Here is a 57,671-nt window from a genome sequence, read left to right as displayed (position 1 = left end):
GCACCTCCCGCCCGAAGGGTGGGGGAGCTCGAGTTACTGGGGGACTGTGGCGACACGGCGGCAACCGCCCTCTTCCGCTTCACAAGGTGATGGACAGCGGAAATAAAGGCTACGCCCCCATGGCCGGTCAGGTCAGGCCGAGCAAGGTCATCGTCGCGTAAGTCACATCTCAAAGCGGGTTTCGAGCCGTGAAATGGCGGGAAACAAGCGTGGTTCCGCTGCGAATCGGGTGTGTCGGGGTGCGACGACGAGGGCCCTGCACGCGACGCGTACGGGCGTGTGCCTGATCACACGTGTCCGTCAGCCCGGACGCAGGTGGATCTTGAGGCTCCGGTTCGGACTTTACGTCAACTTGGCACGGATGTCTCTCCCGGAAGAGTGACAAGAATCCGGCAACCCCGCTCGGATTCGGCCACTCCGATCCGGCCTCCGTGCAGATCGACCGCCCACCGGGCGATCGCGAGCCCGAGACCCGTACCGCCGTCCCCGCCCTGCCCGTTGGACGCGCCCGCGCCGCCGCGGTTGAAGCGCTCGAAGACGCGGTGCCACTCCGAGGGCGGGATGCCCGGGCCCTCGTCCAGCACCTCCAGCTCCAGCGACTCCGGCAGCGTGCCGCGCCGCGCCTTCACCGTCACGCGGCCGTGCGGCGGGCTGTGCTTGACGGCGTTGTCGATGAGATTCGCCACAACCTGGTGGAGGCGCTCGGGGTCCGCGTGCGCGGTCAGCTCCGGCGGGGTGACGTCGAGGTGCAGATGGACGTCCGTACGGGTGTGGCTGCCGGAGCCCGAGGCGATGCCCGCGCGCGCGGGCACGGCCATGTTGGCCTCCTTCAGCACGCCCGAGAGGTACGGCCACACCTCGAACCGCCGCTTGCGCAGCGGTATGACGCCGTTGTCCAGCCGGGACAGGTCCAGCAGCGTCTCCACCAGCCGCCCGAGCCGCTCGGTCTGCTTCAGCGCCGTGCGCATGGTCTCCGGGTCGGCGGTCGTGACGCCGTCGACGATGTTCTCCAGCACCGCGCGCAGCCCAGCGATGGGGGTGCGCAGCTCGTGCGAGACGTTCGCCACCAGCTCCTTGCGCTGCCGGTCCTGGGCCTCCAGGTCGTCCGCCATGCGGTTGATCGTCTGGGCCAGGTCGCCCAGCTCGTCTCGGCGGTTCTCGCGTACCCGGCGGGTGTAGTCGCCGTGCGATATCGAGCGGGCGACCGTGTTCATGTCGTCCAGCGGCGCGGTGAGCGAATGGGCCACGAACTGCGTGATGAGCAGTGTGGCGATCATCGAGAAGACCGTGATGAAGCGCAGCTCCGTCGCCGTGCGCATGGCGATCATCATCAGCCCGGTGGTGATGAGGACCGCGATGACGACCAGTGCGCCCAGCTTGGTCTTGATCGAGAACGGGCGCAGACCGCCCCAGGGTTCGGGCTCCCCGGGGCCTCTCCGTGCGGCCGGCCCGGCACTCATGGCGTCGGGGTCTCCAGCGCGTAGCCGACGCCGTGCACCGTGCGGATCCGCTCGGCGCCGATCTTCCGGCGCAGCGCCTTGATGTGGCTGTCCACGGTCCGGGTGCCGGAGGCGTCCGCCCAGTCCCACACCTCCGCCAGCAGCTGCTCCCGGGAGAGCACCGCGCGGGGCGTGTTGGCGAGGCACACCAGCAGGTCGAACTCGGTCGGCGTGAGGTGGACGTCCTCGCTGCGGACCCGTACCCGCCGCTGCGCGTGGTCGATCTCCAGCTCGCCGAGCCGCAGGATGCCGCTCCTCGGCGTCGCGGCGGCCAGCGCGGCCCGCTCGACGCGCCGCAGCAGGACGTGCACCCGCGCGGCCAGCTCCCGCATGGAGAACGGCTTGGTCATGTAGTCGTCGGCGCCCACGCCGAGCCCGACCAGCATGTCGGTCTCGTCGTCGCGCGCGGTGAGCATCAGCACCGGCACCGGACGGGCGGCCTGCACACGGCGGCAGACCTCCAGACCGTCGAAGCCGGGCAGCATGATGTCGAGGATCAGCAGATCGGGCTGCCAGGCCTCGGCGGTGTCTACGGCGGCCGGGCCGTCGCCCGCGGTCTGCACGAGGAAACCCTCGGCGCGCAGGCGGGCCGCGATGGCGTCCACGATGGTCGGGTCGTCCTCGACCACCAGGACCCGGCGCTGTGCGCCCGGGGTCGCCGTCGTGCCGTTGTGGGATGTGTGGGTCTGCTCCATCGCCCGCCCCTGAGTTGCTTTCCGGAATGCGTGGGGTCATTCCTTCTGACTGGCTATGCCTGGCTGTGCCTGCGCATGCTTGCGATTGACGCTTGAATGATCTGCGTCAGGGAAGCAGAGTACGGGGAGTGACCGTCCCTCGGCTATCCAGGTCGGACGCCGAGATGCACGACGTCGGGAACGCCCCGGGCAACCGGGATCTCTTCGGTACGCACCTGTTGGAACCCGGCATTCCACAGTGTTCCTTCAAATTCCGGAGAGGGCTGTGCCGACCACACCGCGAGCACCCCGCCGGGTTTCAACACCCTTGCGCAGCTTGCGAGTCCGGCCCGCGCGTACAGGCCGTCGTTGCCCTCGGTGACCGTCCAGTCGGGGCCGTTGTCGATGTCCAGGCACAGGGCGTCGTACGTGGCGGATGTCTCACGCAGAAAGGTCAGGAGATCCGCTTCCACGATCTCGGTACGGGCATCGGCGAGGGCCCGCGCGGAGATGTCCGCGAGCGGACCGTCACGGTGCCAGTCGATGACGGCCGGTTCCCGTTCCACGACGGTGATCGCGCCCCAGCGCGGATCCGCCGCCGCGTGTGCGAGCGAGAAGCCGACGCCCAGGCCGCCGATCAGCACGGCCGGGTTCTCGCGAGCGTCCAGGGCCCGCAGCGCGGCGTCGACGAGCAGCCGTTCCGAGCGGCCGTCCGAGGTGTCCATCAGGAAGCAGCCGTTGGCGATGATCTGCAGCAACTCGCCGTGCCGGCGCAGCACGACCTCGCCGTACGGGCCCTCGCGACGGTCCAGGACCACAGGCGTGTCGTAGGTGGTGGTCATGGATCCATCCTGCACGAAGCGGTGCTGACGGCCGGGCGGATCACGGGTCGCCGGGTGGCTGCCGCACACCACCGGTGCCTACGCTCGAAAGCACGGACGGCCCGTGACGAGCCCCGGTGGATCTCTGGAAGAGCGTGGTGGTTGCCGCCATGACCGCGACGTACCCGTTCGTGGGACGCGAGGACGTGCTGGGGGAACTCCGTGCCGCCCTGGACCGGGCGGCGGCGGGCCGGGGCGGGCTGGTCACGCTGACAGGACCCGCCGGGGCGGGCAAGACGCGTACGGCGGAGGAGGCGGCCGCGCGCGCCGACGGGTTCCGCACGCTGTGGACCTGGTGCCCGCCGCAGACCGCCGGGCGGGCGTTCCGTCCCTGGTCACGGCTGGTGCGGGAGCTGGTCACGGACGACGCGGCGTGCGGGCGGCTGGTCACCGCGTCTCCGCCGCTGCGGGCGCTGGTCGCCGGGTCCGGCCCCGGCGCCCTGCGCGGCGCGGACCCCGAGGCGGCCCGGCTGCGCCTCACCGGCGACCTGACCGACCTCCTCGCCACGGCGGCCCGCTCCCGGCCCCTGCTCCTCGTCCTGGACGACCTCCACGCCGCCGACGCGTCCTCGCTCCGCCTCCTCCTGGAGACGTCCGACGCCATCCGCACCCTGCCGGTCCTGCTGCTGACCACGACCAGGCAGGAGGGGGTGGCGTGGCGTGACCGGCGACGGGATGCCGGCGGAAGGGCCGGTGAGGGCGAAGGGGTGGGGTGGGTGTGGGGGCAACTGCTGCGGCGGGGGCGGGTGTTGGGGGTCGGGCCGTTGGGGGAGGGGGATGTCGCGGAGCTGGTCGAGGCGGTGACGGGGGAGGCGCCGGAGGCGGATGCGCTGCGGGCCTTCGTCCGGCGCACCGGTGGTGAGGCCTTCTTCGTCACCGAGTCGCTGCGGGCCGGGAGTTGGAGCGTGCCGCCGGCCGTCGACGACGGTACCGGCGCCTCCTCCGTCACCGTACGGGCCGCCGTGCGGGAGCGGTTGGCGGATCTGTCGCCGCGGGCGGCACGCGTGCTGGACGTCGCCGCGGTGCTCGGCACGCGGTTCCGGCTGGACGTGCTGGCGGAGACGGCGGAGGTGCCGTTGACGGAGGTGCGGGCGCTGCTCGGCGAGGCGGTCGAGGCCGGGCTGTCGGCCGGGGCGGGGGCGGACCGGGGCGCCTTCCGGCACGACCTGCTGCGGGACGCGGTGTACGACACCCTCACCCCCGCCGACCGTGCCGTCCTGCACCACGCCGCCGCCGACGTCCTGGCCGGCTATGCCCGCCGCGGCCGGGACACCGGCCCCGCGGAGGTCGCCCACCACCTGTTCCTCGCCGGCCCCGAACACGCCCCGCGGGCCGCCCGGTTCGCGCGGGAGGCCGCGGTACGGGCGGAGGCGCTCTACGCGTTCGAGGACGCGGCGCGCTGGTACGAGCGGGCCGTGGAGGCGTGGGGTCAGGGAGCCGCGGAGACCGACGAGGACGAAGGCACCTCCCTCGGTGAACAGGCCGAGTTCGCCGAGGTGTTGATCGGGCTCGGGACCGCTCGGTTCGGGGCCGGGGAGCCGGGGGCCGCCCGGGAGGCGTTGCTGCGGGCGGCGCGGGTGGCACGGGAGCTCGGACGGGGGGACCTGCTGGCGCGGGCCGCGCTGGGGCTGGGGACGGGGCCCGTGGGGTTCGAGGTGGACCTGGCGGACCGGGAACAGGTCGACCTGCTGGTCGAGGCGCGGGACGCGGTGGCCGGCGAGCCCGCGCACGCCGGTCTCCGGGCCGCCGTCACCGCTCGTCTGTCGCTCGCCGGCGGGCTGGTCGAGACCGAGGCGCATCGGATCGCCCTCGCCGAGGAAGCCGTTCGCCTCGCCGAGGAGACCGGTGACCCGTCGGTTCTCGGGCCGGCCCTCGCCGCGCTCTGCGACGCGCTTTCCGGTCCCGACCACTGCCGCGACCGGCTCGTCTGGTCCGCGCGGATCGTGACGACCGCGCGCGACCTGCGCGACCCGGTCCTCGAACTCCTAGGCCGGCGGCTGAGGTTGGTGGCTTTGACGGAGACGGGCGCGTTCGCGGCGGCCGACGCGGAGGCGACGGCGTACGAGGCGGTCGTACGACCGCTGCGGCGGCCCCTGTACGCCTGGTACGTGCCGCTGTGGCGCGGCTCGCGCGCCCTGATGGAGGGCCGTTACGACGACTGCGCTGCCGCCCTCGACGAGGTGGAGGCACTCGGCCGCGAGGCCGGCAGCGCCAACGCGGCGCTGCTCGCCGGCACCCAGCGCTGGTGTCTGTACGCCGACACGGGCGACCTCGACGGCATGACACGGCTCCTCGCCGCGATGCCGCCCCTCGACCGGTTCCCCGGTCTGTGGCCGCGGGTCACGCTCGCGCTGCTCGCCGCGCAGTTCGGCCGCCTGGAGGAGGCCGCGCGTCGGCTGTCGGCGGTGGCGCCCCACCTCGGCACGGCACCCCGCGACAGTGAGTGGCTGCCGATGGTGGCCCAGGCGGCGGAGACGGTGGCCGCGACCGGCCCCCACCCCTGCGCCCCCGCCCTGTACGACCTCCTCGCCCCCTACGCCGGCCTGTACGCCGTCGAGGGCATCGGCGCGGCGGTACGCGGCCCCGTCGACCGCCACCTCGCCCTGCTGGCGGCGGCCATGGGCGACAACCAACGAGCCCACGCCCACCAAGAGGCCGCACTACGGTCCGCCGAGACATCGGGCGCGGTGGCCTTGACCGACCGGATCCGCGGTGAGACGGGGGCGGGGGCGACGGCGGCGCGAGCACGGCGGACGGTCGATGAGGAGACTGGCGGGGCGGCGGCACGGGCGGGGGCGGGGTTGGGGGCCGCGGCTGCGGGGGCCCGCGTGCTGCGATCCGGCGAGGTGGGAGGCGCGGCGGAGGGTGCGGCGGGCGCGGTTGACGCGGCAAGGGGCGGGGTGTCGGGCGGTGGCGGGGTGGTCGATGCGGTCGGTGGTGGGGCTGCCGGGGGTGCGGCGGTCGAGGCGGTCGGTGGTGTGTCGGGCGGCGGCGCGGTGGACGAAGCACCGGACGCCACATCCAGCGGGCGGGGGGTGGTCGATGCGGCCGGTGGTGGGGCTGCCGGGGGTGCGGCGGTTGAGGCGGTCGGTGGTGTATCGGGCGGTGGCGCGGTGGACGAAGCACCGGAGGCCACATCCAGCGGGCGCGGGGTGGCCGAGGCGGCCAGCGGTGGGTCTGCCGGGGGTGCGGCGGTCGAGGCGATCGGTGGTGTGTCTGCCAGTGGCGCGGTGGCCGAGGTGGCCAGCGGTGTGCCCGGCGGTGGTGCGGCGGTTGAGGCGGCAGGCGGTGCGTCGGGCGGCGGTGCGGTGGGCGAGGCGCTGGACGCCGCATCCAGCGGTGGCGGGATGGCGGAGGCGGCCGGTGGTGTGTCCGGCGGTGGCGGGGTGGTCGATGAGGTCGGTGGTGGGTCTGCCGGGGGTGCGGCGGTTGAGGCGGTCGGTGGTGTGTCGGGCGGTGGCGCGGTGGACGAAGCACCGGAGGCCACATCCAGCGGGCGCGGGGAGGCCGAGGCGGCCAGCGGTGGGTCTGCTGGTGGCGGGGTGGTCGATGCGGCCGGTGGTGGGTCTGCCGGGGGTGCGGTCGGTGAGGCGGCAGGCGGTGCGTCGGGCGGCGGCGCGGTAGGCGAGGCGCTGGACGCCGCGTCCAGCGGCGGCGGTCTGGCCGATGCGACCGGCGTTGTGTTCGACGGTGGCGGGGTGGACGAGGCGACCAGCGGTGCCTCGGGCGGCGGTCTGGCCGATGCGGCCGGCGGTGTGTCTGGCGGCGGCGTACTGGACGAGGCGGTTGGCGGTACATCCGGCGGTAGCGCGGCGGCCAGGGTGTCCCAGACGCCCCTTCCGGACCCCCCTCAGGGCGCCCCTCCGGATCCCCCTCCACGCCCCCTTCGGGATGTCCCTCCCGACGCCGCACGGGACGTCCTTCCCGACGCCGCGCGGGATGTCCCTCCGGACGCCCCACGGGACGCGCCGGACCATCCACGGGACGCGCCGATCATCCCTAGCGCGCCGGAGACCCCTAGGGACGCCCCGGACACCCCTGAAGACGGACCGGGTGCTCCTCCCGTCGCCCCCCTCTTTCAGCGCGAGGGGCGCCTCTGGCGTCTGCGTTACGCGGGGCGGGACGTGCGGGTGTCCGACAGTAAGGGGCTGCGTGACATCGCCGTGCTGCTCGGCCGGCCCGGTACCCCCGTACCGGCCGTGGAGCTGGTGTCGCCCGGGGGGTCCGGTGGGGGCGGGGAGCGGCCCGCCGGCCTTCATCCCGAGGGGGACACCGGCGAGGTCATCGACGCCGCCGCACGGACCGCGTACCGGCGCAGGCTTCGGGAGCTGGAAGAGGAGGAGCGGGACGCCGACGCCGCCGGGGACGCCGACCGCTCCGCCCGGATCGCCGTCGAGCGGGACGCCCTGGTCGCGCAGCTCGCCGCCGCGTACGGCATCGGCGGCCGGGTCCGTCGTACCGGTTCCCCCGCCGAACGCGCCCGCACCGCCGTCACCGCGCGCGTCCGGGCCGCCGTACGCCGGATCGCCGAGGTGCATCCCGAACTCGGGCGGCATCTGGAGACCGCCCTGCGCACCGGCACCCTCTGCGTCTACCGGCCCGAACACCCGCCGGCCTGGAAGCTGTGAGGCTCCGCCGCACATCGTGCCGCGCGACCTCACGCCTTCTGTGTCGAAGCCGAAGCGACCACGACGAAGGAAGGCGGACACCATGCCACGCACATCCAAGGCCGAGGCGGAGCTCCAGATGGACGAGCCGGTCATGGAGGGCCGGTACGCCCAGGTCGGGCCCTACACCGTCGGCTACGAGACCATGAAGCAGGACATGGACCCCGCCCCGCTGTTCCGGGGCCTGCCCGACGACCGCTGCCAGTGCCCGCACTGGGGCCAGGTCCTCGCCGGAAAGCTGGTCTTCCGGTACGCCGACCACGACGAGGTCTTCCACGCCGGCGACGCCTACTACGGCGCCCCCGGCCATGTTCCCCTCGTCTTCGCCGGAACCGAGATCGTCGAGTTCAGCCCCACCGCCGAGCTGAACGCCACCATGGCGGTCGTCGCCCGCAACCTCGAAGGAGCGCGGTCATGAGCACGGAGAGCGACACCCGCGCCAAGGAACTCGCCGAGCTCTTCGTGCGGTTCCTGGAGACCAACACCGCTCCTGACGGGCTGTTCACCGACGACGTCCTCCTTGATCTGACGGTCCCGCAGTGGCGGCTGCAGGCCCGGGGCCGCGACGAACTCGTCGCCGTACGCCGCCGCAGTCACCCCTTCCTCGGCACGGTGCCCCGGTACCGGGTCGACCCGACTCCCACCGGCCTCGTGCTGGAGTTCGAGGAGAGCTGGGAGGACGAGCAAGGCACCTGGTACTGCCGGGAGTTGATGCGTGCCGAGATCCGGGACGGGGCCATCGGCGAGGCGTCCGTGTACTGCACGGGCGACTGGGATCCGACGACCCAGGACGCGCACGCGAGGGAGGTGAGCCTGCTGCGTCCGTGAACCCCGGTGGACCGCGCGGTGGCCGTGAGAAGTTCGTCAACACGCTGAGAAGGCGCTGAGAATCGCCCTGGATGTGGCGTCCGTCATGGACAGTTGCCCTGGGGGGCCCGAAAGGTAGGGGAAACGGAAGGAGCACCTCTCACGTGGAGCACACCGCGACGGCCGGCGCGACGTCCTCGGCCGCGCCTCTTCCCGAGGTCTCCGACCTGCTGGACGGCCTGCCCCGTCAGCGCGGCACGATCACCGCGACCACCGCACCCGCGGTGCCGGCACCGGTCCCGGTCCCGGCACCGCCGTCCCGGTCCCGCACCCTCCGTGTCTGGCGGATCCTTCCCACTCCCACCGGCACGCCGTTCACCTTCGGGTACGCGGCGCTGCTCGCCGTCACCTCGACGATCGCCACCCTCGCCTCGCCCTCCCTGCGCAACGCCCTCTACCAGGCCTCCAGCACGGACGTGGCGCACCTGCTGCGCACGCCCGTGCAGGTGCTGATCGCGAGCGCGCTGTGGGTCGCGGGCGGGTTCACCTCGCCGTACGTGATCTGCTTCCTGCTGGTGCTGACCGCGCTGGAGCGGCGGCTGGGCGGGGCGCGGACGGCGGTCGTCTTCCTGCTGGGCCACATACTGGCCACTCTCGCCACCGAGGGCTCCGTGGGGGTGGCCGTGCTGGCCGGCCATCTGCCCGACAGCTCGCTGCACCGCCTGGACTACGGCATCAGCTTCGGCGTGGCCACCAGCGTGGGCGCCCTGGCGGGGCTGCTCCCGCCGTGGGTGCGCTGGCCGATGCTCACCGTGTTCGCCGGCATGCTGCTGCAGGACCTGAGCGCGTTCACGGACCCGATGACGGACTGGGGCCATCTGATCTCCCTGACGATAGGCATCACCACCTGGCCGCTGATCCGCCGCTGGCACCGCGAACACCAGAGCCGGCTGCGGGTCGTGTAGCCACCACCTCACCTCACGAAGGCCGGCCTCCGCCGCCCCTGTCGTGTCCGTCCCTCGGGGGCGGCATGCGGGGGCGGTGTTTTGTGTGCTGGTCAACTCCCTGATCGCTGTGTGTTCGGACGCCTCCCTGATCGCCCACAGCGAACGACGTGCGAACCCGGGAACATCCGCGGAGCGCCGCGCATTGAGTCGGCATAACTCAACTTGACTGCCGAAAGGGAGATCATGGCTTCGACGTCCACACCGCTCACCCTGCCAGTGCTGCCGCTCGACGACGAGGTCGTGCTGCCCGGAATGGTGGTTCCGCTGGACCTGAACGACGCCGACGTACGCGCAGCGGTGGAGGCCGCCCAGGCCGCCGCCCGCTCCGAGCCGGGCAAGCCCAGGGTGCTCCTGGTCCCGCGCGTCGACGGCGCCTACCCCGGCACCGGCGTGCTCGGCACCGTCGAGCAGGTCGGCCGCCTCGCCGACGGCGACCCCGGCGCCCTGATCCGCGGCCGTGGCCGCGTCAGGATCGGCGCCGGCACCACCGGCCCGGGCGCGGCGCTGTGGGTCGAGGGCACGCGCATCGACGAGACCGTGCCCGAGCCGCTGCCCGGCCAGGTCACCGAACTGGTCACGGAGTACAAGGCCCTCGCCACCGCCTGGCTGCGCAAGCGCGGCGCCTGGCAGGTCGTGGACCGCGTCCAGGCCATCGACGACGTGTCCCAGCTCGCAGACAACTCCGGTTACTCCCCCTTCCTGACCACCGAACAGAAGATCGAGCTGCTGGAGACCGCCGACCCGGTCGCCCGTCTCAAGCTCGCCACCCAGCACCTGCGCGACCACCTGGCCGAGCAGGACGTCGCCGAGACCATCGCCAAGGACGTCCAGGAGGGCGTCGACAAGCAGCAGCGCGAGTTCCTGCTCCGCCGCCAGCTGGAGGCCGTCCGCAAGGAACTGCGCGAGCTGAACGGCGAGAAGGACGGCGAGGAGTCCGACGACTACCGCGCCCGCGTGGAGGCCGCCGACCTGCCGGAGAAGGTGCGGGAAGCCGCCCTCAAGGAGGTCGACAAGCTGGAGCGGTCCAGCGACCAGTCGCCGGAAGGATCGTGGATCCGGACGTGGCTGGACACCGTCCTCGAACTCCCCTGGAACGAGCGGACCGAGGACGCCTACGACATCCAGGGCGCCAAGGCGGTCCTGGACGCCGAGCACTCCGGCCTGGAGGACGTGAAGGAGCGGATCACCGAGTACCTGGCGGTGCGCAAGCGCCGTAGCGACCGGGGTCTCGGTGTCATCGGCGGGCGGCGCGGCGGCGCGGTCCTCGCGCTCGTCGGCCCGCCCGGTGTCGGCAAGACCTCGCTCGGTGAGTCGGTCGCCCACGCCATGGGCCGCAAGTTCGTCCGCGTCGCCCTCGGCGGTGTGCGCGACGAGGCCGAGATCCGCGGTCACCGCCGTACGTACGTCGGCGCGCTGCCCGGCCGGATCGTCCGGGCGATCAAGGAGGCCGGTTCGATGAACCCGGTCGTCCTGCTCGACGAGATCGACAAGGTGGGCTCCGACTTCCGGGGCGACCCGGCGGCCGCCCTGCTCGAGGTCCTCGACCCGGCGCAGAACCACACCTTCCGCGACCACTACCTGGAGGTCGAACTCGACCTGAGCGACGTCGTGTTCCTCGCCACGGCGAACGTCCTGGAAGCCATCCCGGAGGCCCTGCTGGACCGTATGGAACTGGTCCGCCTGGACGGCTACACCGAGGACGAGAAGGTCGTCATCGCCCGTGACCACCTGCTCCCGCGCCAGCTGGAGCGGGCCGGCATCGACAAGGGCGAGGTCACCCTCGAGGAGAGCGCCCTGCGCAAGCTCGCCGGCGAGTACACGCGCGAGGCGGGCGTGCGCACCCTGGAGCGTTCGATCGCCCGGCTGCTCCGCAAGGTCGCGGCGCAGCACGAACTGGGCGAGCGGGAGCTGCCGTTCACCATCAGGGACGAGGACCTGCGGGCCCTGATCGGCCGGCCGCACCATGTGCCCGAGTCCGCCCAGGACCCGGCCGAGCGCCGCACGGCCGTGCCCGGTGTGGCCACCGGCCTCGCGGTGACCGGCGCGGGCGGCGACGTGCTGTTCGTCGAGGCGTCCCTCGCGGACCCGGAGACGGGCGGCGCGGGCCTGACCCTGACCGGTCAGCTGGGTGACGTGATGAAGGAGAGCGCGCAGATCGCCCTGTCCTTCCTCCGCTCGCACGGCGCGGAACTGGAACTGCCGGTCGCGGACCTCAAGGACCGCGGCGTGCACATCCACTTCCCGGCGGGCGCGGTCCCCAAGGACGGCCCGAGCGCCGGCGTCACCATGACGACGGCCCTGGCCTCGCTGCTCTCCGGCCGGCTGGTCCGCACGGACGTGGCGATGACGGGCGAGGTCTCGCTGACCGGCCGGGTCCTGCCCATCGGCGGCGTGAAGCAGAAGCTGCTCGCCGCGCACCGCGCCGGGGTGACGACCGTCATCATCCCCAAGCGCAACGAACCCGACCTGGACGACGTGCCCGCAGAGGTGCTGGACAAGCTCGACGTCCACACCGTCACGGACGTCCGCCAGGTCCTGGAGCTGGCCCTCGCGCCCGCCACGAGCGACGCGGAGTCGGAGGTTCCGGTAGCGGCGTGACGGACGCTGCCGGACAGGCAGGGCCCGGGTCCCGTGAGGGAGGCCCGGGCCCTCGCCGTGTGCCGCCTGCCGCCGGCCCGGCGGCGAAGCCGCGCGGGGGAAGACGGGGCGTTGTGAACAGGGGCCGGAGGCTGCCGTCGGCCCGGCCCTGCGAAATACTGACGGAGGTGCGACGGGTTTTGGCGGAACTTTCACGAACGGGAAACCGAGGCAGGGGCTGACGTGCACGAAGGCGGTAACGGGGACGAGGTCCGGGGCTCGTCGGGGCTGACGTCGAGCGGCGCGGACCCGGAGTACCTGTCCCTGGAGCGGGAGCTGACGATCCTGTTCCGGCGCTCCCGCGCCAACCAGGGCGAGATGGCCCGCGAGGTCCACCCCGACCTGGAGTCGGCGGCGTACGGGCTGCTCATCCGCCTCGACGAGTGCGGCCGCCAGCGCGCCACCGAACTCGCGGCGTACATCGGCGTCGGCAAGGCCACCATGTCCCGTCAGCTGCGCGCCCTGGAGGAACTCGGCCTGGTCGCCCGCGAGCCCGACCCGGCCGACGGCCGTGCCTGGCTGGTCCACCTCACGGAGGAGGGGCACCGGCGCGTCACCAAGGTCCGCGAGGCCCGCCGCGCCCGGTACGTCAGTCAGCTCTCCCACTGGGACCATCGCGAGGTCGCCGAACTGGCGCGGCTGGTGGCTCAGTTGAACCGGGGCATGGAGAAGTAGCCGGGGCGGAAGCGGGCGCGGCCGGTGGTCAAGACTGCGTCATGTGACACCGGCCGCTGAGAGGGCGGGAGCCGCCCCCCGTACCTAGGGAGTGACTCGAACGGCGACTCCCGTAGGAGGGGCAACCCCGTGATCCCGCACCGCATCGTCCTCGCTTCGGTCGCAGGTCTCGTCTCCGCGTTCCTGCTGGCGGCGTGCGACTCCTCCAGCGACGCCTCCGCCACGGCCCCGGCCGCCCCGGTCACCTCGGCCGCCCCCGTGACGCCGGCCGCCACCGCCACGCCGGCTCCCGCGACCCCCGCGACCACCGCGCCCGCCGCCGGGAACGCGGTCACGATCACCGTGCGCGGCGCGGACGGCGTGGTCACCGACGGCAACGGGATGACCCTCTACCGCTATGCCAAGGACGAGCCGAACCCGTCCAAGTGGACCTGCTCCGGCGCCTGCGTGAAGACCTGGCTGCCCGTCATCGTGCAGGACTCCGTACGCACCCAGGGCGTCCGGCAGAGCCTGCTGGGGACCGTCCACCGGAACGGGCAGAAGCAACTCACCCTGGCCGGCTGGCCCTTGTACCGCTACGTCGGCGACACCGCGGCCGGCCAGACCAACGGGCAGGGCAAGGACGGCCAGTGGCACACCCTCACGGCGTCCGGCGCGGCCGGCTGACCGCCAACTCGGCATGGACGACCGTCGCGTCGTCGTGCGTCTTGCTGCGCCCCAGAAAGCTCCGCAGCTCGCTGTCGGCCCGCTCCAGCTCCCGTACGCGGTCCACCAGTGCCTGTGCCCCCTCCTCGCGCACGAGGCGGAAGCAGTCCGTCCAGTCGCCCTGGCGGAACTTCTCCACCCAGCGGGCCGCGCCGTCCGTCAGGGCGGCCAGGGCCCGCACCCGCGCGCGCGGCCACACCCCCGTCACCGCCCGACGGGCCACCGACGGATCCGCCGCCGCCGTGAAGAAGCCGCCCTCCTTGTTGCGGAGTGTCGCGTCGATCACGGCGTCCGAGGCCAGTGCCGAGCGCGGGATGAGGGAGAGACGGTCGTCCAGGACGGGCGTCACGGAGCCCTCCGACGACTCCAGCAGCAACGCCGAGTCGGACAGGACGAGATGGTCGACCGTCTCCTCTGACCAGCGCGCCACCACCACGGTCGCCTGTGGGGTTCGTGGGTGAGAAAGGTCACAAGTGGCGGAATGTGTGTCAGCTGTGCGTGCGATCGCGCGCGACAGAACCTCGGTGAGCGGAACATCCGGGAGGGAAACGGTCAGTTCGGTCAGCGCCCCGCCCAGTCTGGCCGTGTACCAGGGGACCGAATGCAGACACCCCGTCCCGCCGCGCGGCGGGGTGACCCCGTCGAGGACGACGAGGGCGCCACCCTGGCCGGAAGCCGGGAGAGCGACGGCCGCGAAGTCCTCGTTGGGGCGGTCGGAATCTCCCGGTTGCGAAACAAGTTCCGTACGCATTCGGCCAGTCTGCACGACGTCTTCACGCGGTTCACCAAAGGCTTGCATCGGTTTCCGAATTGACGCACTCGCGCAGGTCAGACGCCTGATTTGGGGTGGAATTCGGTGTTCCGGGAAGGCGTGGCGGCACATATTGCCACCGGTCGCCGTGGACGTCCAACCGGCCCGCCCGAAAAGGTCGCTGCAACCGCCAGAGGAACTTGCCCGCCAACTCCCCTCCGATGTTCACTCCTTCGGGTGGCGGGCCCGGTGATGCGCGGCCCCTGCCCACCGGCACTGGGAGGGTCGGGAACCGTACCAGGTGTACGCACAGTCCGCCGCAGCCGACGGAGCGTCACCCGGACCCCATGAACAGGCACGAGTCAGGAATGCGAGCACCGGTGCAGAAGACGCGGCCTCGTCGCACAGGCAAGCAGACGGCCTCCGGAGCGGGTGCGGAGCCCGTCCCCGCCACTGTCACCGGCAAGGGCCGTCCCACGCACGTACGCAACCGGCTCATCGTGGCCGTGGCCGTGGTGGCCGCCGCCGTCGCAGGAGCCGGGGCACCCTCGGTCCTCGCCGCCTCCGGCGACCTGAAGGACTCCCAGGACCTGGTGACCCTCTCCGGACAGACCGAGAAGGCGCTCGCCCTCGCGCACTCGCTCGCCGACGAGCGCGACCAGGTCACCTCCTACGTCGCGGCCGGACGGCCCAAGTCCAAGGCGCCCTCCGAGCAGCAGAGCTCACGGGTGGACCGGCAGGTCGAGGAGCTGCGCACCGACCCGGACGCGCCGGCCTCCCTGCGCGGCGACCTGGACGGCATCGCCGGACTGCGCCGCGCGGCCCTGACCGGCCAGAACAGCGCCCTGCAGACGCACGACGCCTACTCCGCCGTCATCAGCGACCTGCACCGGCTCGCCGACCGGCTGGCCGAGCGGACCCCGCCCCGGGCCGGTTCCGGCGCCCACTCCCTCGCCGAGCTCGACTCCGCCGTACAGGAGTCGGCCGCCGCGCGCGGGCTGCTGGTGGCCGCGCTGAACGTGCCGACGACGACCCGGACGGTCATCAGCCCCCTCACCGGCCTGCCGGTCACCGAGACCACCTCCACGGGCGCCGACGCCAGGACGCGCGACGCCCTGACCGCAGCCGCCCAGCAGGCCCGGCTGCGCGCCGACGCGGCGCTCGCCGACTTCCACGAGACCGCCCCCAAGGCGGCCCTGACCTCGTACGACACCACGGTCACCGGCTCCGAGGTCAACTCCGCCGAGAAGTACCTGGCGAGCCTCACCGACCAGCCGACGCTCTCCTCCTCGGACCTGGACACCAGCGCGACCAAGGTGGACGCGGCGCTGTCCGCCCGCGTCGACATGATGCGCGGCGTCGAGTCCGCGCTCTACGACCGCCGCACCAAGGACCTCGCCCACCTGCGCGACGACGACGTCACCGCGCTGGAGATCCGCGTCGCCGTCCTCGCCGCGCTGACGCTGGTCGCCGTCGGTGTCGCCACGGCCATGGCGCGCTCGCTCACCCGCCCCCTGTCGGTCCTGCGCCGCGGCTCGGCCCGGCTCGCGGAGGCCGAGATCCCCGCCGCCGAGGAACCGGTCACCTTCACGGGCCGCAACGACGAGTTCGCCCAGGTCGTCCGCTCCGTCAACGCCCTGCACGCGCACGCCGCCGCGCTGCACGAGCGGATCGCCACGCTGGAGACCGACCGCAAGCACCTGGTCGGGCAGCGGCAGAAGATGGCCGACGCCCGCGCCGAACTCCGTGCCGAACTCGACGACTCCGCCGCCCAGTTGGAGCGGCTGCGGGAGAGCATCGGCGGCACGTTCGTGAACCTGGCGCTGCGCACGCTCGGCCTGGTGGAGCGCCAGCTCACCGTCATCGAGGGCCTGGAGGAGCGCGAGCAGGACCCCGACCGCCTCTCCACCCTCTTCAAGCTCGACCACTTCGCCACGGTCATGCGCCGGCACAGCGAGAACCTGCTGGTCCTCGCCGGCACCGAACACGTCCAGCAGAGCGCGGGTCCCGTCCCGCTGGTGGACGTGGTCCGCGCGGCGGTCAGCGAGATCGAGCGCTACGAACGCGTCCGCATCGCGGCGCTGCCCCCGCACGCCCATGTGGCGGGCTTCGCCGCCGACGACCTCTCGCACCTGCTGGCCGAACTGATGGAGAACGCCACGTCGTTCTCCCCGCCGGACCTCCCCGTCGAGGTCTCCGGCTGGCTCCTGGAGAACGGCGAGGTCATGCTCTCCGTGCAGGACGAGGGCATCGGCATGACCCCGGACCGCATGACCCGCCTGAACGCGCGCCTCGCCGCGTTCGACCCCGAGACGCCGTACGACCAGGAGGGCGACGAGGGTCTCGGCCTCGGCCTGTACGTCGTGGCCCGCCTCGCCCACCGCCACGGTGTCCGCGTCCAGCTGCGCGACCAGAAGCAGGGCGGGGTGGCGGCGGTGGCGGTGCTGCCGAAGCCGCTGCTGTCCCCGGCGCCGACCACCGCCGTCCCCGCCTCCACGACCTCCCCGGTCACCCACACCTTCTCCCTCCCGGGCGCGGACGCGGAGGCCAACTCCAACGTCCTCCACAGCCGTTCGGCGGACCCGCTGGTGGCCCTCGCCGAGCAGGCCGTGCAGGAGAAGGACGCCGTGCAGGAGAAGGACGTCGAGGAGGAGCCGGAGCCGGCACGGGAGGTGCCGGCGCAGCGCCCCGCCGAGACCACGATGGAGCTGCTGCTCCCACCCCGCCCGGCAGAACCGGACCCGACCCACACGGGCCCCGAGCACCAGGCGGACGCGCCCGTCCCCCGACCCGCGCCCGCCGCCGACGACGCCGAGGGGACCCACGAGCACACCCCCGACGTCCTGACGTCGAAGGGCCTCCCCAAGCGCACGCCGAAGATCACCGCACCCACCGCCCCGCCCCGCCAGCGCACCGGCTCCGTCGACGCCGAGGCCCTCCGCAGAAGGCTCGGCGGATTCCGCCGCGGCGCGCAGGCCGGCTACCGGGACGTGGCCGCGGAGATCGCCGAAGAGACAGGTCAGACCAGGACACCAGCCACGGGGGGCACCGTCGAGGAGGCAAGCAGTTGACCGCGCCCAGTACCTTCGGACTGAGCACTGAAGCCCGCAATCTGCACTGGCTGCTGACGAACCTCGTCGAGGAGGTGCCCGGCATCCAGTCCGTCGCCGTGGTCTCCTCCGACGGCCTGCTGCTGCTGTCCTCGGACCCGGGACGCAACCAGGAGGCCAAGACGCAGACCAGGCGCACCGGCCCCCGGGGCTCCTCCGCCGACCTCGCGACCATCGTCTCCGGCATCGGCAGCCTCACCGTCGGCGCCGCCAAGCTGATGGACTCCGGCGCCGTGAAGCACACGATGGTCGCCATGGACGAGGGCAGCCTGTTCGTGATGTCGATCAGCGACGGCAGCCTGCTCGGCGTGCACGGCTCCGCCGACTGCGACATGAGCGTGGTGGCGTACCACATGGCGCTGTTCGTCGGCCGGGCCGGCCATGTGCTGACCCCCGAGCTCCGCAGCGAGCTGCGAAAATCCCTGGAGCAGGAGTCCGCCGGGAGCCCCCGATGACCCTCGACAAACAGCGCAAGCAGACGCTCCCCGTGCGCGGCGGCGACCGCAAGCCCGCCCGCGTCCGCCCCTACTCGCTCACCGGCGGCCGCACCCGCTTCGGCCACGTCCTCCTCGTGGAGACGTTCGTCGCGGCGCTGGAGGCTCCCGAGGAGCGCAAGGAGTTGACGAACGGTTCGCTCAGCAGCCGGGTCATGCCCGAGATGCGGGCCATCGTCGAACTGTGCCGCCGTATGCGCACGGTGGCCGAGATCGCCGCGCTGCTGAAGATGCCGCTCGGCGTGGTCCGCGTGCTGCTGAGCGACCTCGCGGACCAGGGAAAGATCCGCGTGTACGGAACAGGTACCGGTCACGGCACGGGCCGTCCGGACCGCGCTCTGCTGGAAAGGGTGCTGAGTGGACTCCGTCGTCTCTGACGCCGTCGGCGTCGCCTCCTACGTCGACCCCGACGAGAACCTGCAGTCCTGGCAGACGGACCGCACCCGCGCCCCCATCGCCACGAAGATAGTCGTGGCGGGAGGCTTCGGTGTGGGCAAGACCACCCTGGTCACCGCCGTCTCGGAGATCACGCCCCTGCAGACCGAGGCGCTGATGACCGAGGCGAGCGAGGACACCGACGACCTCACCGCCACGCCCGGCAAGCTGACCACCACCGTGGCCATGGACTTCGGCCGCATCACCCTCGACGACGACCTGGTGCTCTACCTGTTCGGCACGCCGGGCCAGCAGCGGTTCTGGTTCATGTGGGACGACCTGGTGCGCGGCGCGATCGGCGCGGTCGTCCTCGCGGACACCCGGCGGCTGAAGGACTGCTTCCCCGCCCTGGACTACTTCGAGAGCTGCGGGATGCCGTACGTCGTGGCGGTCAACCACTTCGACGGCAGCGAGCGCTTCGAACCGGAGGACGTGCGGGAGGCGTTGACGATCCCCGCGCACGTACCTGTCATGATCATGGATGCGCGGCGCAGGATCTCGGCGATCGAGACCCTCCTGTCCCTGGTCGCCCACGCGCTGGACGAAACCCCCGAGTAGTCCACCGAGCAGTCCAGCAGTCCCCCGAGTAGGAGAACAGCCCCGGTATGCGGAAGATACTCGTCGTAGGAGCCGGCCAGTCCGGTCTCCAGCTCGCCCTCGGCCTTCAGTCGCACGGGTACGAGGTCACCCTGATGTCCAACCGGACCGCGGACGAGATCCGCTCCGGCCGGGTCATGTCGACGCAGTGCATGTTCCACACGGCACTGCAGCACGAGCGCGATCTCCAGCTGAACTTCTGGGAGTCCCAGGCCCCGAAGATCGAAGGACTCGGCGTCTCGGTCGCGGCCCCGGGCTCCTGGGCCGAGGGCCCGGCGGCACGGGCGATCGACTGGGTGGGCAGGCTCGACGGGTACGCGCAGTCGGTCGACCAGCGGGTGAAGATGGCCGGCTGGATGGAGACGTTCGCCCAGCGCGGCGGTCAGCTGGTCATCCACGGCGCGGCGGTCTCCGACCTCGACTACTTCTCCCGTACCTACGACCTGGTGCTGGTCTCGGCGGGCAAGGGCGAGCTGGTGTCCATGTTCGGCCGGGACGCGTCCCGTTCGCCGTACGGCGAGCCGCAGCGCGCCCTCGCCGTCTCCTACGTCCACGGTCTGGGCCCGCGTCCGGAGCACCCGGACTACTACGCCGTCCGCTGCAACCTGGTCCCCGGGGTCGGCGAGCTGTTCGTCATGCCGACGCTGACGACCTCCGGACCGGCCGACATCCTGTTCTGGGAGGGCATACCCGGCGGCCCGCTCGACGTCTTCAACGGCGTCAAGGACCCGGCGGAGCACCTCTCCCTGACCCTGGAACTCATGGAGCGGTACACCCCCTGGGAGTACGCGCGGGCCACGAAGGTCGAACTCACCGACGCCGGTGGCACCTTGGCCGGCCGCTACGCCCCGACCGTCCGCAACCCCATCGGCCGTCTCCCCGGCGGCGGTCTGGTCCTCGGGGTGGCGGACGTCGTCGTCGCCAACGACCCCATCACCGGCCAGGGCTCCAACTCCGCCGCCAAGTGCGCCGCCTCGTACCTCGCGTCCATCCTGGAGCAGGGGGAGAAGGAGTTCGACGAGAGCTGGATGCGCGCCACATTCGACCGCTACTGGGACACCGCCCAGCACGTCACCAAGTGGACCAACGCCATGCTCGCCCCGCCGCCGGAGCACATCCTCAACCTCATCGGAGCCGCGGGCCAGCTCCAGCCGGTGGCCGACCGCTTCGCCAACGGCTTCGACAACCCGGCGGACTTCGAGAACTTCTTCTACGAACCGCAGAAGGCCGAGGCCTATCTGGCGTCGGTCGCGGGCGCCTGACCCGCGGGCGCCGGTCCGGACGCCCCCGCATACCGCGCCTCCTTGGCGGGCCGCCGGGCGGCGTCCGGGCGGACGGCTCCGAGGATCGGGTAGGACGCGACGGGGGAGACCTTGATCTGCTCACCGGTCCTCGGGGCCTGGATCACCATGCCCTTCCCCACGTACAGCGCCACGTGCGTGGCCTGCGGGAAGTAGAGCACCAGGTCGCCGGGGCGCAGCCGGTTCAGGGGGACCCTCGGGAGCCGGGCCCACTGTTCCTGGCTCGTGCGGGGGATGGGCGTTCCCGCGTGCCGCCACGCCTGTGACGTGAGGCCCGAGCAGTCGTACGACGCCGGGCCCTGCGCACCCCACCGGTACGGCTTCCCCAGCTGCCGCACGGCGTACCGCACGGCCCGGCCGGCCCCGCCCGAGGGCTTGCCGTCGTCGCCGGGCGCGTCCGACGCGAGGAACCGCTGCTGCGCCCGGTCGACCCCGTCCTTCTCCAACCGGGCGACGGCGGCGAGCTGTTCGGGGGTGAGGGAGACCAGCAGCTTCTCCACGTCCTTCAGCCGCTTGTGCACCTCGTCCCGGTCCTTCTTCTGCCGCTCGGCGAGGGCGAGTTGGTCGTCCAGGGCCTTGCGTGCCCGGCGGGCGAGTTCGTCGGCCCGCTTCTCGGCGCCGGCCAGCCGCTCCAGCGTCCGCGCCCGCTCCCGCGCCACCTGCCCGATGACATGCCCCTCGTCGAGCGCCTGCTGCGGATCACGGGCCAGCAGCAGCCGGACGTACGACGAGATCTCCGTGCTGTTCTGGTACTGCAGCCGCGCCAGCCGCCCGGCCGCGCGCCTGCTGTCGTCCAGGGAGATCCGGGTGCGGGCCAGCTCCTTGTCCAGCCGCTCGACCTCGGCCCGCTGCTTCGTCAGCCTCTCCTCGGTCGCGTCATAGGTCTCCGTGGCCTGTTCGGCCTCCCGGTACTGCCGCTGAAGATCCGTCAGCAGCTCCGGGACGGACCGCCCGCCCGGCTCGGGCACGGCCGCGGCGGGCAGCGGCGCGAGGACGGTGCCGACCGCCACGGCCGCCGTACACACCAGACGCAGAAGCCTTCCTGACACGTCATCACCTCCGGTGCGGGCCAGCCCCTCTGCCCCGCACCGCGAGCTTCGGACGTCCGCGCGTGCCGCGCGTGCCGAGTGTGCGCGGTTCGGCGCAATCCCGTCACCCGTCGGTGTTCTCCGGCTTGCCGCCCGGCGTGGCGTCCGGCTTGGACCACGGCCACTTCAGCCGGCCGGTGTCCCTGCTCTCCGGGTCGTACTCGTACTTCCACCCCTGCTGGATGCCGAGCCGCTTGCTGTGCCCGCGCGCCACGCGCCGGTAGACCAGCACGGTGCCGGGACCGCCGGCCGGGTCCGGCACCGGGATGCGGTAGATCCTGGGCGGCTGCCCGGTCGCCCCGACCAGCACCGGAAGCACCCGGCCGTCCATGGGGCCACCCTCGAAGGGGGTCGGTTCGCTCTTCACGGCACCAGTGTCAGACATCCTCCGCGAGCGCCCGCACCAGCGCCGCGGTCTGGGTGTCCCGGGCGGCCGTCACCGACAGCACGGCCACGAACTGCTCCACCAGCCAGTCCCGCAGCTCCTCGACCGGGGGCTGCTTGTCCTCGTCGAGCCAGATCAGCGAGGCCGCCTCCACCGCCGTGATCCACATCCGCACGGTCATCCGCAGCCGCAGCCCGGGCGCGGTGACACCGAGGTGGCCGAGGATGTGCGCGGCGGCGGCCCGCCGCACCCCGTCCACGATGGCGGTCGTCCGGGACGTCTCCACGACGCTGCCGCCCTGCAGCAGTGCGCTGAACCCGGCGTCGTGCTCGTCGACGAAGGCCAGATAGCGGTCCAGGGCCCGGGAGAGCCGGGGGAGGAGAGGCCCCTCCCGCGGCTCGTCGAAGCACTGCTCCAACTCGTCCGCGGCGGACCGCAGCGCGGCCTCGTACAGCTGCTGCTTGCCGCCGGGGAAGTACCGGTAGACCAGGGGACGCGAGACCCCGGCCGCCTCGGCCACGTCGTCGAGGGAGACGTCCTCGGGGGCGCGGTGCGCGAAGAGACCGAGGGCGGCGTCGAGAAGCTGGCTTCGTCGCTCCTCGACACTGAGCCGTCGATAGGCGGGGGCGGCGGGAGTCATGCAGTGCAGCGTAATCGCAGGCCGCGCCCGCCGCCTCAAGCCAGCAGACCCGAGCTCTTCCACAGCCGCCGCCCGACCCCCCGCAGCACCCCGATGTCGTCCAGGAAATCGGTCAGCCGCCTGGCGCCCGTCTGCATGACCTCCCGCCGATGCCCGCTCGCCCTCACCTGCGCCAGCGCCTCCCGCTTGTCCAGCCCCACATTCGTGTAGACCTCGGGATTGACGAAGGCCACCGAGAACACCCGGGCGAACTCCCCGGACGTCACCCGCGTGAACTCCTGCGACCACCGGGGCGCGGTCACCATCTGCCGGCGCAGCTCCTCACGCGCGTACCGCACATGCCGCGCCTCCTCCACGACATGGATCCGCGTGACCCCCCGGATCAGCGGCTGGACCCGCTCGTCCGGGAACGTCAGCCGCTGCATCCAGTCCAGGACCTCCTCCCCGAGCAGCGTCGCCGTGAAGGACCCGGGGGTCGTGGAGACCGTCTTGAACAGCCGTCCCAGATGCTGGTGCGCCCGGGCCACCGGATACCAGGGCGTGCCCCCCTGTGAGATCAGCCGCGCGAACATCTTCGAGTGCCGGCACTCGTCCTCGATCTCGGTGAGCGCGTACCGCACATGCGCGCTCGTCGCCGCCTTGTCGTAGATGTGCCGCACCAGCAGCTGCATCAGGATGATCTCGAACCAGATCCCCAGCGAGGCGAGCGCCGCGGCCTCGTGCTGCGACAGCAGGATCCGCTGCTCCTCACCCATCCGCTTCCACAGCGGCGTGTCGTACAGCGAGACCAGCTCCGGCGGCCAGAACCACTTGCCCTCCTCGAAGGGCGCGTCCCAGTCCAGTTCCTCGTCCGGGTCGAAGGAGTGCTTCGCGGAGGAGGCGAGGAGCCGCTCGGCGACCTGCTCGCGGTCCTTGAGCAGCCCGAGGGCGTCGCGCAGGCCGTCGAGTGCGTCTGCTTCCGTGAGAGTCGTCATGGCACTTATGAGACTGCCTGTCAGCAAGCCCGTCAATCCCCTGTGCGGGACTTGTTGACTCGGCGTCTACATGTGAGCCTGCGGGGTATGCCGACCCATGAGCTGTACAGCAACGACCCCGGTGACTACCTCTGGCAGGTCCCCGCGTCCGGCGCGGCCCGTTTCAGCTGGGAGTACGACGACGGCCGCGAACGCCTGCTCGCCCTCTACCAGAAGGGCAAGGACAAGCAGTGGGACGGTCAGCGGCGCATCGACTGGGACCTGGAGGTCGATCCGCACGACGTGCTCGGCACCCCGGACGAGGCCATGTCGCTGTACGGGACGCCGTACTGGGCGAAGATGAGCGAGAAGGAGCGCGGGGAGCTGCGACAGCACTACGCGTCCTGGCAGTTCAGCCAGTTCCTCCACGGTGAGCAGGGCGCGATGATCTGCGCGGCGCGGATCGTGGAGTCGGTGCCGGACCTGGACGCCAAGTTCTACTCGGCGACCCAGACCATGGACGAGGCCCGGCACGCGGAGATCTACGGCCGGTTCCTGCACGAGAAGGTCGGGATGGTCTACCCGATCAACGACAACCTCCAGTCGCTGCTGGGCGACACGCTCCGCGACAGCCGCTGGGACATGCCGTACCTGGGCATGCAGGTGCTCATCGAGGGCCTGGCGCTGGCCGCCTTCGGCATGATCCGCGACACCACGACCAAGCCCCTGCCGAAGCAGATCCTCGCCTACGTCATGCAGGACGAGGCCCGGCACGTCGCCTTCGGCCGGATGGCCCTGCGCGACTACTACAAGCAGCTCACCGACGCGGAACTGCGCGAACGCGAGGAGTTCGTCATCGAGGGCTGCTACCTGATGCGCGACCGGCTGCGCGGGGTCGAGGTCCTGGAGAACTTCGGCATCCCGACGGCCGAGGCGGAGGAGTACAGCGAGAAGTCCGAGTTCCTGGCGCTCTTCCGCCAGTTGCTCTTCTCCCGGATCGTCCCGTGCGTCAAGGACATCGGCCTGTGGGGCAAGCGCCTCCAGCAGGCCTATGTCGACATGGGCGTCTTCGAGATGGGCGACTCCAACCTGGACCTGCTGATGGCCCAGGACGAGGAGATCGCGGAGAAACTGGACGCGGAGCGTTTCGCGGCGGAGGAGCGGGAGCGGGTCGCGGAGGTGGAGGGGGCGATCGAGGCGGGCGCGGTCGAGGCCTGACGGTGACCGCCGGGCTAGACCGAGCAGCCCAGGGCCTCGGGGATCTCTCCGGTCAGCGGACGCGGGTCGCCCGGGGCCGGCGGGAACGTCGCGCGCAGCGTGAAGGCGTACGGCGTCGGGCCGTTGGTACGCAGATGCAGCAGACGTTCCTCCGCCTCGGCCACCGTGGGGCGGTGGCCCGCCGGGACCCACCACAGGACCGTCATCGCCTCCGCGACCCGCTCGAACCACTCCCTCCGCCGGGCCAGCATCTCGCGGTGGCGCCCCTGGTACATGAACGTCGTGAGGGCCTTCATGTCCCGCCACACCGACATGTTGATGATCAGCCACTCGTCGCCGAAGACGGCCACGTCCGTCGCGTCACCGGACTCGTCCTGCAGTCGCCAGACGAACCCGTCGGCGGCGTCCGCGTCGGCGTTCACGGGGTCGAGGGCGTCGACGAAGTCCTTCAACTGCGGTGAGTCCAGCGGTGCCTTGAGCCGGGCGATGTTGACCTGGGCGAGTCGGTACGCGGCTTCCGGTGTCGTCGTCATGTACCGAACGTTAGGTCGGTGCGCTCGGCCTCCGACACCCCCCGTCTCAACCACCGGACCCCGAGCGGGAGTTCAGCACCGCCTCCATCACCGCCCGGGCGATCGGCGCCGCCACCCCGCCCCCGGTGATCTCCCCGCGGTGCGCCGACCCGTCCTCCACCACCACGGCCACCGCGACCCTGGGCGTCAGATCCTCCTCGCGCCGCGCCCAGGACACGAACCAGGCGTACGGCGTACCGGCGTTGCCGACCCCGTGCTGCGCGGTGCCGGTCTTGCCGCCGACGATCGCGCCGGGGATCGCGGCGTTCGTGCCGGTGCCCTCCGTCACCACGCCCTCCATCAGCTCCTTCATCAGATCCGCGGTCTCCGGGCGCATCACCTGGCGCACCGCACGCGGACCCGCCGTCCACGCGGTGCGCCCGTCGGCCGTCGTCGTCCGCTCCACCAGGTACGGCTCCCGCAGCTGCCCCCCGTCGGCGACCGCCGACGCGACCATCGCCATCTGCAACGGCGTCGCCCGCGTGTTGTACTGGCCGATCGAGGACAGCGCCAGCTGCGCCTTGTCGACCGAGGTGTCGAAGGTGCTGCGCGCGACCGAGAACGGCACCCGCAGGGCGCGGTCGTTGAAGCCGAACGCCTGGGCCGTCCTCGTCATGCCGGTGACCCCGACATTCACCCCCAGCTTGGCGAACACCGTGTTGCACGACCACTCGAAGGCGTCCCGCAGCGGAGCGTCCGCACAGCCGTCGCCCTCGTTCATCAGCCAGGTCCGCGTCCCCGGCAGCCGGTACGGGTCCGGTGACCGCGTCGGCCGGTCCAGGTCCGTGACCACCCCCGCGTCCAGCGCCGCCGCGGCGGTGACGACCTTGAAGGTGGAGCCCGGCGGATACGTCTGCCGTACCGCCCGGTTGAGCATCGGCTTGTCGGGGTCGGAGTTCAGCCGCTCCCAGGACCGCTCGGTGGCCGCCGCGTTCCCGGACAGGACCGAGGGATCGTAGGAGGGCGTGGAGACCAGGGCCAGGATGCGGCCCGTGGACGGTTCCACCGCCGCCACCGCGCCCTTGCGTCCGTCCAGCCCCTCGTACGCGGCCTGTTGGGCCGCCGGGTCGAGGGTGGTGACGACGTGTCCGCCGGGGCTGAGCGAGCGGGTGAGGCCGTGCCACAGCGGGAGCGGGGTGAGCAACGGGTCGGTGCCGGACAGGACCCCGTCCTGGGCGTGCTCCAGTAGCGTGGTGCCGTACTCCTGCGAGGCGAAGCCGGTGACCGGGGCGTACAACGGCCCGTTCACGTACGTCCGTTCGTAGCGCAGCTGCTGGCCGGAGTCCCGGGAGCCGGTGACGGGCTCGCCCGCCACCAGGATGTCGCCGCGGGGCTGGCCGTAACGGGCGATGGCCACGCGGCGGTTGGCCGGGTTGGCGTCGTAGGAACCGGCCTGGACGACCTGCACGCGGGCCGCGTTGACGAGGAGCGCCAGCAGCAGCAGGGCGCAGAAGCCGGCCGCGTGCCGGATGTGGCGGGTCATGGGGCGACCTCGCCGTCGTACTCCCTGCGCGCCGTGTGGCTCACCCGGATCAGCAGCGCCACGGTCGCCCAGTTGGTGACCACCGACGAGCCGCCCTGGGCCAGGAAGGGCATCGCCATGCCGGTCAGCGGGATCAGACCGGTCACTCCGCCGGCGATGACGAAGACCTGGAGCGCGATGAGAGAGGCGAGGCCCACGGCGAGCAGCCGGCCGAAGGGGTCCCGCAGGGCGAGGCCGGCCCGGTAGCCGCGCTCCACCAGCAGGCCGTAGAGCAGGAAGATCGCGCACAGGCCCGCCAGGCCCAGCTCCTCGCCCGCCGTGGCCAGGATGAAGTCCGACTTGACGGCGAAGCCGATCAGCACCGAGTGGCCGAGGCCCAGTCCGGTGCCGAGGACGCCGCCCGCCGCGAAGGCGAACAGCGACTGGGCGAGCTGGCCCGGGCCCAGGCCCGCGTCGATGGAGGCGAAGGGGTGCAGCCAGTCCTCCACCCGGCTGTGCACATGCGGTTCCAGCCGGCCGACGGCGACCGCGCCCAGGCACGCCAGCAGCAGCCCGACCGCGATCCAGCCGGTGCGGCCGGTGGCGACGTACAACAGGACGACGAACTGGCCGAAGAAGAGCAGCGACGTGCCGAGGTCGCGCTCCAGGACCAGGACGCCGACGCTCAGCAGCCAGATGGCGAGGATCGGGCCGAGGACGCGGCCGGTGGGCAGCCGCACGAACCAGATCCTGCGGCCGGTGTACGCGAGCGCGCTGCGGTTCGCGGCCAGGTACGCGGCGAAGAACACCGCCAGCAGCACCTTCGCGAACTCGCCCGGCTGGATGGAGAACCCGGCGATCCGGATCCAGATCCGGGCGCCGTTGACCGCCGGGAAGAGGATCGGCAGCAGAAGCAGGACGAGGGCGGCGGCGACACAGACGTAGGAGTAGCGCTGGAGCCAGCGGTGGTCGCGCAGCATGAGGACGACCACGATGAACAGGGTCACGCCCAGCGTGGACCAGACGAGTTGGGTGGGGGCCGCGCGGTCGCCCGGGGTCTCCAGGTCCAGGCGGTAGATCAGGACCAGGCCGAGGCCGTTGAGCAGCACCCCGATCGGCAGCAGCAGCGGGTCGGCGTACGGCGCCCGCAGCCGCACCGCGAGATGCGCGAGCAGCGCGAGCACGCCGAGCCCGGCGCCGTAACCGGCGGCGCCGGGCGGGACGGTGCCGTATCTGGCGAGGCCCACCGCGCAGTAGCCGTACACCGACAGCAGTACGGCGAGGACGATGAGGGCCAGCTCGATGCCACGGCGCCGGGGGAGGCGTACCGCGCGGGCGGGAGGATCCGCCTGTACCACGGTGGTTCCGGCGTTGGTCATGTCCGGAACCTACCCAAATAGTGGGTCTTGTGATCCCAGGGACTCAGCACCACCGTGGCGGCGTCCCGACGGTCTCGATGTAACGGGCCGAACCCCAGGCCCAGGTGCCGTCCGTGAGGAGGTACCAGAGGCGGTCGCCGTCGACGCTCTGGCCCGGCGTCTTGCAGAAGATGGAGACGCGATCGCCCCGGTGGGCCACCCGGATCACCTGGCTGCCGCGGTTGGGCGCGCTGCGCAGGTTCAGCTCGCTCGCGGTGACGACACCCCGGGCGAGCCGCTGGTTGCCGTCGTGATTGCCGTCGTGACCGCCCTGCTCCCCGCTCTGCTGGTTGTCCTGGCCCTGCCAGTCCTGCCCGCTTTCCTGACTCTGCTGATCCTGCTGATCCTGCTGATCCTGCTGGCCCTGCCAGCTGTGCCCGCTTTCCTGGCCCTGTTGGCTCTGCTGGCTCTGTTGGTTGTCCGGGCGGCCCGTGTCGGAGTCGCCGCTGCCCCAGTCGTTGTCGGCGAGGGCGGGGGTGACGGCGGCGGAGGTGACGAGGGCGCCGGCGGCGGCGACTATGCCGAGGCGGGTGATGGTGGAGCGCAGGGACATGGGGGAGTACCTCCATAAATGGGGCGAAACTGACTAATCGCCACGTTAGGAGGACTCGGGTACGGCCGCCCGTCGCACTGCGCCATCGGGGAGAGCGGGCCCGTGCTGAGGCAGCGTCAGAATCGCGACGGCCCCGCCGTCCACCGCGTTGGCGAACTCCAGCCGGGCCCCCAGCACCTCCGCCTGCCCGACGGCGATGGTCAGCCCCAGCCCGTGCCCCTTGGCCCCGCCCTCCGTGCGGAACCGCTGCGGCCCGTGCTCCACGAGGTAGTCCGGATACCCGTCCCCGTGGTCCCGTACGGTCACCACCGCCCCGTCGACGGCGACGGACACCGGTGCCCGCCCGTGCTTGTGGGCGTTGGCCACCAGGTTCCCCAGCACCCGCTCCAGCCGCCGCCGGTCGGTCTCGACCCGCGCGTCCCGCAGGACCACGACCTCCGTGTCGGTCCCCGACGCCCGCACCACCCGGGCGGCCAGCGCCCCCAGTTCCTCGCCGTCCAGTTCGAGCTGTTCCCGCCCGGTCTCCAGCCGGGAGATCTCCAGCAGGTCCTCGGTCAGCGTGCGCAGCGCCGCCACCCGGTCCCGCACCAGCTCCGTCGGCCGCCCCGGCGGCAGCAGCTCGGCCGCCGCGTGCAGCCCCGTCAGCGGCGTCCGCAGTTCGTGCGCCACGTCCGCCGTGAACCGCTGCTCGCTCAGCAGCTTGCCCTGAAGGGAGGCCGCCATGGTGTCCAGCGCGGCGGCGACCGCGGCCACCTCGTCCTGTGGCCGGCTCTGGTCCCTCGTCCGCGGATCACCCACCCGCGCGTCCAGGTCGCCCGCGCTGATCCGCCGGGCCACCTGGGCGGTCGCGTGCAGCCGCCGCGTCACCCGCGTCACCGCGAACGCGCCCACCAGCAGCGTCGCCCCGATCGCCAGCCCGGACGACCACAGGATCGACCGGTCGAGCCCGGCGATGGTGTGCGCCTGCTGCGCGTAGTCGACCTCGACGGCCAGCGCCCGGTTCCGGTCGGCGGGACCGGCCGCCCACATCGTGGGCTGCCCGTGGTGGTCGGAGACCATCGTGCCGCGGTCCCCGGCCAACGCCAGCTCCCGCAGCGCGCGCGGCAGCCCCGGCGGGTCCACGCCCGCCCCCGGCAGCAGCGTGTCCCCGGCCTGGTACGCCCTCGTCGCGTCCGCCAGCCGCGCGAGCGCGAGGCTGCGGGCCTGGCCGACGGTCTGGTCGGTCACCGAGACGTGCACCAGCACGCCGAGCATCGCGGCGAGCCCGCAGCACATCACCGTGATGAAGACGGCGGCCTTCACGGCGAGCGTGCCGGCCCAGTGGGGGAGCGCGAGCCGCGTCATGGGGTCGCCGAGGGGGACGGGGAGCGGCGGTGGTGGTGCTCGCGCTTGCCCAGGCGCAGCATCTCGTCGTGGGTGAGCAGCATCACCTTCTGGTCGGGGTCCCAGGTCCACTGGAAGCGGTACTCGTAGTCGGCGAGGTCGGAGGGCGCGTGGATGATCACCGAGCGCCCGGCCAGCTCGACCCCGCTCACCGCGTCGTCGTTGGCCATCACCTGCACCACCCGGCCGGCCTGGACGGTGTAGACCCGCACGGCGGTCTGGTTGCCCGGCAGCAGCCGGAAGCCCAGCGTGAGATCCGGCCGCCCGTCACCGGTGACGTCCCGGTAGTAGGCCTTGAGCAGCGGGCACCGCTCGTCCGCGGGCTTCTGGCCGCAGTACACCATCCGGCGGGCCGTCTCCCGGTACGGCGCCTTCGAGCCGACGTAGTCGTCCGGGTGCTGGGCGATCTCGGCCCGCACGATCGCCACCGGATCGACCCTGCGTATGTCGTCGCCGGGGGCGGTGACGCCCTTCATGACCTCGGACTCGCCGTTGTCGTAGTCCCAGGCCGGGCTCGCGGCCGGGGACAGCTGGGGCCACAGTTTGGCGGGGCTGGTCGCGGTCGGCGTCGTCCCCGCGCCGCGCAGCCCGCCCGCGTCACCGCAGCCCGCAGCGGCCGCCGCCAGCAGGGCGACGGCCAGCGCGGTGCGCAGGGGGCGGGTGCGGGTGCGGGGCACGGTGCTCCAGGGGCTGGGGGCAGGGTTGCCGGATACACCCTAGGCGGCCGGAGAAACGATTACCTCCGCTACCCGACCCCCCGAAGAAACGCTTACCCGCAGTTCTCGGCGGCCCCGAAGAAACACTTACCGCGCTCCTCTCTGGTCCCGAAGAAACGCTTACCCGCGCTTCTCGGTGGCCCGCTATGGCTCCCGGCTCGGCCGCCCGGCTCCTCGATCTGCCGGGCGGTCGGCGGGGCGCTCCTCGCCCGTCCCGGGAGGCCCCCTACCGGCCGGCCCCTCGATCTGCCGGGCGGTAGGGGGGCGCTCCTCGCCCGTCCTGCCAGGCCCCCTACCGGCCGGCCCCTCGATCTGCCGGGCGGTCGGCGGGGCGCTCCTCGCTCGTCCCGCCGGGCCCCTACTCGGCCAGCTCCTCCAGCAGCCGGGCCGTCGGCAGCCCCGCCCGCAGATAGTCGACGAACAGGTCGTTGTGCAGCGCCCACGGCGAGCGACGGGACCGGATCAGCCGTATCGCCTGCTCGGCGGAGTGGCCCCGGCGCACCAGGGCGTGCGCCACCACCAGACCCGAGCGGTTGTACCCGTGGTAACAGCGGACGAGGACCTTGCGGCCCGCGTCCAGTGCCTCGCTCGCGGCCAGGGCCAGCCGAATGACCCCCGCGAGTTGGGTGCCGTCCAGCGGTCCGTCGGGTATGGGCCAGACATGGTGCTCCACACCCGGGTCGGGCCCGTGGCCCGGCAGCCTCAGCAAGGTCTGCACGAGATCGAACTGATCCCGTACGACGGCGAACTCCAGTTGCCCGGTCTGCCCCCGGAACTCGTGCCCGCCCATCCACAGGCCAGGCACGATCTCGCTCCACGGGGCGTCCGGAGCCGGTACGTCGGGTTGCTTCCTGCGGGTACGCAACAACGCCTCCCCATCCCCCTCCAGTGGGGCCCAACTGCTCTCAAAGGTAACCGGGTTCTTGCCGATGGAGCACCCCGCCTGTTCCCATGGTCAAGGGGTGATGGTGCATGAACGGACTGCGCGTCATACCAACCTGGAGGCACGGTCAGGAACGGCTGTACGTGTGCCGCACGGACGGGCACAACGTCGCCTGGTACGACCGTGAAGCGGGCCGGATCAACCTGCTCAGCGAGGAGGAGCGGGAGGGGGTGCTGCAGGCCCTGGGCCCCTTCATCACCGGCCCGGTGGCCGTCGGCCCGCCCCCCGTCCCCACCCCGGCCGAGCTGGCCCGTCTCTCCCTCCACCCGGACGACGACCTGGCGCCCAACCGCCCCGGCGAGGCGCTGCTGGTCGCCCTGGACCGCGACCCCGCCCCGGCCCACCGGCTGCGCCCGGACCCGCGCCGGCGCGCGCTGGTCGCCGAGCAGGCGGTCGGCGAGGCCCTGGACCACCTCGACGGCGCGGGCTGGCACGCCCTGCACTCCGTCCCGCTGCCCGGCGGCGACCGCATCCACCACCTGGCGATCGGCCCCGGCGGTCTGTTCGCCGTCCACACCGTCCACGCCCGCAAGCAGCGGGTGACGGTCGCGGATCCCATGGTCACCCTGGGCCGCCGCGACCCCCACCCGCTCCTGCGCCGGCTCCGCGCCGACGCCGACCGCGCGTCCCACGCCCTCACGGCCGAGGTCCACCCGGTCCTCGTCCTCTTCGAGCCCACCGAAGTGACGATCACTGTCCCCCTCCGCGACCTGCGCGTCCTGAAGGACTCGGAGACCGAGAGCCTGGCCCGCACGGGCGGCGTACTCAAACCGGCGGACGTGGAGGCGCTGCACGCGATGGCGCGGGATCGGGGGACGTGGTTGCGGGTGTGAGCTCGGCGCCGCTGGCGTGCGTGCTTGCGTGGGGCCGGGGGACGCGGGCGCGGGCGTGCGTGACACGGGCGGACGTACGGCATCACCGAGCCGGCCTCGGAGGTCGTCGAGCCGGCCGGCGTCGACGACCCGCGCCGGGCTGCGGAGACGCCGGCCTTCGCGGGCATGGGGGTGGCCGGGGCGCCCGGTCACGTCGGCGTACCGGCGGGCGGGGCCACGCGCGCGTGGATCATGCCCGTCGCCCCGCAGGTTCCGAGGGCGGTCCTGGACCGGTCACGCTGCCGCGGACGCTGCTGACCGGGGTGGTTCGAGGTGACTGGGGGTGGCTCGAGGTGACTGGGGGGCGCTCACGGCAGTGATCCGGCCGTCTTCGGGTCGAGCAAGGGGGCCAGCAGGTCGCCGTAGTCCTGGATGCGGGGCGCGATGTCCGGGGCCTGGAAGGTGAGTTGGCCCGGTGCGCCGCACTCCTCGACCTCTCTCCAGGTCACCGGCGCGGAGACGGTGGGCGCCGGGCGGGCCCGCAGGGTGTAGGGCGTGGCGGTGGTCTTCCGGGCCGCGTTCTGGCTCCAGTCGACGAACACCTTCCCCGGCCGCAGACTCCGCGTCATCCGGTGCAGCACCCGCCGCGGCATGGCCCGCTCCGCCTCCACCGCGAGCTGCTTCGCATAGTCGCTGACCTGCTCGGACGGCGTCGGCCGCACCGCGGCGAGCAGATGCAGCCCCTTGGACCCCGAGGTCTTGGCGCAGGCCTCGATCCCGTCCGCCGCGAGCCGCTCCCGCAGCCACACCGCGACCTCGCAGCAGTCGACGACGGTGGCGGGCGGACCCGGGTCCAGATCGAACACGATCCGGTCCGCGACCCCGGGATCCTGGACCACCCACTGCGGGGTGTGGAACTCGGTGACCAGGTTCGCCGCCCACATCAGCGACGCCAGATCCTGGACGAGCACCATCCGCGCCGGCCCCTCCATCCGCGGCACCTCGGCGGTCGTGACCCAGTCGGGCGTACCCGGCGGAACGTTCTTGGCGAAGAAGACCTGCCCGCCGGGCCCGTCCGGATACCGCAGGAACGACACCGGCCGGTCCCGCAGATGCGGCAGCAGCACCTCGGCGCTGGTGGCGTAGTAGTGCAGCACCTCGCCCTTGGTGAACCCGGTCTCCGGATAGAGCACCTTCTCCAGGTTGCTGAGGGCGAGCCGTCTGCCCTCCACCTCCGTGATGGGCGTCATACGATGAGAATCTCACGCAAACTGGTACGTAATGGCGGAAAACGACCGAAAGGGTGCTGCAGGTGAGGTCCATATGGAACGGCGCCATCTCGTTCGGCCTGGTCAGCATCCCGATCAAGCTGGTCAACGCCACCGAGAGCCATTCGATCTCGTTCCGCCAGATCCACACCGAGGACGGCGGCCGCATCCGCTACCGCAAGGTCTGTGAGCTGGAGGAGAAGGAGGTCTCCTCGGCCGAGATCGGCAAGGGCTACGAGGACGCGGACGGCACGATCATCCCCATCACCGACGAGGACCTCTCCCACCTCCCGCTCCCCACGGCCAAGACGATCGAGATCGTGGCCTTCGTCCCGGCGGACCGCATCGACCCCCTGCAGATGGACGCGGCGTACTACCTGGCCGCGGGCGGTGCCCCGGCCGCCAAGCCGTACACCCTACTGAGAGAGGCCCTCAAGCGCAGCAACAAGGTGGCGATCGCGAAGTTCGCGCTGCGCGGCAAGGAACGGCTGGGCATGCTGCGGGTGGTCGAGGACGCGATCGCCATGCACGGCCTGCTCTGGCCGGACGAGGTGCGGGCACCCGAAGGGGTCGCCCCGGACGCCAAGGTGACGGTCAACGACAAGGAACTCGACCTGGCCGACGCCCTGATGGACACCCTCGGCGAGATCGACCTCACCGAACTGCACGACGAGTACCGGGAGGCGCTGGAGGAGGTCGTGGCCGCGAAGGCGGCGGGCGAGGCACCCCCCGAGGCCCCGGAGGCGGCCCCCGGCGGCAAGGTCCTCGACCTGATGGCGGCCCTGGAGAAAAGCGTCCGGGCGGCGAAGGAGTCCCGGGGCGAGGAACCGGCCGAGGCCGGCGAAGAGGCGGAGGACGCGGAGGTGACACACCTCCCGGCCCGGAAGTCGGCGCGGGCGACGCCCAAGCAGACGTCGGGCCGGAAGTCCACGTCGACGGCGAAGAAGACGGCCGCCCGGAAAACCACCGCCGCCGCGAAGAAGTCGACGGCCAAGTCGACGCAGGGGACGAAGAAGACGACGACGAAATCGACGGCGAAGTCCACGGAGAAAAGGACCACCGCCAAAACCGCAGCCAAAACCACCGCCAAGAAAACGCCGGCGAAAAAGACGGCGGCCCGAAAGCGCTCCGCCTGATCGGTTCGCTTGACCAGTTCGCTTGATCAGTGCGGCTGACGCATGCGCCCATCAGAGCGCACCTGCTCAGCGCACCTGATCAGCACGCCTGACCCTCGCGTCTCTTCGTCCCCCGGCGTCCGCTGCGCATTCACCAATAGTGTCGACGACCGGCGACGGCGTGACCCATGGACCCCATGAGCCAGAGGGCGGCGCCGACCACCAGCAGGATGATCCCGATGGTCCACAGGATCGAGACGCCGGTCAGAAAACCGACTATGACAAGGATGACGCCAAGAGCGATCATCATGGCCTCCTATACGGGTAACCACTCTTGCTCTCCCGGTTACCCCCAAAAAGGCGATCAACCGCTTTCCGCTCCCAAGGCTTTCGCTGAGACGTCCGCAGCCCGGTCGGGGTGCCCCGGAGGCGATTCACTGGATGCGGACGGGGATTGAGGGACTGTCGGGCATGGACATCGTGCGCGGGGCCCTGGCGCTCCGACGTTCCACACGGCATTCGGCACCATGATCGCGTATCCGCCACCCGGGCGGGGCGCTTGAGGGCCGTGCGCAGGGACGGCCAGCGCTCCGCCCAGTGCTGCAGGTGCCAGGCCGGCAGGCCGTCGAGGAAGCTCACCGCGGGGCCGGTGTTGTTCCATGCCTGCTGGTTGGTGAGGCTGTGGCGGCCGATCAGGACGGATGCAGTTCGTTTGAGGGGACTGAACTCTCGCCTTCCCGCAAAGTGTGCATGCGGTGTGTGTGCATGCGGTGTGTTTTGGATCGGTTGCAGATCAGCCGCTGCCCTGAACTTGTTGTTGGATCGCCGCCAACCTGCTGCAACCGTCGTCGATATGACTCAGCACGGGCATATAGTTTTTGGTTCTTTTACTCACCTCTCCGTTTACCTGCAGATCCGCAAGATCGCTTGATTGCTCTTCTTTGCCGGTTCGTGGCGTTCCCTCGTGGGAATCTCTTACTATTTCTTTACAATTTTGCGCAGCTTATGGGCGATTTTGGCCGAGTCGGCGCCCTGGGTAAGTGATTGACAGCCGTAATTTCCTGGGTTTTGATCACCCGGACTGTAAGAAACTTGTGAACACAAGGTGGGGGACATGGGTCGGGGCGGGGGGTTGCGCCGTGCTGTCGTGGCATCGGCGCTCCTTGTGCAGTTGCTGGGTGCTGCGGGCGCCCAGGCGGTCGGCGCGACCGCGGCGGATGCTTCGCCGGCGGCGACTGGCGGCAGTGCAAGTGATCTGTCGCCCGAGGCGGCTGCGTCGCAGAAAGCTGCGGCGTCCGGCTCGCCCGTCGAGGTGAGCGCGGAGACGACACCCACGCAACTCGTCACAGCGCAGCCGGACGGCACGTTCTCGGTTGAGTTCGATCCGGTGCCGGTGCGCGCGGAGAAGGCGTCGGGCTGGGTGCCGGTCGACACGGACCTGCAGACGACGTCGTCTGGCACGGTCGTGCCGAAGGCCGCCGCAGCGGACATCGTTTTCTCGGGGGGCGGCTCGCACGCCCCCTTGGCGAGCATCACTCAGGAGGGGAAGACGTACAGCGTCGGCTCGCCGTGGGCGTTGCCCGCGCCGACGTTGTCGGGTGCTACGGCGACGTATCAGAATGTCATGCCCGGGACAGACTTGGTGGTACAGGCCACTCCGGACGGTTTCAGTGAAAACCTGGTGGTCAAGTCGCGAGACGCGGCGCAGAACACGGGTCTGTCGAGCATTCGGTTCCCCGTCTCGGTCGACGGTGTCTCCGCGCATGACACGCACTCCGGCGGTGCCGCCTTCGTCGACGGCCAGGGGCGGCCGGTCTTCACTACGGGTACGGCGCTGATGTACGACTCCTCCGCCGCCCCGGCCCCCGCATCGGTTACTGGTTCGACGACCACGTCGACGGCGTCGTACGCCACTGCCTCACGGGTGTCGTACGCCGTGACCAGTCCTGCGCGCGTGACCGCTGCCGCCGACGAAAGCGCGCTGGACGGGCCGGCCCCAGGTGCCCGATCGAGCGCCATGGACGTGACGGTGTCGGACGACGTACTGACTCTGAAGCCCGCGCGGTCCTTCCTCGACGACCCCGACACCACCTACCCCGTGGTGCTGGACCCCCAGACGACCAGCGCCTCGCTCGCGGGCTGGACCACTGTCTGGACGAGTTCGCCCTCGACCTCGTTCTGGAAGACCTCGCATGCGCTGGGCGTCGGCTACGACGCGTGGGTGGACAACAAGATGGCGCGTTCGCTGTACCAGTTCGACACCCACACGCTGGGCGGCAAGAAGATCCTCTCGGCGACCTTCCAGGCGTTGGAGGTGTGGTCGGCCAACTGCACGGACAAGGCAGTGCAGTTGTGGCGCACCGGGGCGATCTCGTCGTCCACGACGTGGTCGAAGCAGCCGGCCTGGTCCAAGCAGGTGGACTCGGTCAGTACGGCCAAGGGTTACTCGTCGTCCTGCCCTGGCGGGAACGTCTCCTTCGACGCCACTGACGCGGTCAGTTACACCGCGGGCCAGTCCGGCTCGACCACCACTCTCGGTCTGCAGGCGGCGGACGAGAGCGACCCGATCGCCTGGAAGCAGTTCGCCTCGCCTTCCGACCACAAGCCCACGCTGTCGGTGACTTTCGTCTCCAAGCCCAGCACCCCGACCGGCGTGAAGATGTCGAACCCGAGCCTGGCGTGCGGGTCGACCCTCGCCACGGCCGTCGTGATCCGGGACGCGACACCCACCCTGACCGCCGCGCCCAAGTCGGCAGACGGCTCCCAGTCGACGCTGCGGCCGAACTTCGAGGTGTACAAGTACGACGCCGACGCGACCGACCCGCTGGCCGGTTCGGGCAGCCCGTCGGCGTGGACGACGTCGGGCACGGCCGGGACGTGGACGACCCCGACGCTGACCAACGGGCAGACCTACCATTTCCGGGCCCGCACGCAGTACAAGTACACCTTCGACGGCAAGACCGGGAACATGTATTCGGGCTGGTCCACGAATTGCTGGTTCAAGATCGACACGTCGCGTCCCGTCCAGCCGGACGTCGACTCGACGGCCTACCCCGAGTGCGCGAGCCCCGACTCGCCCGATGACTGCACCGCCTACGGCGGCGTGGGGGCGCCCGGTTCGTTCACGCTCAAGGCCAACGGGGCCACAGACGTCGTCAAGTACACGTACCAGCTCAACGACAACCCGGTGCAGACCAAGACGTTCAGCACGGCCACCACCAGCTACACGCGGTCCCTGGCACCCGACGTACGAGGGCTGAACACCCTCACCGTCCAGACCTGGGACTCGGCTGGGAACGCGTCGGCCAGCTACACCTACTCCTTCAAGGTCGCGCCGGGTGCCGGTCCTGTCGACCAGTGGTCGATGGACGAGGGCACCGGCACCGTGGCGGCCGACTCGATCGGCGGCAAGGACGCGACCCTGAACGGCGGAGCCGTGTGGAGCGACAAGGCCCGGCTCGGCAAAGCACTCCAGGGAGACGGCACGTCCGCGTACGCGGCGACCGCCTCCTCGGCGCTGGACACGACGAAGAGTTTCACGGTGGCTGCCTGGGTCCGGCTGACGGGTAACTCCCACAACGCCGTGGCCGTCGCACAGTCGGGCGCCAACGGCTCCGCGTTCGCCCTGTATTACTCGACCTCCTACCAGGCGTGGATCTTCAACCAGTACACCGCCGACGTGGCCTCGCCGACGATCGTCCGCTCGATCTCGACCACGACCCCGGAGGTCGGCGTCTGGACGCATCTGATGGGTGTGTACGACGCGCAGGAGCAGACCATCCAGTTGTTCGTCAACGGTGTGCCGCAGGGTGATCCGGTCGCCTTCACCACGCCCTGGCAGGCGACCGGCGGCATTCAGATCGCCCGCGGCCAGGCGGGCGGCACCTTCACCGACTACTTCCCCGGGCAGGTGGACGAGGTGACCGCCTGGAACCGGATCCTGTCCGAGGAGGAGATCGCCGACCTCCAGGCGATGACGGACGCGAGCACGGGCCACGCGCGGCCGGCTCTCGCCGCGGACTGGGGCATGGAGGAGACCTCGGGCACGGCGGCCTCGGACTCCTCGGGGTACGGCCATACGGCCACCGTCGCCTCGGGCGGAACGTGGACCACGGACACCGATGGCGGCAAGGGCAACGTCCTGTCCCTGAACGGCACTTCGACGGCCAATGCCACGGCCTCGGGTCCGATCGTGGACTCCCAGGGCGACTTCACCGTGGCGGCCTGGGCCAACCTCGATACGGATGCGCTGTCCGACACGAGCGTGGCCCATCACATGAGGATCGCCACCCAGTCCGGCGGCGTACGCGACTCCTGGGGTCTGTGGTACGACCAGGCGGCGGGCTCCGCACAGGGCATGTGGGTGTTCGGGCGCACCAGTGCCGACACCACCAGCGCGTCGGTCGTCAAGGTGCCCGCTGACATCGCGTCGGCCCAGCTGGTCGACCCGGGTACCTGGACGCTCTTGACCGGCGTCTACGACGGGGCTCACCACCAGCTGTTCCTCTATGTCAACGGAGTCCGGCAAGGGGCTCAGGGCGACACCGACACCGAAGACAGCACCGGGGACGGCGTGGTCTTCGACACGCCTTGGCAAGCCACCGGCACCTTCAACATCGGCCGCGGTCGGATCAGTACGGGCGCGTACAGCGACTATGCCCACAGTCTCGTGGACGACGTACGGGTGTGGACCGGCGTCATGTCCGACACCGACATCGACCAGATGTACAGCAACGAAGCGCCCATCCCGCTGTAGCGCCGTCCCGCCGACACGGCGGAGGCGACAGACCCTCAGCGGACTTTCACACGAAACGGGAGAGCAGTCATGGATGGGCTACGGCGGACCCGGCTGTGGGTCGTCGCTGTCACCACGAGCGCCCTGGTGGCCACGGGACTGGGCACCGCCCCGGCGGTGTGGGCAACCCAGCTACACGGGCACCACACGGTGCACGCACCAGCTGTCAAGAACGGCACCGCCGTGCCCTTCAAGGCCAAGAAGGCCACGAAGAAGGACCCGGCCAAGGCAGCCGCCGCCCGCACCGCGGAGCAGGTGGTGAAGCCGGCCCACTGGCCGGCCGCATCCGCCGCCACCGTTCCCGTGGCAGTCAGGAAGGCCCGTGCCAAAGCCACTTCGGTGGGCGGCCTGCCGGTCGAGGTGAGTGCGCCGACCACCGGTGCAGCCCCGGCCAAGGTGGCAGTCAAGGTGGCCGCACACCGCACCGCGGCCGCCCTTGGCATCAACGGCACCGTCTTGTCTCTGGCCCGCGCCGACGGGAGACAGGGAACGGGCAAGACCCGGCTGACCCTGGACTACTCCGGCTTCGCCCGCGCCTACGGCGGCGACTACGCCTCCCGGCTGACCCTGGTGCGTCTGCCCGCCTGCGCGCTCACCACCCCGAGCGTGAAGAAGTGCCAGGCCACAACCGCAATCGCTACCCAGAATGACATAGCACACCACACCCTCACGGCCACCACCGCTGTCAGTGCCTCTGCCGTGACGGCCCTGGCCGCGACCGCCACTGCCAAGTCCGGAGCGGGCTCCTACCAAGCGACTTCCCTGAACCCCTCCGCGTCCTGGAGCGCGGGCGGTTCCAGCGGTGACTTCACCTGGTCGTACCCGCTGTCGGTGCCCCCGTCCAACGGCGGTCCGTCGCCCAACCTGGCGATCACCTACGACGCGCAGAGCGTCGACGGACGGCTGCCGTCCACCAACAACCAGCCGTCCTGGGTCGGCGAAGGCTTCGACCTCACCACTGGATACATCGAGCGCTCGTACGACTCCTGCGACGACGACGGCCAGTCCGGCAAGAACGACGAGTGCTGGGCGAACGACAACGCCACCCTGGTCCTCGGCGGCAAGTCCAGCCCGCTGATCAAGGACAAGACCACCGGCGAGTGGCACGCCAAGGCCGACGACGGTGAGCGGGTGGTGCGTTCCACCGGTGCCACGAACGGTGACAACGACGGCGAGTTCTGGACTGTCACCACCCCGGACGGCACCCAGTACGTCTTCGGTAAGAACCGTCTGCCCGGCTGGGCCACCGGCAACCCCGTCACCAACTCGGTCGACACCGTCCCGGTGTTCGGCGACGACTCCGGTGAACCCGGATACGACCAGGGCGCCTCGTTCTCCGGCCGGGCGCTGACCCAGGCCTGGCGGTGGAATCTGGACTACGTGGTGGACCCGCACGGCAACGCGATGTCGTACTGGTACACCAAGGAGACCAACTACTACGCCAAGAACGGCACCACCACCGACAACGGCACCGCTTACGACCGCGGCGACTACCTCAGCCGGATCGACTACGGCATCACCTCCTCCACCGTCTTCGGCAACGCCCCCGAGAAGGTCAGCTTCACCACCGCCGAACGCTGCCTGGTGACCAGCAGCGAGGACTGCTCCTCGCTCACCTCCAGCACCGCCTCGCACTGGCCCGACGTGCCGTACGACCAGATCTGCGCCTCGGGCAAGGTGTGCTCGGCGACCGGGCCGACGTTCTTCTCCCGCAAGCGCCTGACCGGTGTGACCACCAGCATCTGGGACGCGAGCCTGTCCACCCCGTCCTACCGCGACGTCGACACCTGGGCCCTTGACCAGTCCTTCCCCGATCCCGGCGACGGCACCTCCGCAGGCCTGTGGCTGAAGTCCATCACCCGCACCGGCAAGGACGGCTCCACCAAGGCCATGCCGCCCGTCACCTTCGCCGGCGTCCAACTGTTCAACCGGGTCGACACCACGCACGACGACATCGCCGCACTGGTCAAGTGGCGGGTCCGGACAATCACTTCCGAAACCGGCTCGGTCCTCACCGTCAACTACTCCGACCCGCAGTGCGTCGCGGGCACCACCATGCCCAGCAGCCCGGACTCCGACACCCTGCGCTGTTTCCCGACCTACTGGCAGCCGCCCTACACGGCGGATCCCCAACTGGACTGGTTCCACAAGTACGTCGTCACCCAGGTCACCGAGTCGGACCCGACCGGCGGCGCCCCGCTGAAGGAGACCGACTACACCTACAACGGCTCCCCGGCCTGGCACTACGACACCGACAACGTCACCGCCCCGGCCAAGCGCAAGACCTGGTCGCAGTGGCGCGGCTACGGCAGCGTCACGACGACCACAGGCGACGCGCAGTCGACGCGAACGAAAACGGTCGCGACGTACTTCCGCGGCATGGACGGTGACAAGCAGTCCGACGGAACCACACGCAGCGCCAAGGTCACCGACTCCACCAAAACTTCGGTGACCGACGATGAACCGCTCGCCGGAAACGTCCGCGAGTCGATCACCTACAACGGCACTGCCGAGGTGTCCGGCACGATCACCGACCAGTGGATCCACCAGACAGCCACGGACGGCACCCGCAGCAGCTACTTCACCCGCCCCGCAGCGGTGCACAGCCGCACCGACCTGTCCACCGGCGACCCCCGCAACACCCTGGTGACCACGACCTACGACGACACCACCGGTGCCGTCAAGACGGTCGACGACGCGGGCGACATTGCCGTCAAGGGCGACGAGCAGTGCACCCGCACCACGCTCGCCAACAACACCACCGACTGGCTCGTGGCCTTCCCCACCCGGGTCGAGACGGTCGACGTCGCCTGCGATGCCACCACAACCCGCCCGGACGACGTCGTCTCCGACGTCCGCACCCTCTACGACAACCAGTCCTACGGCACGGCACCGACTCTCGGCGACGAGACGTCGACACAGCGCCTGTCGTCGTACAGCAGCGGCAGCCCCGTCTACCAGACGGTGTCCACGTCCCACTACGACACGCAGGGCCGGGTCGACTCGGTCAAGGACACGGACCAGAACACGGTCAGCACCACCAAGTACACGCCCACCACTGGCGGTCCGCTGACCAGTACGGTCACCACAGACGCCAAGTCCTACGCGACGACCACCACCTTCGACCCGGGGCGCGGCCTCGCCACCTCGGTCGTGGACCCCAACAGCAAGCGGACGGACTACGCATACGACGGCCTCGGCCGCCTGACCAGCCTGTGGCTGGCCAACCGCAGCAAGTCCTCGGGCCAGTCCGCGAGCCTGGTGTACACCTACTCGATCTCCAACACCGCGGCCTCCGCGGTCTCCACCGGCAAGCTGAACAATGACGGCTCGACGTACGACACGACGTACGCCCTGTACGACGCGCTGCTGCGCCCGCGTCAGACGCAGACCCCGGCACCAGGAGGCGGGCGGGTCATCGCCGAGACCAAGTACGACAGCCGCGGTCTGGCTGTTGAGGCGGACGCCGACTACACGGACACCAGCTCCCCGTCCGGGACGCTGGCGAACATCACCTCCGCGGTGCCGTCCCAGATGCTGACGACGTACGACGGCGCGAGCCGGCCCACGGCGGAGGACTTCTACGCGCTGGGCACCAAGCGCTGGACGACCTCCACGGCGTATGGCGGTGACCGGGTCACGGTCACCCCGCCCAACGGCGGCATCGCGACGACGACGCTGACCGACACGCTCGGCCGCACGGTCGAAACCCGGCAGTACGACAACGGCACCCCGTCGGGCTCGTACACGTCGATCAAGTACACCTACAACCCGAAGGGTCAGCTCAAGGAGGTCGTCGACGACGCGGGCAACACGTGGTCGTACAGCTATGACCTGATGGGCCGCAAGATCACCTCGACGGACCCGGACACGGGGACGACGAGCACGGCGTACAACGAGCTGGACCAGGTCGCCTCCACCACGGGCGCGGTCGGCACGTCCGACGAGAAGACGCTCAGCTACTCCTACGACATCCTCGGGCGCAAGACCGATCTGTACGACGGCACCACCAAGGACGCGGCACATGAGCTGGCCAAGTGGACCTACGACTCGGTGGCCAAGGGACAGCCGACGTCGTCGATCCGATACGTCGGCGGCTCGTCCGGCAGCGCGTACGTCAGCCAGGTCGGCGCGTACGACGCCCTGTACCGGCCGACGTTGACCCGGGTCACCATCCCCTCGGTCACGGGTGAGGAAGCGCTCGCAGGCACGTACACGTCGACGACCGGCTACAACCTCGACGGCACCGTCCAGGTCACCTCCGACCCGGCCGCCGGCGGACTGCCTTCCGAGTCGCTGACGTACGGCTACAACGACCTGAGCATGCCGACGACGTTGAACGGCACCACCGGCTATGTCCAGAACACGAGTTACACGAAGTTCGGTGACGTCGCGCAGCTCACGCTGGGGGTTTCGTCCTCCGACAGCGCCAAGTGGCTGCAGATCACGAACACGTACGAGGACGGCACACGCCGTCTGCAGCGTGAACTGGTCACGGACGATGCCCAGTCGGCGCCTGTGCAGGACACGTCGTACACCTACGATGACGCGGGCAACCCGACCAAGGTCGCCACGCACGCCGACGGTACCGACGACGTCCAGTGCTACCGCTACGACGGCCACGACCGGCTGACCGAGGCGTGGACCGCGACGGACGGATGCTCGGCAGACCCGTCGACGGCGGTCCTCGGCGGCCCGGCGCCGTACTGGCAGAGCTTCAAGTACGACGACTTGGGCAACCGCAAGACGCAGATCGACCACGCGACGACGACGGGCGGCTCGGACGCGACGACATCGTTCGGCTACCCGCCCATAGCCACGGCCCAAGCGCACACGCTGACGTCGACGAGCACGGTCGTGGGTTCCACCACGACCACGAACTCCTACACTTACGACCACGCCGGCAACACCCACACTCGCACCATCAACGGCAAGACCCAGACACTGGACTGGGACTCCGAGGGCCACCTCGCCAAGGTGACCAACGCGGACGGCACGTCTGCCTCGTACCTGTACGACGCCGACGGCAACCGGCTGCTCTCGCGGGACGACTCCGGTACGACGCTGTACCTGGGCGACACCGAGGTGCACATGGCCAAGGGCGCGACGACGGCCACAGGCACCCGCTACTACGAGTGGGCGGGCCAGACCATCGCGGTGCGCACCAGCACGGGCGCCCTGCAGTGGCAGGTCACGGACGCGCACGACACCGCCGAGACCGCGGTGGACGCGACGACGCAGGCAATTACGCGACGACGGCTCGACCCGTTCGGCAACCCCCGCGGTACGCAGCCGGGTTCGAGCGCGTGGCCGGGCGACAAGGGCTTCGTGAGCGGGGTGCAGGACGCGGTCACGGGGCTGACACACCTGGGGGCGAGGGAGTACGACCCGACGATCGGCCGGTTCGTCTCGGACGACCCGGTCCTGGAGCTGACCGACGCCCAGCAGATCGACGGGTACACGTATGCGGCGGACAACCCGGTCTCAGGTAGCGACCCGACGGGGCTGGACGACTGGTACAACGACCCGACGATGAACACCTGCGCCATCGACTGCGGCAGCACGTCGCAGCCGGCGACGACGACCACGACCACCACGACGACTTCCACGTCCTCGCACCACAGCAGCGGTGGCGGAAGCTCCCACAGCTGCGGCTGGTCCTTCTCCTGCTACGCCAAGAAGGCCTACCACGCGGTCGAGCGGCACCCCGTGCTTGCGGCCGTGGTCGCCACCGCGGTGGTGGTCGGCGCGGTCGCTTGCGTGGCGGCGACGGCTGGCGCGTGCGGCGCCGTCCTGGTAGCGGGCGCCGAGGGCTTCACTGCCGGGGCCGAGATCGGCGGCCTGGGGGCTGCGGTGACGGGAGCGGCAGCCGGGGTGATCGGTGAAGGCGGGGCCGTGATCGCAGGGGCGGCGGGGATCGCCGGCGCGGGGGCGGCAGCTGTCTCGGAAGGAGCCGAAACCGCTGCGGCGTCCAAGGCTGCTGCCCGCTCGGGGGCGAAGGAGGCGGGCTCAGCGGCGGAGGAGACCGCTGGTTCCGGCTCGGCCACGAGCGGCAAAAGGGACCAGGAGTCTGCGCCCAAGAGCGGCGCGAGTTCGGGGAGCGCTTCTCGGGGGCTCGCCCGCCGTACCTCGAACACGGGAGCGTTCTCCGAACTGCAGGTACCGATGCAGAAGCGCGTCGTCAGCCAGGCGGCTTCCGACGCCGGCGTCGGACTGGCTGGTGTGACTGTCAAGATCAATCGTGATGCCGACCTGATCGGGCGTGGCCTGTACGGGCACACATCGCCGGACGGGACTATTACGCTGTATCCCGACGCATTCTCCTCCATGGAGGATCTCGTCCGGACCATCGGCCACGAGCGGATGCACGTCATGCAGATCGGTCTGTACGGTTCAGCCTCGTCACTGGAACAGGAATCCGCCTGGGAGAGAGCCGCATACGCCTCGGAGGACCAGTTCTGGAATCATTTCAACGGGAGGCTGGGTAATGGCTGATCGAGAGGCGTGGCTGAAGGCGTTGGCACGCTTTACCGAGGGCCATGACCCCGACGATGACAAGGCGGGCAGCGGCCCGTGCCCCGTCTGCGGTCGCTACCAGCTGCAGGTGCGTTACATCGTCGACACCAGCAGCAGGGTCGGTTATGCGCTGTTCTGGTGCGATGCGTGTCTGCACGGCATCAGCGTGTCCCGGGTACGTGCTCCTGAAGGCTTCCGGATGTGGCCGATCGAAGATCCGGCTTCGGTCGCCGGTGTCCCGGACTTCACGCGGGACGAATGACGGCCGTGCCGTGGCGGGACGCGTCGGCAGGCAAGAAGAGGCACGACGGATTGGGACAGCGAAGTGACAAACGCACGTGCGGGACGCCGGTCCGCCGGTACCGAGACCATGGTGGACGTGCTGCTGCGCTGGGCGTGGATCCGGCGCCGCACGCCCGCGCGGGACATCGCGGACTTCGACGCTGGGCAACCGCTGCGGGTCGTCGGGTTCACGCAGAGCATCGGTGGGACGGTCAAGGTCTCGGTCGGCAAGGGCAAGCAGATCGCGAGGCTGAGGCAGGGCTACCTCCGGCTCGCCGCCGGTGAGGCGCCGGTCTGGAACGACGCGCGAGGAGGCCGGAGCGCGACCCTCCAGGCGCCGTTCCGGTTGAAACCGGCGCCCGGGAAGGTGCGCCTGGCCCGGAAGTTCGAACGATACGAACTCGTCACGGGCGCGGGGACTTATGACCTGGCGGTGCCCAGGAAGGACGGGGAGCTGATACGGCATGCGTTGGGCGGCGGGACGGTGACTCGCTAGTCCCATTCCTCCATGCATGGCCGGGTCGAGTGAACTACCCTCACGGCCGACCAGGTGGAGCAGGTGTACGGCGTTGCTCGCCATCGCCAGGCTTGGAGGCTGGCCTGAGCCGGTGCGTCTCAGCGAGGTGCCGGCCGTCCCTGCGGGGCCTGTGGCCGGCCTTCAGGGGGTGACCATCGTCGGGGCGGGGTGCCCTGTCAGTGCCGTCTCTTACGCTCCGCTCTTGAACGTGCAGTTCGAGTGGAGAGGGGACGCGGATGGGTGGCAACGCATGGACTCATACGGGCCCGTACAGCGTGATTTGGCGGCCGCGTTCCGGCAGGAGCAGGAAGACGAGCTGGCTCGGGACAATCACGGCTTCGAGGGGCGGTCCGTCGAGGAACTGTGGCATGACCCAGCGTGGCAGGAGTACATCTTCACCGGCGGCACGGGCTCCGTGTTGGACTTCCCTCTCATGATCGAGGCCGCGGCCAGCGATGACGGTCCGTTCATGCGGCCGCTGACCGATGAAGAGGTGCGAGCGTGGGCTCCTCACGGCCGGCCCACCTACGAGGAGTGGGACGCCGCGCTCGACTCTGAACAACTGGACTTCCCAGGCCGCGCCCAGGGGAATTGCACGGTGCTCTACCGCGACGGTAGGCCGGCGCAGATCGCCTATGGGGGGTCACCGCCGATTAGGGGAGTCGGTGCAGCCTTGCGATGCGGGCCCACACCTGTCCCGGGTCCGGGCCGCATCGTTTTCCGGGCTCACCTGCGGCGATGCTTCGAGATCCCGCCCACACCTCGTCCACAGACCTCGACATAGAGCCGCTTCGGGCCGCATACGCCTGCACATACGCGAAGACCCCGGCCTCAGCGTCTCCGCTGGTGACGGGGTCTTTGGGCACCTCATGCTGGGTGCCCCCGGCAGGATTCGAACCTGCGCACACGGCTCCGGAGGCCGGATGGTTCCCAGATGTTTCAGCAGGTCGGCGGGATGGCTGACGAAATGTCAGCCGCGTCGTCCCGTGCATGTCCCGCGCCAATGGAATGCCCCATTTGAGGCGGCGTCGCGCTTTCGAGTGCCAGTCGGCGTCGATCCCGCCCCCATCGGCCACCAGGATGGGGCCCATGGCGCCCGCGTGAGTCACGCGCCCCTGGCTCAGTCATGTCAGGCCGTGGATGGGTCCGTCGCCGTACAGCGCGGCGATGTCGACCAGGAGGACATCGCGGCGGTGTCCGGCGGCGTCGATCACATCGGGGTGGAAGCCGTGCAGGGAGAACAGGGCGAGGATCGCGTCATCGGGCCGGTGCCCCTGGTCGGAGAGCAGGGTCCGGATGTGCTCGAGGCGCTCGAGGTCCTTGAGCCCTCGGGGCTGGACGGTGGCCTTGGCCTCACCGATCAGGGCGATGGCGGCTCGCGGGTTCTGAGGGCGCTCGCCAGGAGCCATGGCGAGCAGGTCGACCTCGTGCCTGGTCCGGGCGGTCGGGTCGGCGATCTCCGCCGTGCCCACCGCGCCGAGCGACAGCCCCGCCTCGTCGATGGCGAAGGAGCGGGCCCATTCGCGCGCGGTCTCCTCGAAATGCGGGCCGAGGATCTTCGAGTGGTACGTCGGTCGAGACGACTGCCATACCTGGGCTCCGCGCCGTCGTTCCACCATGTCCACCATGGGCAGTGTGATCAGCTGGTTGAAGCGGATCACCGGGTCAGCCACGCTGATGACCGGATGCCGCGCCTTGAGCAGATCCTGTTCCTTGCGGACGTATCCGGTGGACTCGAGCACCTCCAGCGGGGCGACCATCGCGGAGCGGGACCGTTCCAGCATCGAGCCGACCTTCGCCGGGGTCGAGGCGCCCCGGGCGACCGCGGACAGTACGTCGTAGTACAGCGTGCGGTGGGTGATCCGTGGGTCCTCGCGCAGTAGGAACTCCGCCTCCACCCGGGAGTACAGGGCCCGACCCGGGTCCAGCAGGGTGCGTTCCACCCAGGGGGCGAACTCCGCCTCCCTCTGTGGGGCACGTCCCGCGGCCAGCGGCCGATAACCGGGGGCGCCGCCCAGTACGGAGTCGACTTGCAGTGCCACCGCCGGGTCCGTGATCCCCCAGTGGGTGCGGGCGGTGCGGTAGTCGAAGGCCGGCAGGCGCAGGTCCAGAACGGCTCGGCCGCGTAGCGGCTTGGTCCCGGACAGCAGCTCGGACATCACGCTCATCGCCGAGCCGCACAGCACGATCCGGCCGCCAGGTGCCTTGCCTGACTGCGACTGGTCGTACAGAAGTTGCAGGAACCCAGGGATCTCCGGGGAGTGTTGCAGCAGGTACGGCAGCTCGTCGATGACGATCAGAGGCGCCCCCGAGGCCCGGTTCACCACCTCCAGCGCGGCGGTGAGCACATCCCGCCAGTCGTCCAGCCGCATCGCTCCGGGCCGCACACCCGCGTGCGCGGCGATCATCTCGGTGAACCGGTGCAGCGCGGGCACCCGACCTTCCTCCTGCACGGCGGTCAGGTACAGCCCGCCCACCGCTTCTGTCAGTGCTTCCAGCAGGAACGACTTCCCGTTTCTCCGGCGCCCCGAGACGATCGCCAGCCGCAGCTCGGTCGCTGGATCGCCAAGAAACTCGTTCAGTAGGGCCCACTCGTGATCGCGGTCCAGCAGCCGCCCCGGCTTCCGTCCCTGTTCAGTCACAGCTTCCCCGATTCTGTTTGGGTCTACCTGAACAGCAATGGTATAGGTTGACCTTACTATCGCGCCCCGTGTTGGAGGCCAGTTCGTCGAGGCCGCTGTCATCGTGGAGAAGGGTCGTCCTGGGCTTGAGTCGCGGGCTGTCACGATCCGGCATGCCGGACCACGCCCGCCCAGAGCGGACTGTGGAGTTCCCGTACGTCCCCGCTCGAGCAGGTCGAGGACGGGCCGTCGGTTTGGCGGATCGCCGGGCGGATGCGTCGGTGTCCGTGCTGTGTTGCCCGGTGATCAGCAGTGGGCCTGCAGGGCATTGGAGTGCTCCGTCTGCTGACATTCTCTGAGCCGCATACGACGGACAGAAGCGACTTCACCCCCGGGAGCGGCTCTGTACGGTTTTCGGGTGACACGCGAAGCGGAATCCGGTCTGGCTACCCACGCTTTTCTTTCCTGGGGCACGGAGCGTTGCGAACGTCTTGATCCAGTGGCCGCGGACGCGGTCCTGCATCTGCTCGCCCTGAGCGGCGCCAAGATGCGCGACAGGCTGCCCGAGGCCACTCCCGACCTGGTACGGGCCGTGCTGCTCGAGGCGCTGCCGCAGTTCCTGTCCGTCACACCGGGCGAGGAGGGTGCGGCACTCGGGGTGCTGCGCGTGCTGGCGGACCGCACCAGAGCGGACGGGCGGCTCAACGCAGCGGCACGCGCGGCTGCGCGAGGCGATCGACGAGTGCGCCGAGGAACACCTGCGGGTGATGTGTGACCCACGCGAGTTGACTCTCCCTCGCTTCTGGGGCGGCCTGTTGCGGTCGCGCGGTGTCGACGTACGGGACGCGCAGGCGGTGCGGGGAGAGTTGGAGGAACTTGGGCGGTTGCCGTACGCGGAGCGTGTCAGGCTGCTGTCCCTTCCGCACGCGACGGATGCCGCGGAGCCCGACGCGGGCTCCCTGGCCGAGCGGCGTGGGCGCTCGGCCCTTACCGGCGCGGACTGGCGATGGAGCGGCAGGCTGTGGCCGCGATGGCGCTGGGGCAGCGTCTCGCCCTGTATCTGACAAAGTCGGACGAGGCGCCATGGGTGCTGGACCTGCTCGGCTCCGAACAGGTGGCGCGTCTGATGGATGCCGATGGAGTCCACGAGTGGACCGAGGCGGTCACGAAAGCCGGGCTGCGCGTGGGACGCCGCTGGTCGTTGGGGCCGGCCGAACTGCCGTTGGCGACGCTTCCCGCTCCCGGCCCGCGTCCGGACGACATGGCGCTGTTCACCGCGGTGGGCACGGTGGCCGAGCAGTACGACATGCTGCGAGGGGAAGAGCCGTTCGCGCCGCCGCACCAGCTGCCCGCCGACCAGGACGGCCTTGTGGCCGCGCTGTGCGGCAGCGGGTTGCTCGCGCCCGCCGCGCAGCTCGCCGCCTCCCCGCCCGCGGACGTCGACACGGACGGGGTCGACAGCGCGCTAACGACCGGCTTTCTCCTCCTGGATCCGGAGGGCAGGCCGCGGCCTGGGCCGTCCCTGGAAGCATGGCGTGAGCAGAACGTGGGTGAACTCGCGGCTCTCGCGGTGCGCCCCCGGGTGGAACTGTGCGCGCGGCTGGACGACGATCCGGACCTCGGGGACGGCTTCGAGGGCGAGACTTTGGGCGATCTGATGGCACTCCACTGCGCGGCGGGCGAGACCCGGTCGGTGGCGCGGGATGCGGCTGTGGCAGCCGACTGGGCGGTGCCGCCGGAGGCGTCGCTCGCCGCGCCGGTGCGCGGCCCCGAGGACTTCACGGAGCTGGAGGAATCCGGGTGCACGGCGGAGACGTACCGGCTGCCGTCACTGCCGGAGCTCGAACGACTGCTGCAGATGGGCCAGTTGGATGAACAGGAAGCCATCGAGCTGGCACCGGAGGCTCAGCGGCTGGTCGGACGCCTGGATCTGCTGGCCGAGGCCGGTGCGGTGTGGCGGCGTGGCGACGCGTATGGGCTGACCCCGTTGGCTGCTGTCGTACTTCGAGAGGCGCTGCTGCTGGCGTACGGCGGGGGCTGGCCACCCCGAGCGGGTGAACCGACGCGGGAGACAGACGGGGCCGCCGCGGGTGACAGCGAGGGGCACGGGTGGACGCCCTTGAGCGTGTCGGATCGCTTCCCCACCATGAAAGCGGTGGTCGCGATGGATGCCGTACGGCTGGTCCCCGCCGCGCGGCAGTGGGACGATCCCGCCGCCCACCGTGTGCTGAGCCAGTGGGTCGCGGGCGGCGAGGGGCCCGAGGCGCGCTGGCCGTCGCTGCTGGCGGCACTGGCGGCCCCTGCGCCCTCCACGGACCTGCCGGGCCACCGCAGGCTGGTGGCGTTGACCCTGCCGGACGCCGCGCCCGGGCTGCTCGCCGGTCACGTCGGCGACCGGGTACTCGGCGCCTGGGCCGCCGAGGTGCTGCGGGCGGTGGGGGAGACGGTCGAGGAAGAGGCCGTGCCCCTCTCGGCCCGGCTGCTGTGGAGGCTGGACCGGCTGCACGCCCTCGCGGTCCCGGCCTGGCGCGCCTCCTTCGCCCTCGACGAAGTCCTGGAGGACGAGGAGGCGCTGCCGGAAGGAACGGATGGTGGCCGCCCCACCCCGGAACTCGGCGCCCTGTATGAGGGCTTGGAACAGATGGCCACCGATTGGCCGGGCGGTGCACCCGCGCTGGTGTCGGATCTCGCCCGTGCCGACCCCGCCACCGCATCGCATGCCCTTCAACTGCTCTCGGACCACCCGGACGAGGAGATCGCCGGGCCGGCTGCGTTGGCATACGAGGAGTGCGAGAAGGCGTACCTGGCGCAGGTACGCCAAACGCAGTCGACCACGCGACGTAAGGGCGGCGGTCGAAGCAGGGGCAAGAAGCGTCGCTGAAACCAGACCACCGGTCGTCTCCGCGGGGGCCGGTGGCTCGCGGGCTTCCCATCCCGCCTGTGCCATGCAGTTCGTCAGCGGTGGCTGCGGCGACGGGCTCCCACATTCGTGTCGCGTGCTGGCCCGCGAAAGTGAAACGGAGGTGTTCCTCCGTCTCATCGGGAGGCGTCCCCATCGGAAAACACACAGGTCGCAGCAGGTGCTTTTCTGCTGCGACTGCATCGTGCGGTTCGGCGTCCCGCGTATGTCCCGCGCGAAGCACTCTGCGGGATCGGACATTTGGGATTCCATCCGTGCGGTGCCGTAAAGCCGCAGGTCGAAGCCTTCCTGAACGGAGTGGTCATCGCCAAGTAGCCGTGTGCGTTTTGGCATGCACAAGAAAGGCCCTGAACCGCATTTCTGCAGTTCAGGGCCTTGATTTTCCGGTGCCCCCGGCAGGATTCGAACCTGCGCACACGGCTCCGGAGGCCGTTGCTCTATCCCCTGAGCTACGGGGGCGTGTCGGGCGCCCTGGTTTGGCGGCGACGGGTAGAACCCTACCAGCTCCTTCGGGGTGTTCATGAACGGGTTTTGCGGTGTCGGTCGTGGGGTCCGGGGCGGGGTTCCTGTGGGTGGCGCCGGCGGTGCGGGGGCGGGGGTGAGGTCGTCCCCCGTCGTGTCCCTCGTGCGCGGTGGAAGTGGGGAAAAGCCGGACGCGGTGGCCGGGGTCGACCTACTCTCGAGTTGTGCCAGGCGCTTCGGGCCGGGTGCTTGTTGTGGACGACAACAAGGTCATCCGGCAGCTGATCAGGGTCAATCTCGAGCTGGAGGGGCTTGAGGTCGTGACCGCGGCCGATGGTGTCGAGTGTCTGGATCTCGTTCATGAGGTGCGGCCCGATGTCGTGACCCTCGACGTCGTCATGCCGAGGCTGGACGGGCTGCGTACCGCGGCTCGGTTGCGGTCCGATCCGCGGACGCGTGATCTTCCCCTCGCCATCGTGAGTGCCTGTACGTCTTACGAGGTCGAGGCCGGGCTGGACGTCGGCGTCGACGCCTTTCTTGCCAAACCCTTTGAGCCCGCCGAACTCGTACGGCTCGTGCAGCAGTTGATCCAGCGGCAGCGGGGCGGGCGGAACCGGGGCGGGGGAGAGGGGGGTGCCGGGCGTCATGACGCCGGGCTGAGTGACGGAGAGTTCCACGACAGTGGTCTGAACGAGAGTGGTCTGAACGAGAGTGGTCTGAGCGACAGTGGTCCAGGTGACGATGGGCTTCATGGCGGCGATCTCCAAGACGTCGGCCTCAGTGACGCCGGGCTTCCCTAGCAAGGGGCTGTGCAGCTGTGCGGCCGGCGTTCGTGTCTGATGGGTGCGCCGCCCGTGGGCGCCGACGGCCTCCCTGGGGTCCGTAACCCCTCGGCGTCACCTGACCGATGGCCGGCCAGTGTGTGACCGACGCCGCCGTCATCCGATCGGCCCCAGTGGCCCCGCCCCCGACCTCCGTCCCACATCCCGATACCCCGCCCAAACCTGCTCGCCTACCCACCCCCCTCCTCCCCTACGCTTGTCCCGTGACCCCCGTCGAGCTCTCCCGTACCGTGCTGCGCGCGGTGCGTTGTGCTGTTGACGACGGGGAACTGAGCGTTGCCGTGCCGGCACGGGCCGTTGTCACCCCGCCCGGGCCCGGGGGCTGCGGTGACTACGCCACCAGCATCGCCCTCCAGCTCGCCCGCCCCGCCGGGCAGCCGCCCCTTCGGGTCGCCGAGATTCTGTGTCGGCATCTGGTCGCTACGGATGGGGTCGCCGGTGTCGCCGTCACCGGGCCCGGGTTCATCAACATCAGCCTTGAGGGTGCCGCTCCCGTCGGCCTCGTGCGGGACATTCTGCGGGCGGGGACGGCGTACGGCCGCAGTGACGCCCTTGCCGGCCGGATCGTCGAGCTGCGCATTCCGTACGAGGTGCGCGCCGAGGTCGTCGCCGACGCGCTCACCCGGATCATCGCCTCCCAGGGCGGCCGCGCCGAGGTCGAGCACGCCGAACCCGTCAGTCTCCGGCCCGTCCCGGCGCCCGGGGACCCCGCTCTGCTCGGTCCCGACGCCGCCCGCTGGGCCCTGCTGCATCTCGCCCCGCACGACCGGCCCCGTATAACCGCCGACCAGCTGGTCCAGCGCGAGAGCAATCCGCTCTTCCGGGTCCGTTACGCCTACGCCCGCACCCGTGCCCTCACCCGCAACGCCGCCGCCCTGGGATTCGCCGCGGAACCCGGGGACGTACGACTGTCCGGCGGTGGCGCGTCGCCGGGTGGTGGGCCCGCGGGTGGAGAAGGGCCGACTGCCGGGTCCGGGGGTCTGCTGCCGCCCCGCCCCCTCACCCAGCCCCCCGACCCCACCCCCCTCCTCACCGCCCTGGCCGACCACCCCCGCGTCCTCCTCGCCGCCGCCACCGACCACGCCCCCGATCGCCTCGCCCGGCATCTCGTCACCGTTGCCGATGCCCTGCTGCCCCTGCTCCCCGCCGTGTTGCCCCGGGGGGAGGAGAAACCCTTGGCCGCCCACCGTGCCCGGCTCGCTCTTGCCGAAGCCGCCGGGGCGGTGCTGGCCGGTGGCCTGTCCCTGCTCGGCATCGACGCACCCCAACACCTCTGAAAGACGACCGAAGATGAGCCGTTCCGCACACCCCGCCGGGCCCCGTCACGCCGATGTCCTGCCCGAGGGGCACTACTCGGCACCGCCCAGCGACCTCAACACCCTCGACTCCAAGGTGTGGGCGCAGACCGTGCGCCGGGACGCCGACGGGGTCGTGACCGTCGGCGGGATCGACGTCAAGGCGATCGCCGAGGAGTTCGGCACCCCGGCGTACGTCCTCGACGAGGCCGACTTCCGTGCCCGGGCGCGTGCCTGGCGTACCGCCTTCGGGCACGACGCCGACGTCTTCTACGCGGGCAAGGCGTTCCTCTCGCGGGCCGTCGTGCGGTGGCTGGACGAGGAAGGGCTCAATCTCGACGTCTGCTCCGGGGGCGAGCTCGCCACCGCGCTCTCCGCGGGTATGCCCGCCGACCGGATCGCCTTCCACGGCAACAACAAGTCGACCGAGGAGATCCGCCGGGCCGTGACCGCCGGGGTCGGGCGGATCGTGCTCGACTCCTTCCAGGAGATCGTGCGGGTCGCCCACATCGCGCAGGAGCTCGGCAAGCGGCAGCGGGTGCAGATCCGGATCACGGTGGGGGTGGAGGCGCACACGCATGAGTTCATCGCCACCGCCCACGAGGACCAGAAGTTCGGGATTCCGCTCGCCGGGGGGCAGGCCGCGGAGGCCGTGCGGCGGGCCCTGCAGCTCGACGGGCTCGAGCTGATCGGGATCCACTCCCACATCGGGTCGCAGATCTTCGACATGTCCGGCTTCGAGGTCGCCGCACATCGGGTGGTCGGACTGCTCAAGGACATCCGGGACGAGCACGGGGTGGAGCTGCCCGAGATCGACCTCGGGGGTGGGCTCGGGATCGCCTACACCAGTGACGACGATCCCCGGGAGCCGCACGAGATCGCCAAGGCGCTCACCGAGATCGTCAGCCGTGAGTGCGACGCGGCCAAGCTCCGCACGCCCCGGATCTCCGTCGAGCCCGGACGCGCCATCGTCGGGCCCACCGCCTTCACGCTCTACGAGGTCGGCACCATCAAGCCCCTCGACGGGCTGCGGACGTACGTCTCCGTCGACGGAGGCATGTCCGACAACATCAGGACCGCGCTCTACGACGCCGAGTACAGCGTCGCCCTCGTCTCCCGGGCCTCCGACGCCGAGCCCATGCTCGCGCGGGTCGTCGGCAAGCACTGCGAGAGCGGGGACATCGTGGTCAAGGACGCGTTCCTGCCGGCCGACTTGGCACCGGGTGACCTCCTCGCCGTACCGGCGACCGGGGCGTACTGCCGGTCCATGGCCAGCAACTACAACCACGTGCTGCGGCCGCCGGTCGTCGCCGTGCGGGACGGCGAGGCGCGGGTGATCGTGCGGCGGGAGACCGAGGAGGATCTTCTCCGGCTCGACGTCGGGTGAGGCCGGCCATAGGGACGGGGGCGGAAGATCTTCGGTCTTTCAGGCCCGTACAAATGAAATAGATGTCTCAGGATTCGGACAATCGGCAGAAAGTCCCGTCCGGTGAGTGAGACTGGTCCAACCGTAGACGGTATGAGGAAACGAGGTCGGATGATGCGTACGCGTCCGCTGAAGGTGGCGCTGCTGGGCTGTGGGGTTGTCGGCTCAGAGGTGGCGCGCATCATGACGACGCACGCGGCCGACCTCGCCGCCCGGATCGGGGCCCCCGTCGAACTCGCGGGGGTCGCGGTACGGCGTCCCGGCAAGGTCCGGGAGGGCATCGACCCGAAACTCGTCACCACCGACGCCACCGCCCTCGTCAAACGCGGCGACATCGACGTCGTGGTGGAGGTCATCGGCGGGATCGAGCCCGCCCGGTCGCTGATCACCACCGCCTTCGAGCACGGGGCCTCCGTCGTCTCCGCCAACAAGGCGCTGCTCGCCCAGGACGGGGCCGCGCTGCACGCGGCGGCGGAGGAGCGGGGCAGGGACCTGTACTACGAGGCCGCCGTCGCGGGCGCGATCCCGCTGATCCGGCCGCTGCGCGAGTCCCTCGCCGGCGACAAGGTCAACCGGGTGCTCGGGATCGTCAACGGCACCACCAACTTCATCCTCGACAAGATGGACTCGATGGGCGCCGGGTACCAGGAGGCCCTCGACGAGGCCACCGCCCTGGGGTACGCGGAAGCCGACCCCACCGCCGACGTCGAGGGCTTCGACGCCGCCGCCAAGGCCGCCATCCTCGCCGGGATCGCCTTCCACTCGCGGGTGCGCCTGGACGACGTCTACCGCGAGGGCATGACCGAGGTCACCGCCGCCGACTTCCGCTCGGCGAAGGAGATGGGCTGCACCATCAAGCTCCTCGCCATCTGCGAGCGGGCCGAGGACGGTCAGTCGGTCACCGCGCGCGTCCATCCCGCGATGATCCCGCTCACGCATCCGCTGGCCTCGGTCCGGGGCGCGTACAACGCCGTGTTCGTGGAGTCCGACGCGAGTGGGCAGCTCATGTTCTACGGGCCCGGTGCGGGCGGCGCCCCCACCGCCTCCGCCGTCCTCGGCGACCTCGTCGCCGTCTGCCGCAACCGGCTGGGCGGCGCGACCGGTCCCGGCGAGTCGGCGTACGCCGCGCTGCCCGTGTCGGGCATGGGCGACGTCGTGACGCGGTACCACATCAGCCTCGACGTCGCCGACAAACCGGGTGTTCTCGCCCAGGTCGCGACGGTGTTCGC

At 70.9% G+C, this 57,671-nt stretch carries 44 protein-coding genes, 1 tRNA gene and 1 pseudogene (2 of these 46 running past the window's edge); 26 read left to right on the top strand and 20 right to left on the bottom strand.

Annotated elements, in window-relative coordinates:
- The 4 genes from MKW14_RS32445 to MKW14_RS32430 form a co-directional block, all read right to left on the bottom strand.
- Positions 1-56: part of a 2-oxoglutarate dehydrogenase E1 subunit family protein coding region (locus MKW14_RS32445; RefSeq protein ID WP_240868784.1), annotated on the bottom strand (this coding region is incomplete at its 3' end). The annotated region extends 210 nt beyond the left edge of the window; the window shows 56 of its 266 annotated nt.
- 291 nt (positions 57-347) lie between these two features.
- Entirely contained in the window at positions 348-1,460 is a 1,113-nt protein-coding gene (locus MKW14_RS32440; protein WP_240868782.1) for a HAMP domain-containing sensor histidine kinase, read from the bottom strand.
- Complete coding sequence (locus MKW14_RS32435) at positions 1,457-2,194, bottom strand: response regulator transcription factor (RefSeq protein ID WP_058923261.1); 738 nt, start codon at positions 2,192-2,194, stop codon at positions 1,457-1,459. Before MKW14_RS32435 ends, MKW14_RS32440 begins: the two co-directional genes overlap by 4 nt.
- A 143-nt stretch (positions 2,195-2,337) precedes the next feature.
- Positions 2,338-3,015, bottom strand: coding sequence for a spermine/spermidine synthase domain-containing protein (locus tag MKW14_RS32430; protein WP_240868780.1), 678 nt, complete (start codon positions 3,013-3,015; stop codon positions 2,338-2,340).
- 149 nt (positions 3,016-3,164) lie between these two features.
- Between MKW14_RS32430 and MKW14_RS32425 the strand changes: the two genes are divergently transcribed.
- The 7 genes from MKW14_RS32425 to MKW14_RS32395 all read left to right on the top strand — a co-directional run bounded on the left by MKW14_RS32425 (position 3,165) and on the right by MKW14_RS32395 (position 13,513).
- Entirely contained in the window at positions 3,165-7,682 is a 4,518-nt protein-coding gene (locus MKW14_RS32425) for an ATP-binding protein (RefSeq protein WP_240868778.1), read from the top strand.
- Between the two features lie 82 nt (positions 7,683-7,764).
- Positions 7,765-8,139, top strand: a complete 375-nt coding sequence (locus MKW14_RS32420) for a cupin domain-containing protein (RefSeq protein WP_240868776.1) — start codon at positions 7,765-7,767, stop codon at positions 8,137-8,139.
- Entirely contained in the window at positions 8,136-8,549 is a 414-nt protein-coding gene (locus tag MKW14_RS32415) for a hypothetical protein (protein ID WP_240868774.1), read from the top strand. Before MKW14_RS32420 ends, MKW14_RS32415 begins: the two co-directional genes overlap by 4 nt.
- 143 nt (positions 8,550-8,692) lie before the next feature.
- Positions 8,693-9,493, top strand: a complete 801-nt coding sequence (locus MKW14_RS32410; RefSeq protein WP_240868773.1) for a rhomboid-like protein — start codon at positions 8,693-8,695, stop codon at positions 9,491-9,493.
- Between the two features lie 225 nt (positions 9,494-9,718).
- Entirely contained in the window at positions 9,719-12,133 is a 2,415-nt protein-coding gene (lon, locus tag MKW14_RS32405; protein ID WP_240868770.1) for an endopeptidase La, read from the top strand.
- 222 nt (positions 12,134-12,355) lie between these two features.
- Positions 12,356-12,847, top strand: coding sequence for a MarR family winged helix-turn-helix transcriptional regulator (locus MKW14_RS32400; RefSeq protein ID WP_240868768.1), 492 nt, complete (start codon positions 12,356-12,358; stop codon positions 12,845-12,847).
- A gap of 129 nt (positions 12,848-12,976) precedes the next feature.
- Positions 12,977-13,513, top strand: coding sequence for a COG4315 family predicted lipoprotein (locus MKW14_RS32395; protein ID WP_240868767.1), 537 nt, complete (start codon positions 12,977-12,979; stop codon positions 13,511-13,513).
- On the opposite strand, the gene MKW14_RS32390 is transcribed toward MKW14_RS32395, so the two are convergent.
- Entirely contained in the window at positions 13,488-14,303 is an 816-nt protein-coding gene (locus tag MKW14_RS32390) for a protein phosphatase 2C domain-containing protein (RefSeq protein ID WP_240868765.1), read from the bottom strand. The two genes, MKW14_RS32395 and MKW14_RS32390, sit on opposite strands and share 26 nt — an antisense overlap.
- Before the next feature lie 380 nt (positions 14,304-14,683).
- Between MKW14_RS32390 and MKW14_RS32385 the strand changes: the two genes are divergently transcribed.
- Genes MKW14_RS32385 through MKW14_RS32365 form a run of 5 tightly spaced genes read left to right on the top strand, consistent with a single transcriptional unit; the run spans position 14,684 to position 20,201 of the window.
- Positions 14,684-17,374 carry a sensor histidine kinase gene (locus MKW14_RS32385; protein WP_240868763.1) on the top strand — a complete coding sequence of 897 codons (2,691 nt, stop codon included), beginning with the start codon at positions 14,684-14,686 and terminating at the stop codon, positions 17,372-17,374.
- A complete protein-coding gene (locus tag MKW14_RS32380; RefSeq protein ID WP_240868760.1) occupies positions 17,371-17,868 on the top strand; it encodes a roadblock/LC7 domain-containing protein in 498 nt (165 codons plus the stop codon). Before MKW14_RS32385 ends, MKW14_RS32380 begins: the two co-directional genes overlap by 4 nt.
- On the top strand, positions 17,865-18,284 hold the full coding sequence (locus MKW14_RS32375) for a DUF742 domain-containing protein (protein ID WP_240868758.1): 420 nt from the start codon (positions 17,865-17,867) through the stop codon (positions 18,282-18,284). The genes MKW14_RS32380 and MKW14_RS32375 overlap by 4 nt, the downstream gene beginning before the upstream one ends.
- A complete protein-coding gene (locus MKW14_RS32370; protein ID WP_240868756.1) occupies positions 18,265-18,900 on the top strand; it encodes a GTP-binding protein in 636 nt (211 codons plus the stop codon). Before MKW14_RS32375 ends, MKW14_RS32370 begins: the two co-directional genes overlap by 20 nt.
- A gap of 47 nt (positions 18,901-18,947) precedes the next feature.
- Positions 18,948-20,201, top strand: a complete 1,254-nt coding sequence (locus tag MKW14_RS32365) for a styrene monooxygenase/indole monooxygenase family protein (RefSeq protein WP_240868754.1) — start codon at positions 18,948-18,950, stop codon at positions 20,199-20,201.
- Here MKW14_RS32365 and MKW14_RS32360 read toward each other — a convergent pair.
- The 4 genes from MKW14_RS32360 to MKW14_RS32345 form a co-directional block, all read right to left on the bottom strand.
- Entirely contained in the window at positions 20,174-21,289 is a 1,116-nt protein-coding gene (locus tag MKW14_RS32360) for a C40 family peptidase (RefSeq protein WP_240868751.1), read from the bottom strand. The genes MKW14_RS32365 and MKW14_RS32360 overlap by 28 nt on opposite strands.
- 103 nt (positions 21,290-21,392) lie before the next feature.
- The gene (locus tag MKW14_RS32355) at positions 21,393-21,695 is read right to left on the bottom strand and encodes a DUF8847 domain-containing protein (protein WP_502628186.1); all 303 of its coding nucleotides are present in this window, start codon (positions 21,693-21,695) and stop codon (positions 21,393-21,395) included.
- A gap of 10 nt (positions 21,696-21,705) precedes the next feature.
- On the bottom strand, positions 21,706-22,353 hold the full coding sequence (locus tag MKW14_RS32350) for a TetR/AcrR family transcriptional regulator (protein WP_240868745.1): 648 nt from the start codon (positions 22,351-22,353) through the stop codon (positions 21,706-21,708).
- Positions 22,354-22,388: 35 nt separating this feature from the next.
- Entirely contained in the window at positions 22,389-23,327 is a 939-nt protein-coding gene (locus tag MKW14_RS32345) for an AurF N-oxygenase family protein (RefSeq protein WP_240868740.1), read from the bottom strand.
- An 87-nt stretch (positions 23,328-23,414) separates the two neighbouring features.
- On the opposite strand from MKW14_RS32345, the gene MKW14_RS32340 reads away from it, so the two are divergent.
- Positions 23,415-24,524, top strand: a complete 1,110-nt coding sequence (locus MKW14_RS32340) for a ferritin-like domain-containing protein (protein WP_240868739.1) — start codon at positions 23,415-23,417, stop codon at positions 24,522-24,524.
- Positions 24,525-24,538: 14 nt separating this feature from the next.
- Here MKW14_RS32340 and MKW14_RS32335 read toward each other — a convergent pair whose 3' ends face one another.
- The 7 genes from MKW14_RS32335 to MKW14_RS32305 form a co-directional block, all read right to left on the bottom strand.
- Entirely contained in the window at positions 24,539-25,057 is a 519-nt protein-coding gene (locus MKW14_RS32335; RefSeq protein WP_240868737.1) for a DUF3291 domain-containing protein, read from the bottom strand.
- Positions 25,058-25,103: 46 nt separating this feature from the next.
- Positions 25,104-26,579 carry a peptidoglycan D,D-transpeptidase FtsI family protein gene (locus MKW14_RS32330; RefSeq protein ID WP_240868735.1) on the bottom strand — a complete coding sequence of 492 codons (1,476 nt, stop codon included), beginning with the start codon at positions 26,577-26,579 and terminating at the stop codon, positions 25,104-25,106.
- Complete coding sequence (locus tag MKW14_RS32325) at positions 26,576-27,937, bottom strand: FtsW/RodA/SpoVE family cell cycle protein (RefSeq protein ID WP_240868733.1); 1,362 nt, start codon at positions 27,935-27,937, stop codon at positions 26,576-26,578. The genes MKW14_RS32330 and MKW14_RS32325 overlap by 4 nt, the downstream gene beginning before the upstream one ends.
- 43 nt (positions 27,938-27,980) lie before the next feature.
- Positions 27,981-28,529, bottom strand: coding sequence for an SH3 domain-containing protein (locus MKW14_RS32320; RefSeq protein WP_240868731.1), 549 nt, complete (start codon positions 28,527-28,529; stop codon positions 27,981-27,983).
- 45 nt (positions 28,530-28,574) lie between these two features.
- Positions 28,575-29,873, bottom strand: a complete 1,299-nt coding sequence (locus MKW14_RS32315) for an ATP-binding protein (RefSeq protein ID WP_240868728.1) — start codon at positions 29,871-29,873, stop codon at positions 28,575-28,577.
- On the bottom strand, positions 29,870-30,589 hold the full coding sequence (locus tag MKW14_RS32310; protein ID WP_240868725.1) for a hypothetical protein: 720 nt from the start codon (positions 30,587-30,589) through the stop codon (positions 29,870-29,872). Before MKW14_RS32310 ends, MKW14_RS32315 begins: the two co-directional genes overlap by 4 nt.
- A gap of 397 nt (positions 30,590-30,986) precedes the next feature.
- Entirely contained in the window at positions 30,987-31,493 is a 507-nt protein-coding gene (locus MKW14_RS32305; RefSeq protein WP_240868722.1) for a protein-tyrosine phosphatase family protein, read from the bottom strand.
- Between the two features lie 107 nt (positions 31,494-31,600).
- Between MKW14_RS32305 and MKW14_RS32300 the strand changes: the two genes are divergently transcribed.
- The gene (locus MKW14_RS32300; RefSeq protein WP_240868720.1) at positions 31,601-32,404 is read left to right on the top strand and encodes a nuclease-related domain-containing protein; all 804 of its coding nucleotides are present in this window, start codon (positions 31,601-31,603) and stop codon (positions 32,402-32,404) included.
- Between the two features lie 347 nt (positions 32,405-32,751).
- Here the strand turns inward: MKW14_RS32300 and ligD are convergent, their stop codons facing one another.
- Positions 32,752-33,633, bottom strand: a complete 882-nt coding sequence (ligD, locus tag MKW14_RS32295) for a non-homologous end-joining DNA ligase (RefSeq protein WP_240868718.1) — start codon at positions 33,631-33,633, stop codon at positions 32,752-32,754.
- A gap of 62 nt (positions 33,634-33,695) precedes the next feature.
- Here ligD and ku point away from each other — a divergent pair, with 62 nt between their 5' ends.
- On the top strand, positions 33,696-34,787 hold the full coding sequence (gene ku, locus MKW14_RS32290) for a non-homologous end joining protein Ku (protein WP_441349315.1): 1,092 nt from the start codon (positions 33,696-33,698) through the stop codon (positions 34,785-34,787).
- A 130-nt stretch (positions 34,788-34,917) separates the two neighbouring features.
- Here ku and MKW14_RS32285 read toward each other — a convergent pair whose 3' ends face one another.
- The gene (locus MKW14_RS32285) at positions 34,918-35,073 is read right to left on the bottom strand and encodes a DUF6131 family protein (protein WP_240868797.1); all 156 of its coding nucleotides are present in this window, start codon (positions 35,071-35,073) and stop codon (positions 34,918-34,920) included.
- 1,374 nt (positions 35,074-36,447) lie between these two features.
- Between MKW14_RS32285 and MKW14_RS41380 the strand changes: the two genes are divergently transcribed.
- The 5 genes from MKW14_RS41380 (at position 36,448) to MKW14_RS32260 (ending at position 47,660) form a co-directional block, all read left to right on the top strand.
- A complete protein-coding gene (locus tag MKW14_RS41380; protein ID WP_240868713.1) occupies positions 36,448-39,522 on the top strand; it encodes a LamG-like jellyroll fold domain-containing protein in 3,075 nt (1,024 codons plus the stop codon).
- 69 nt (positions 39,523-39,591) lie between these two features.
- The gene (locus tag MKW14_RS32275; protein WP_240868710.1) at positions 39,592-46,056 is read left to right on the top strand and encodes an RHS repeat-associated core domain-containing protein; all 6,465 of its coding nucleotides are present in this window, start codon (positions 39,592-39,594) and stop codon (positions 46,054-46,056) included.
- On the top strand, positions 46,049-46,339 hold the full coding sequence (locus MKW14_RS32270) for a hypothetical protein (protein WP_240868708.1): 291 nt from the start codon (positions 46,049-46,051) through the stop codon (positions 46,337-46,339). Before MKW14_RS32275 ends, MKW14_RS32270 begins: the two co-directional genes overlap by 8 nt.
- 63 nt (positions 46,340-46,402) lie before the next feature.
- The gene (locus tag MKW14_RS32265) at positions 46,403-46,855 is read left to right on the top strand and encodes a hypothetical protein (protein WP_240868704.1); all 453 of its coding nucleotides are present in this window, start codon (positions 46,403-46,405) and stop codon (positions 46,853-46,855) included.
- Positions 46,856-47,078: 223 nt separating this feature from the next.
- On the top strand, positions 47,079-47,660 hold the full coding sequence (locus tag MKW14_RS32260; RefSeq protein WP_240868700.1) for a hypothetical protein: 582 nt from the start codon (positions 47,079-47,081) through the stop codon (positions 47,658-47,660).
- Between the two features lie 340 nt (positions 47,661-48,000).
- Here the strand turns inward: MKW14_RS32260 and MKW14_RS32255 are convergent, their stop codons facing one another.
- A complete protein-coding gene (locus MKW14_RS32255; protein ID WP_240868695.1) occupies positions 48,001-49,518 on the bottom strand; it encodes an AAA family ATPase in 1,518 nt (505 codons plus the stop codon).
- Positions 49,519-49,915: 397 nt separating this feature from the next.
- On the opposite strand from MKW14_RS32255, the gene MKW14_RS32250 reads away from it, so the two are divergent.
- Positions 49,916-50,272 (top strand): hypothetical protein, encoded by a 357-nt coding sequence (locus MKW14_RS32250; protein ID WP_240868692.1) that lies wholly within the window; start codon positions 49,916-49,918, stop codon positions 50,270-50,272.
- 231 nt (positions 50,273-50,503) lie between these two features.
- Positions 50,504-52,378: a hypothetical protein gene (locus MKW14_RS32245; protein ID WP_240868688.1), complete on the top strand. Its 1,875-nt coding sequence runs from the start codon at positions 50,504-50,506 to the stop codon at positions 52,376-52,378.
- A gap of 426 nt (positions 52,379-52,804) precedes the next feature.
- Here MKW14_RS32245 and MKW14_RS32240 read toward each other — a convergent pair.
- Positions 52,805-52,876, bottom strand: a tRNA-Arg gene (locus MKW14_RS32240).
- Positions 52,877-53,055: 179 nt separating this feature from the next.
- On the opposite strand from MKW14_RS32240, the pseudogene MKW14_RS32235 reads away from it, so the two are divergent.
- The 4 genes and pseudogenes from MKW14_RS32235 to MKW14_RS32220 form a co-directional block, all read left to right on the top strand.
- Positions 53,056-53,520: pseudogene (locus tag MKW14_RS32235) on the top strand (response regulator); the annotation flags it as partial.
- A 404-nt stretch (positions 53,521-53,924) separates the two neighbouring features.
- Complete coding sequence (gene nrtL / locus MKW14_RS32230) at positions 53,925-54,998, top strand: ArgS-related anticodon-binding protein NrtL (RefSeq protein WP_240868684.1); 1,074 nt, start codon at positions 53,925-53,927, stop codon at positions 54,996-54,998.
- Positions 54,999-55,011: 13 nt separating this feature from the next.
- Positions 55,012-56,403 carry a diaminopimelate decarboxylase gene (lysA, locus tag MKW14_RS32225; protein WP_240868682.1) on the top strand — a complete coding sequence of 464 codons (1,392 nt, stop codon included), beginning with the start codon at positions 55,012-55,014 and terminating at the stop codon, positions 56,401-56,403.
- A 150-nt stretch (positions 56,404-56,553) separates the two neighbouring features.
- A protein-coding gene (locus MKW14_RS32220) for a homoserine dehydrogenase (RefSeq protein ID WP_240868680.1) crosses the window boundary here: on the top strand, positions 56,554-57,671 show its 5' portion. 175 nt of this gene lie beyond the right edge of the window; 1,118 of the gene's 1,293 nt are visible here — the first part of the coding sequence; its start codon is at positions 56,554-56,556; its stop codon lies off the right edge, out of view.

This window comes from Streptomyces gilvus (genome assembly GCF_022513565.1).
GTDB classification, from domain to species: domain Bacteria; phylum Actinomycetota; class Actinomycetes; order Streptomycetales; family Streptomycetaceae; genus Streptomyces; species Streptomyces gilvus.
The sequence above is the reverse complement of the archived record's forward strand: the minus strand, read 5'-3'. Positions and strand labels throughout refer to the sequence as shown.

Bases quoted from the DNA above. Each gene is read 5' to 3' on its own strand.
- MKW14_RS32420 (WP_240868776.1), top strand. From the start codon at position 7,765: ATGCCACGCACATCCAAGGCCGAGGCGGAGCTCCAGATGGACGAGCCG.
- MKW14_RS32315 (WP_240868728.1), bottom strand. From the start codon at position 29,873: ATGACGCGGCTCGCGCTCCCCCACTGGGCCGGCACGCTCGCCGTGAAG.
- MKW14_RS32245 (WP_240868688.1), top strand. From the start codon at position 50,504: ATGGAGCGGCAGGCTGTGGCCGCGATGGCGCTGGGGCAGCGTCTCGCC.
- MKW14_RS32270 (WP_240868708.1), top strand. From the start codon at position 46,049: ATGGCTGATCGAGAGGCGTGGCTGAAGGCGTTGGCACGCTTTACCGAG.
- MKW14_RS32285 (WP_240868797.1), bottom strand. From the start codon at position 35,073: ATGATCGCTCTTGGCGTCATCCTTGTCATAGTCGGTTTTCTGACCGGC.
- MKW14_RS32345 (WP_240868740.1), bottom strand. From the start codon at position 23,327: ATGACGACTCTCACGGAAGCAGACGCACTCGACGGCCTGCGCGACGCC.
- MKW14_RS32340 (WP_240868739.1), top strand. From the start codon at position 23,415: ATGCCGACCCATGAGCTGTACAGCAACGACCCCGGTGACTACCTCTGG.
- MKW14_RS32435 (WP_058923261.1), bottom strand. From the start codon at position 2,194: ATGGAGCAGACCCACACATCCCACAACGGCACGACGGCGACCCCGGGC.
- MKW14_RS32425 (WP_240868778.1), top strand. From the start codon at position 3,165: ATGACCGCGACGTACCCGTTCGTGGGACGCGAGGACGTGCTGGGGGAA.
- MKW14_RS32430 (WP_240868780.1), bottom strand. From the start codon at position 3,015: ATGACCACCACCTACGACACGCCTGTGGTCCTGGACCGTCGCGAGGGC.
- MKW14_RS32325 (WP_240868733.1), bottom strand. From the start codon at position 27,937: ATGACCAACGCCGGAACCACCGTGGTACAGGCGGATCCTCCCGCCCGC.
- MKW14_RS32335 (WP_240868737.1), bottom strand. From the start codon at position 25,057: ATGACGACGACACCGGAAGCCGCGTACCGACTCGCCCAGGTCAACATC.
- lon (WP_240868770.1), top strand. From the start codon at position 9,719: ATGGCTTCGACGTCCACACCGCTCACCCTGCCAGTGCTGCCGCTCGAC.
- MKW14_RS32440 (WP_240868782.1), bottom strand. From the start codon at position 1,460: ATGAGTGCCGGGCCGGCCGCACGGAGAGGCCCCGGGGAGCCCGAACCC.
- MKW14_RS32390 (WP_240868765.1), bottom strand. From the start codon at position 14,303: ATGCGTACGGAACTTGTTTCGCAACCGGGAGATTCCGACCGCCCCAAC.
- MKW14_RS32330 (WP_240868735.1), bottom strand. From the start codon at position 26,579: ATGACCCGCCACATCCGGCACGCGGCCGGCTTCTGCGCCCTGCTGCTG.
- MKW14_RS32275 (WP_240868710.1), top strand. From the start codon at position 39,592: ATGGATGGGCTACGGCGGACCCGGCTGTGGGTCGTCGCTGTCACCACG.
- lysA (WP_240868682.1), top strand. From the start codon at position 55,012: ATGAGCCGTTCCGCACACCCCGCCGGGCCCCGTCACGCCGATGTCCTG.
- MKW14_RS32415 (WP_240868774.1), top strand. From the start codon at position 8,136: ATGAGCACGGAGAGCGACACCCGCGCCAAGGAACTCGCCGAGCTCTTC.
- MKW14_RS32365 (WP_240868754.1), top strand. From the start codon at position 18,948: ATGCGGAAGATACTCGTCGTAGGAGCCGGCCAGTCCGGTCTCCAGCTC.
- ligD (WP_240868718.1), bottom strand. From the start codon at position 33,633: ATGACGCCCATCACGGAGGTGGAGGGCAGACGGCTCGCCCTCAGCAAC.
- MKW14_RS32375 (WP_240868758.1), top strand. From the start codon at position 17,865: ATGACCCTCGACAAACAGCGCAAGCAGACGCTCCCCGTGCGCGGCGGC.
- MKW14_RS32300 (WP_240868720.1), top strand. From the start codon at position 31,601: ATGAACGGACTGCGCGTCATACCAACCTGGAGGCACGGTCAGGAACGG.
- MKW14_RS32350 (WP_240868745.1), bottom strand. From the start codon at position 22,353: ATGACTCCCGCCGCCCCCGCCTATCGACGGCTCAGTGTCGAGGAGCGA.
- MKW14_RS32320 (WP_240868731.1), bottom strand. From the start codon at position 28,529: ATGTCCCTGCGCTCCACCATCACCCGCCTCGGCATAGTCGCCGCCGCC.